The organism is Shewanella sp. 10N.286.52.B9 (assembly GCF_002873635.1).
Lineage (GTDB): Bacteria > Pseudomonadota > Gammaproteobacteria > Enterobacterales > Shewanellaceae > Shewanella.
The window spans coordinates 1-42,038 of the sequence record NZ_MCTY01000114.1 but is presented as its reverse complement, the minus strand read 5'-3'; the positions used below and the strand labels follow the sequence as shown (position 1 = coordinate 42,038).

The following is a 42,038-nucleotide window of genomic DNA, read 5'->3' as shown; positions in this document are numbered from 1 at the left end:
TGTAGTGGTCAAGAAATATTGGCCACAGTCTTAGAGTTTAACCAGAACAATCGTTCTGACTCATTGGGCGTCAGCCCGCCGTTATATTGATGCGGCCGAAGCTGACAATAATATCCAATAATGTATCGTGTAATTTCATTCTGCGCTTCAGTAAAATTACGATACCCTGTAGTTGGTATCCATTCTGTCTTAAGGCTCCTAAAAAAACGTTCCATAGGACTATTATCCCAACAATTCCCACGTCGAGATAAACTTTGTTTGAGCTGGTATCGCCATAATAGTTGCCGATATCTTCTGCTTGTATAGTGAGTCCCTTGATCGCTATGGAACATAACATCTTTAGGTTTACCACGACCTTCATAGGCCATCGAAAGCGCTTTGCCAGTTAAACGACTATCAGGTGATAACGACATAGCCCAGCCAATCACTTTACGTGCAAATAGATCAATCACCACAGCTAAGTACATCCAACGGTTACCAGCCCACACGTAGGTAACATCACCAACCCAGACTTCATTCGGAGCTGTGACAGCGAATTGTCGACCTAGGTGATTAGGGATTTCAATATGTTCTAGTGTCGCTTTTCGGTATTTGTGCCTAGGTACCTGGCAGCTAACTATACCAAGCTCTTTCATCAACTTAGTGGCACGATAACGGCTTAGCGAGACACCCTGCTGGCTAACCATATCTGCAATCGTTCTAGCACCTGCCGATCCATTACTTGCAGTGTGTACTTCGCTGACTAGGCTGCGAAGCTTAACCTTATCTGCGTTAATGGTTATTGGTCTCTTTCTCCAATACTTGTAACTACTACGATGAATACTGAACACTTCGCATAATGTTTTTATGCTATAGCTCTGCCTGAGTTTCTCAATTATTAGGAATTGTTCAGTGAGTCCGACATCAACAGAGCTGTGGCCTTTTTTAATATTTCGTTGTGTTCCTGGAGGCGAGCTAGTTGCTTTTTTAACTCTCGAATTTCAACTTGTTCTGGTGATATAGGTGATGCTTTATGCTGCTTACCTTGTCGCTCTTCTCTTAATTGTCGTACCCACTTATCCATGGTTGATTTGCCCACATTCATAGCTTGAGCAGCTTCAACAATTGAGTAATTCTGATCTAGCACGAGTTGTGCAGATTCAAGTTTGAACTCTGCACTAAAAAGTCTTCTTGTACGTTTTTTCATAGTGTCACCTGTTAACTTATGAGGTGATGATATCACCTCTAACTAGGTGGCCAAATTAACTATGCCACTACATAGCTTATTTACTTAACAATGTGTTAGGGGTGGGTAAAATGGTGGGTTTCAATGCGAATCACTTGCAAGGCAAAGATTAAGCCTCTGATAATAAAGTAACAATTTAAATTATAAACATTCAGATCCAGAACGTTGAGTAAGCATTTTACACACGTTTTATAAAACTAAGCCCAGCGAATGCTGGGCTTTCTATTTTAGTTTGTAAAGTTTGTAGGCCTTATAACAACCTTCGTTTCACACGCTACAACAGGTAAAACTAACCCATAGTGAGTTTGATTGCTTGTTTGGTGCCTTGAGCCCTTAATGACTATCCCATAGGTTATATCGCATTAAGGGATACTTCATGAGCTGGTACTCCAATACATTTCAGCTTCCTTAAGTGCATTCTATTGTTAATAAAAAAGGCTAATTCACGAATATCGTAGATAAAACACTGGTCAAAGCTGACTTAATCACTAGCTATGTTACAGTGAGTCTTATCGCTGAATTATCACCAAGTTATCGTTATTTAAGAAGGTTTTGTGGAACAACTCACTATCGTCATTGATTTTTTAGCAACCTATAAGTTGTTTGTTACCGTATTAATCATCCTATTGCTGTCGATGCTTAAACGCTTTGTGGTGTCTAAAATTCGTGGTGATATCGCTTTTGTGAGCGAAGGGCAGCGTAAGTGGATGTCGCGGACTAAAAACGGCACTTTCATCTTAATCGTGATGATTTTATTTTTACTGTGGCAGACAGAAATCAATAAGTTCGCGCTGTCTGTGACCGCGATTGCCATTGCCTTTGTGGTGGCGTCAAAAGAGATTATTCTGTGTTTTACTGGCTCCATTCAGCGGGCGAGTTCGCGCTCATTTGTCATCGGTGACTGGATTGAAGTGGGTAAGCTGTGCGGCGAGGTCATTGAACACAACTTAATGGCGACGGTGATCCAAGAAATCGACTTGCACCATGGTCAGTACCATTACACCGGTAAAACAGTCACCTTCCCTAATAGTATGTTTTTTAGTTATGCGGTGAAAAACCTCAATTTCATGAAGCGTTATGTTTACCATAGCTTTTCCATTACCGTGGTTGAGTTTGTAAACTTGTATCCGCTGTTTCCTGCATTAACCAGCAAGATTGAAGCCCACTGTGAAGACTTTTTTGAAGTAGCAACTCGCTATAATAATATTATTGAAAGACATGCTGGCGTTGACCTGCCAGGACCTGAGCCACATATTCATATCCATAGCGGCCCTGCGGGTGAGCAAATGGTGCATATTATGATTTTTTGCCCCACTGAACGGGCAACCCATTTAGAGCAACACATTAGAGAAGACTTTATGATTGCCTATCATGAGGCGTTTCCTAAAGCGGCTGAAACGAGTGCTTGAGTTAACCTGCTAGGCTAATGTTCAGGGCTAATGTTCAGGGATAATGCTTCGAGCTGATACTTTGAGCTAAAGATTTACCCAAAAAGAAGCCACTCAATCGAGTAGCTTTATTTATGCTAAAAATCGAGCTATCTAACTCACTGAATGCAGTACATCATGTAGTTGCTGTAGGTCTTTGACTTCAAACGTTGGCGTAATGCCATCGACGGTTTGTTTACCGTGATGATTGAGCCAACAGGTATCAATCCCAGCATTAACGCCGCCTAAAATATCTGAATGCAGGTTATCGCCCACCATCAAAATATTGTGCTTTTCAGGGTTACCCATCAGCTTAAAGGTATGCTCAAAAATACTGACATCGGGTTTGGCTTTACCAAACTCTTCAGAAATCACCACATGCTCAAATGACGACTTAAAGCCGGTGCGTTCAAGGCGCACATTTTGCAGCTCAGTTAAGCCGTTGGTGATTATGCCTAAATTGGCTTTGCCTTTTAGGCTATCAACCAGCTGTTTCGCCCCCGGTAATGGCTGACAGATATCGGCCATGGCCGCTAAAAAATCACTGTTAAGTTGCTTGGTAGTGACATTGAGCTTTTCAGCCCAATGTAAAAAGCGGGTGTGTTGCAGCTGCGCGGCATCAATTAATCCTTGTTGATAATCCAGCCAAAGCTGCTTGTTTACCGATTGATAAAATTCAAAATCACTGGCGTTAAAATCAATATCAAAGTGTGAAAACATCAGCTTTAGGCCGCTAAATATATCAAAATCAAACAGGGTTTCATCGGCGTCAAACAATATCCATTGGTACTTCATGGTTCAGCCTTATCGACGTTTTGGTTTATGAAAATGATTTGAAACAGCCTAGTTATTATTCAAATAGCGTCACTAATTGCGCTTCTTGGACAACCAAGCTGTTATATATGGTTAACTGGTTTGCCGCGCGATCGAGGTTATGGCCCTCACGATGAATACCAAAGTACACATCACCATTTAAATGATCGGTTAAAAACCGCGAACCTAGCATCAACGCCATCACTTTAATGCCTAACCACAGGCTGCGTTTTTCCAGCGGTGTTAATATTGCAGATAACTGCTCGGTATAGGCTTGAGTGGCTGCTTTAATAATCTCAGGGCGAGCAATGACTTTATCGAGCGCTGTAGAGTCTTCTTCCTCAGGTGAGCAAAACGCCCGTACCATGTCACCAAAGTCATACATTAAGTAGCCTTTCATGCAGGTGTCGATATCGATGACTGCCATGCTAGACATATCACGCTTATCAAACAGCATATTGTTGATTTTTGTGTCGTTATGGCAAATACGAAGTGGCAGTTGTTGCTCCACTTGGGCGAGCTCAGCAAATAAGGCTTGTTGCGATAACACTAAATCAACCCATTGCTGACAATCTGCTAAGCGCTGAGATTTATCATCAGCAACCGCTTGTTTAAGCTGTTGGATACGAAGAGGAAGGTTTAAGAAGTTAGGAATAACATCTTGTAAGCTATTAGCATCTAAATCACTCAATGCATGTGCAAAATGACCAAAAGCGCTGGCGGCCATTTTGGCTTCATCTTGATTAGTCACCACTTCAATTGTATGGCTATTGGCTAAATAGCTAATGGCTCGCCAATAACCTTTATCACCAAGGTTTACCGACAAACTTCCATCTTTAAGAACCACAGGCGAAATAACATCGAGCTGGTATTCACCCAAGGTAGATTTTTGGATGAGGTGATGACTCACTTTAGCAGCATTGTCGATTAACACGTCAGGTTTGGTGAACACTGTGGTATTAATTTGCTGTAGCACCATTTGCCCTGCTGGCCACTTAACCAAATAGGTTTGGTTAATATGACCATTGCCCAAAGGCGCAATAGTGGCACTTGTTACATCTGATGCTGCAATTCCATATAAAGGCAAAATTGTTTGCCTAATAAACTCAACCACCCAACACTCCATATCTTTTCTTTGCAAGCCAAACAGTTTAAGCCATCGCAGCCGGCAACACTAGTCACCTGTTGTGCTGCGATTTAAGCTCTTATAAGCTTTTCATAAATTGGCCAAATGCAGGCTCAGAGGATAATGTGGCTTGGCTGCCTTTCAGGCTAAAGTTATAACCACACAGTTTGAAGCTACCACGCATGGCAACATTGTTGATGAGCTTGGTATTATCCAGCGGTGAAAAGCGCGCTTCGGTGCCGCTATCTGCCATTAAATCAACGCTAATGGGCCTAAATTTACTGCCATCATTAAAGACTAATTCGGCGCAGCGTTTATCGCCTTGGGCTGTATCTAAACGCCAAATAGACTGGGCATCACCTTCATCACCTAACCAGCGTAACACTAAAATATCTTCTTGTAAGATAAGCCAAAAACCATCAGGCAGTTTTACTCGCGCAGTTTCATTGCTTGCTAATGGTTGCTCAATGGCTGCGGTTTCAACAGGTACAATTTCGGTTTTTTCTGTGCCAGTAAATAATAAGCTAATTAGATAGATAACTAGGCCAATTGCACACATAACCCCTATAGCTTTTGCCGCCATTATAAGTATTTTTTTATTATCTTGCGCCCACACTAACCAAGATTTAAGTAATTCTGTCATCGAACCTGACTCTAATGCGCCTCGGTCAACTCGGTAGCTGGGCTTTTCATCAGCTTGATACCTAGCCTCGTCTGTTTCGCTATTGTATCCAGCTGCATTATTTGCAGAATGGTTAAACGGATTAAGCTCAGACTCTTTATAAACGGTTTCGTGCTGATAACCAGGCTCATGGCCCAGTTCGTCATCAAAACTGTTGTTATCAAAGCTTTCAATATCAGAGTTTGCGCTATCAACGTTGGCAGCGTCAGGGCTTTCAGCCCTAAGACTGGTGTTATTGCCATGTCCAATGGTCGGTTCTTGACGCTGCCTTACTCTCTGAGCGCCTGCAACAGGTTTAGCATGTGGGCCTTGATAGCCCATAACATAAAAATTATTTCTGCGGTTTTGATTACGGCTATTGCTCTTGGGTGCTGAAAACCACGCAAAACCAGCGCTCACTATGGCCGCTAAAATAAAAATGGTCACTGACACAGCAACAGGAAAACTAAATGCAATAGAAAGGCTAAAAAATAACAATAACAAGGTTGGGATTGCCACCAAAGAGCTTGGCTTAGCTGCGTCTCGTAAACGGCGTAAGCTGCTTAAAGCACTAATGGGCAGCGCCACTACCCCTGCAATAATAGTGGTAACAGAATGAGCAAATAACAGCGCGATGATTAATACAAAAATCAAACAAGATAATTGCACAGCCAACACTCTTTGACCGTTATCTCGGCCTTGGCGACAAAATAAGGATGAAAATGACACAAGAAATCCCAATAATAAATAAACAGAAACTATATAAGCAGACTAAACAATTTCATCACTAAAGTCAGCGAAACCACTGCATTTGCCGCAAAATTAATTGTAAAAACATCAATCACAAACCATTTAGCGCCATTAACATTGCCAGTTCATTTTTTTATTAACGAATATGACAAAATGAAATAGCCTTAGGTCTTTAAGCCTATGCATTAAACTAATCAATGTATTACTAAGGTTAGAAAAAAATCGCCGCTAATAACCACAGATTTATGCAGTTTTTTCCATCACAAATCTCGCAAATTGCCATGCTTTGAGTATAATACTCGCCCTGTAAAATAATCTGGTTGGAATTTGCACTATGAGCGCGAGAGGAAATCTATTTATTGTGTCTGCCCCAAGTGGCGCCGGTAAATCTTCGCTTATCTCTGCTTTATTAAAAGATAAGCCAAGCGACATGCAAGTGTCTGTATCACACACTACCCGTCAACCACGTCCTGGTGAAGTTAATGGTCAACATTATCACTTTGCCAGCGTTGAAGAATTTAAAGCGCTCATCGCTGATGAAGCTTTTTTTGAATGGGCAGAAGTGTTTGGTAACTATTACGGCACATCCCGCAAGGTCATTGAGCAAACATTAGCCAACGGTATTGATGTCTTTTTAGATATTGATTGGCAAGGCGCAGAGCAAGTTAAAAAGCTAATGCCTGAGGCCGTTGGGGTATTTATATTACCCCCTTCAAAAGCTGAGCTTGAACGCCGCCTAACTGGCCGAGGACAAGACAGCCAAGACGTGATTGACGGACGTATGGCTGAGGCTGTATCTGAGATGTCACACTATAAAGACGCTGATTATATTATTGTAAACGATGACTTTGATACCGCACTAGACGATCTGCGCGCGATCATTCGCAGCCAAAGATCAACCTGTGCTAGTCAGATCCATACTCATAATGGTATGATTAACGATCTGTTGGCAGACTAATTGTCATTAAGTACAATTTGCGTCACTTTTTCCCATAGATAACACTGGAGTTTCACCACATGGCTCGCGTAACTGTAGAAGACGCCGTAGAACAAATCGGCAACCGTTTTGACATGATCCTGGTTGCAGCGCGTCGTGCACGCCAAATCGCTGTGCAAGGTAAAGACCCAATGGTTGAAGAGATGAATGATAAACCAACGGTTATCGCCCTGCGCGAAATCGAATTAGGTTTAGTCACCTCTAACACATTAGACGCTGATGAGCGTCAAACTGTACGTGAACGCGAAGCAGCTGAAATTGCCGCTGTTGCAGCAATTGCTGAAGGCCGTTCACTTTAAGGAGTAGCGCCACTTGTATCTGTTTGAAGGTCTAAAGGAGTCTGCCTCTGGTTATTTAGAACCAGCGCAAGTAGAGTTACTCAAGCAGGCGTACATTGTTGCGCGTGATGCCCATGAAGGGCAAATGCGCACAAGTGGCGAGCCCTATATTACCCACCCCGTTGCGGTAGCCCGCATCGTTGCAGATATGCGTCTTGATCACGAGACGTTAATGGCTGCACTGCTTCACGACACCATCGAAGATACCCCAGTTACCAAAGAAGAACTCACTGAGCTATTTGGCGTAACCGTGGCTGAACTGGTCGAAGGCGTGTCTAAACTTGAAAAAATCAAGTTCCGCGATAAAAAAGAAGCCCAAGCTGAAAACTTCCGCAAGATGATGATGGCAATGACGCAAGATATTCGCGTTATTTTGATCAAACTTGCTGACAGAACGCATAACATGCGAACTTTGGGTGCATTACGTCCTGACAAGCGTCGTCGTATTGCCCGTGAAACCTTAGAGATTTACGCACCGATTGCTAACCGTCTTGGTATTCACAATATCAAAAGCGAATTAGAAGATTTAGGTTTTCAAGCCTATTATCCGATGCGATATCGCGTTTTAAAAGAAGTCGTAAAAGCAGCCCGTGGTAATAGAAAAGAACTGATTAACAGTATTGAAACTGCCATAACCTCTCGCCTTGAAGATGCTGGAATTAACTGCAAGGTCAAAGGTCGTGAGAAAAACCTTTACTCAATTTACCTTAAAATGAGTAAAAAAGAACTGCAGTTTCAAGAAGTCATGGACATTTATGCCTTCAGAGTCATGGTCGATTCCATTGACACCTGTTACCGTGTATTAGGTGCCATGCATGGTCTTTATAAGCCTCATCCCGGTCGCTTTAAAGATTATATTGCCATTCCTAAAGCCAATGGTTATCAATCATTGCACACCTCATTATTTGGCCCCCATGCGGTTCCTGTTGAAGTACAAATACGTACTGAAGAAATGGACCTGATGGCGGACAAAGGGGTTGCTGCTCATTGGATGTATAAGAGCGGCACCAGTAGTTCACAACAAAGTACCACCCAAGTTCGCGCCCATAAGTGGATGCAAAGCTTGCTGGAGCTACAACAAAGCGCCAGTAGCTCATTTGAGTTTGTGGAAAATGTTAAAACTGAGCTATTCCCTGAAGAAATATACGTATTCACCCCAGAAGGCCGCATTTTAGAGCTGCCGGTGAATGCAACAGCGGTCGACTTTGCTTACGAAGTCCATACCGATGTGGGTAACACCTGTGTCGGCGCCCGTGTTAACCGTCAAGCTTATCCATTAAGTCAGCCGTTAATATCAGGCCAAACCGTTGAAATTATTACAGCTAAAGGCGCAAGACCTAATGCTGCATGGCTTAACTTTGTCGTAACAGGTAAAGCCCGCGGTAAAATTCGTCAAGTCTTGAAAAGTTTAACCAGTGACGATGCTGTGGCGCTCGGCAAACGGCTACTGAACCACGCATTAGGTGAAAACAAGCTTGATGACATCACCTTAGAGCAGCTTAAAAAAGTTATTGCTGAAACTAAGCATGACAATCTTGAATCGTTATTGGCTGATATCGGCCTAGGTAATGCCATGAGCATTGTGGTTGCCCAGCGCTTAATGGGTCACAAGCTCACCACTAAGAATGAAGATAGCGAAACCGAAGAGCACTTGATGCCTATTCGCGGCGCTGAAGGCATGTTGGTGACCTTCGCAAATTGCTGTCGTCCAATTCCAGGTGATGCTGTCATCGCCCATGTAAGCCCAGGCAAAGGCCTTGTGGTACACATGGAAAATTGCTCAAATATCCGTGGTTATCAAAGCGAGCCAGACAAATATATCCCAGTACATTGGGATAACGTTGAAGGTGAAAGCTATCAAGCCAATCTGCGAGTTGAAATTGTCAATCATCAAGGCGCACTGGCAAAAATCACCAGTATTATTGCTGCCGCCGGCTCAAATATTCATAACTTGAGCACTGAAGAGCGTGATGGCAGAGTCTATCTCATTAACCTGCGGATCTCAGTCGACGACCGTGTTCATTTGGCCAATGTTATGCGCCGCATTAGGGTATTACCTGAAGTCCTGCGCACCTCACGTAACCGCTAATAAATCAATCAAGACTTCTGCACTGCAGAAGTCTTGCGCACCTGCCACAAACGTTAGTAATATTGATCCCCTAAATCCCTAAGTTAGATAACAGCTTAGGGATGACATCATTCATTTACTTGATCGCAGAGGGCGTCATGGCAGAAAAAATCATCATCGCAACCGATAAAGCTCCAACAGCAATTGGCACCTATTCTCAAGCTGTAAAAGTAGGTAGCACTGTTTACCTTTCAGGCCAAATCCCACTCGTACCAAGCACCATGGAAATGGTTAGCGATGATTTCTCTGAGCAGGTTGTACAGGTTTTCGAAAACTTAACCGCAGTATGTGATGCCGCTGGCGGCACTATGGCTGATATCGTTAAACTGAATATCTTTTTAACCGACTTATCTCACTTCGCTACCGTTAATGAAATCATGGCGCGCTACTTTACTCAACCTTATCCAGCACGTGCTGCAATCGGGGTAAAACAGCTGCCAAAAGGCTCATTAGTGGAAATGGATGGAATAATGGAGATCTAGCTCACAAACCGAGTTTTATCCTGAAGGGTGCCATTGGCACCCTTTTTTATTAGAGCTATTACTCAAGAGGTATTTAACTTTCAGTGAAACATGCTAGTTTATAAGTAGAAATTATCTCGTTAAGTTGTTCTCGCGTTTGCGAATAGGCTGATAAATAGCCATACTGAGATGATTGCATTAGCAAACTACAAATAAATGCATCCTACATTAAAAACAAAAAGAACATGGAATTGTCGATGGAAAATCTAATAAAAACGCCAGTAGAAATGTTATCTCATTGGGCTGAAACCCAAGGGGATGCCGTATATTTACGACAACCAATTAACGGCCAGTTTGTTGACTTCACATGGGGAGAAGTTCAGCAAAAGGTACAACAAATTGCAGGCGCATTACGCCACTTAGGTCTAGTACCGGGTGACAAAGTTGCTCTGCTTTCTAAAAACTGTGCCGAGTGGTTTATTACCGATCTTGCCCTTATGCACGGCGGCTACATCAGTGTGCCAATCTATCCCACTGCTAACGCTGAAATGATCCGCTATGTATTAGAACACAGTGGCGCTAAAGCTATCTTCACCGGAAAACTTGATTTTTGGGCCGACCAAGAAGCCGGTGTCGGCGGTGAAATCCTCCGTTTAGCTTTACCTTATGACACCATGCCAGCGCAATATCATTGGGAAAAACTGCTTGAGTTAGGGCAACCATTAGTGGATGCGCCTACGCCTAGTAGCGATCAAATGATGACGCTCATTTACACCTCGGGCTCTACTGGTAAACCAAAAGGCGCAATGCAAACCTTCGGCAGTTACGGCTGGACTTGTGAAGCGGTTGTGCGCGATTTAAAAACCAATACCACAGACAGATTATTATCCTACTTGCCTTTAGCGCACATTACTGAGCGGGTAGCGATTCAAGGATCGTCTTTTTACTCCGGCTCGTCGGTGGCGTTTGTAGAAAGTTTAGATTCTTTTGTGGCTGATGTGCAGCGATGCCGCCCGACGGTCTTTTTCTCGGTGCCGCGTTTATGGACCCTGTTTCAGCTCAATATTGTCAATAAAATTGGCCAAAGCAAGCTGGATTTATTGCTTAAAATCCCACTGGTTAGCGGCTTAGTTAAACGTAAAATCCAAAAAGGTTTAGGCTTAGAGCATTGCCGTTTATTAGGTTCAGGATCAGCCCCCATCCCACCATCTCAATTAGAGTGGTACAACAAAATCGGCATGAATATTTCAGAAGCCTGGGGCATGACCGAAAACTGTGCTTACTCAATTATTAACTTCCCATTTAATGCCTCAAAAATTGGTAGCGTGGGTCGCCCTGTTGAAGGCTGCCAAGTTCGCCGCACCGATGAAGGTGAGTTAATGGTTAAGAGCCCAGGTTTGATGACAGGTTATTACAAGCAAGAAGAAGCCACAGCAGCATGCTTTGATGCTGATGGATTTTTCCATACGGGTGACTTATGTGAAATCGATGAAGATGGCTACATTTCTATCACTGGCCGCGTTAAAGATAACTTTAAAACCTCTAAAGGTAAGTATGTGGCGCCGGTGCCTATTGAGCGTAAAATAGCCCAAGATCCGCACATTGAGCTACTTTGTGTCATTGGCTCAGGCTTACCGCACCCGATCACCTTAGTGCAATTATCTGAAGGCTCAGCCTTGCAAGCCCGCGAAGAAGTGCGCGCGTCACTGAAAGCGACCCTAGATGGAGTTAACCCGCACCTTGAGTCCCATGAAGTTGTGGATGCCATTGTCGTAGTGACAGAGCCTTGGACCATTGAAAATGATGCCCTAACCCCTACACTTAAAATTAAGCGTCATGTGTTAGAAAAGCAGTTCAGTGCCAAAGTTGACGGTATTCGCGGCGCTAAAGTGTGCTGGGAAGACGAGATTTAGCACCACAGTAATTCGCTTCAATATATTGGCCGTCTAAGCTTTAACAAGCCGGCGGCTTTTTTATCAATGACATTTGTCACCTCAAACTGGTGACGTTTGTGTCTGCCCTGTGCAAGCCCTTTGTTAGATACTAACTCCGTAGCAACACACCTTAAATGCAATAAACGGAGTTAATCATGACATCACTAATCTTAAAATCTCTTATCTCAAAATCAACCGTCATGGCGGTAACACTGACGTTAGTCAGTAGTGCTAGCAATGCCGATATCGGCGCTATCGATATGGCAGCCAACACAATGGATCTACAACAGCTAAAGGTTCTCAGCGAACAATCTGTGGATTATGAACACGCCTATGCACAATATCGCATCGCCATTACAGCCAATATTAGCGGTCTGCGCGGAGTGGCTAAAAAAGCCCTCAATGATGCACAGTCGACACTTGAAACTGTATTGAGCCGTGAAGACGATGCTGAGTCAATGGCGCTACTGGCTTCTGTTTACGGTATGCAAATCGCCAATGACTCAAGCAAAGGACAATCTCTGGGAATGAAGGTAAGTGCTTTACTGGCTCAAGCAGAACAACTCAGCCCTGAAAATCCCCGTATTGCGTTAGTCAGAGCAATGAGCGCCTTTTATACTCCCGCTCAATATGGCGGCGGTATGGATAAGGCTGAGCAATATGCCACTGATGCGATTCGTTTTTATGAACAGCCATGTGTTGATATCTGCTGGGGGCATACTGAAGCGTACACCTGGCGCGGAATCGCTAAGCAAGAATTAGGTCGTCAAAAAGAAGCAATTAATGATTGGCAACACGCTGTAGAAATTGATCCTAATTACGCTTGGGCAAATTTTTTACTTAAACAACAAGCGCGTTAATCCGATGCTGCTGAAGCTAGCTACTGCAGACATACACATTATGACTCGGTTGCAGTATGCTAACTTCGCAAGGAGGCTTCATGTCTAATATCAATACAAAACACTCGGTCAATAGTAGCAACACTCGCGTTCACCCAGAACAAGCCTATCGACAAAAAACAGCTTGGGTATATCTGCTCAATCTGATTTTTTACTTTATTCCACTTTGGTTTATGCGGGATGATTGGGCTCGGGTCGGTGTCAGCTTGTTACTCATATTTCCCTTCTTATATGGGTACTTTTGGGCTTACAAAAGCTCAGCCGCTCAAGGGAAATATCCTATTGCTTTAATGCTCATCACTGCGAGCATTGCCACCATATTTACCAGCGGCTCCATTTCATTTTTCAGTTTTGCCGGTTTTTTTATTGGTTTTTTCTATTCACTGCGCACCGCCATTATTAGCTTTATTCTTATCAGTACTTGGCTGTGGCTACTTAATTACATCGTGGGCTATGAAGCTTACTATTTTCCGCTATACGGTATGTTAATCACCTTTGTGGTGGGGCTATTTGGCGTGGTTGAGCATAACAATGAACGCATCAGGCGCCAACAAAGACAATCAAATGATGAAATCGCTAACTTAGCAACGGCACTGGAGCGTGAACGTATTGCGCGCGATTTACATGACATCATGGGGCACAATTTATCTTCCATTGCACTGAAAGCACAACTCGCCGAAAAACTGGTTGAAGCAGGAAAGCTTGCTGTTGCAAAACAGCATTTACAGGAACTTGCTGATATCGCCAGAAACAGCTTAACTGAAATTCGCCAAACGGTTTCTAATTACAAACATAAAGGCTTACAAGATACGGTCAATCAACTATGCAGTTTATTAAGACAAAAAGAAATTGAAGTACATCTCGAGGGTAAATTACCACCATTAACACCTTTGCAAGAAACTCAACTAGGGCTAATGTTGACAGAATTAGTTAATAATATGCTCAAACATAGCCAAGCCAGTCAATGTGTATGGTGCTTTAACACCTTAGATAAGCAGCTTATTGTTAGCCTAAGTGACAATGCTAACACCAAAGTTATTAAAGAAGGTAATGGCTTAAAAGGCATTAGAGAGCGAGTGAACTTATTGGGCGGCAAGTTTAGTTATCATATTAACGATGGCTACCGTTTTAGCATCAGTTTGCCCCTTGAAGCAGAGCAAGTCAGTGAACCTAAAGTTGACAACGACACGGAACAGCCTTAATGAAGATTTTATTAGCAGAAGATCAAGCCATGGTGCGCGGGGCATTATCAGCCCTACTTACCCTTGCCAAAGATGAACTCGGTGAAGTCGATATCACAGAAGCAGAAGATGGTAACCAAGCCATGGCAATGCTTAAAGAGCAGCATTTTGATTTGCTGCTCAGTGATATTGAAATGCCCGGTCACAGCGGCGTTGAGCTGGCTCAGTGGCTCGCAGCATATCAAGCCGAGGCTGCAACAATGCAACCTAAAACTAAAATCATCATCTTAACCACTTTTGGCCGCGTAGGTTACATCAAAAGAGCACTCAGTTGTGGCGTCGAGGGATTTTTGCTAAAAGATGCGCCATCAGAAAGTCTAGTCAACGCTATTAAACAGGTGATGGCAGGTAAAAAAATTATCGATCCAGAGCTGGCGATCAGCGCCATTGGTGATATTGACCCACTCAATGATAAAGAAAGAAAAGCGCTACGATTAGCCAGTGATGGCTTATCAACCAGTGATATCGCCGCCCAGTTATTTATCGCCGAAGGTACTGTGCGGAATTACCTTTCTGAAGCGATCTCCAAGCTCAATGCCACCAATCGCATAGATGCGGCGCGAATAGCTAAACAAAAAGGCTGGTTATAGAGGCAGTTAAGCCTGATATCTGGATTAATATTGCCTTGTATTAAAACTCTGCTAAGATAAGCCATAACATCTGTATATATTTACAGTACTATCATTGCTAACAAGCATCAGGGCGATAAAGTTGACTGTATAACTCTTTGGATAACTGTCAAAGTTAACCCCAAAGTGAATGACTCACTTTAATCAGCGAGCTTTACAATATCAACAAAGTCTAAGTGATGAAGTCTGTGGTCAACTCAATAGATAAAGGCATGCTAGATTTGCAACCATTGGATCAGGTACCGATTACCGACTTAAAAGGCGTCGCTAAAAAAGCCGCTGAAAAGCTGGCAAAGCTTGGCATTAAGACAGTGCAAGATGTACTGTTTCATTTGCCGTTGCGCTATGAAGACCGCACCCAAATCTATCCCATCAATGCTCTTTATCCCGCGATGTACGCCACAGTTGAAGCTGAAATCATCTCAACCCAAATTGTGCCGGGTCGCAGACGTATGCTGACCTGCAATATTGCCGACGAAAGTGGTTACCTCACATTGCGGTTTTTTAACTTCTCGGTTGCCCAGCGAAATGGCATGCAAAACGGCGCGATAATTCGGGCCTATGGTGAAATCAAGCGCGGCAACCGCCATTTTGAGATAATCCACCCAGAATACAAAATCATTAAAGCTGGCGAAAACCCAGCCCTGAGTGATTCACTGACCCCTATTTATCCTTCGACTGAAGGATTAAAACAAGCCAGTTGGATTAAGCTCACCGAGCAGGCACTAACTATGCTCAATCAAGGTGGCTTAACAGAGTTACTACCACCAGCCCTGCAACCCAACAATATGAGCATTGGTCAGGCATTATCCTTAATCCATCGACCGCCCAATAACATCGCCCAAGCCGATTTAGAGCAAGGCATGCACCCCGCTCAGCAGCGCTTAGTCCAAGAAGAGTTACTGGCCCATAACTTAAGTATGCTGCAATTACGTCAGCGCAATAACCTTGATAAAGCGGTGACTTTACCCGCCACCGGCCAGCTATTAAATCCATTTTTAAAAGCCTTACCTTTTAAGCCAACAGGGGCCCAGCAACGAGTCGTAGCTGATATCGGTATTGATATTGAAAAGCCCACACCTATGATGCGCTTAGTGCAAGGGGATGTGGGCTCGGGTAAAACCTTAGTGGCCGCCTTAGCAGCCCTGCAAGCCATTGAAAATGGTTATCAGGTGGCGATGATGGCACCGACGGAATTATTAGCAGAGCAACACGCAGTCAACTTTGCCGCCTGGTTTGAACCATTAGGGCTAAAAGTGGGCTGGTTAGCAGGCAAGTTAAAAGGCAAAGCCAGAACACAATCATTGGCTGATATCGCCGATGGCAGCGCCAACATGGTAATTGGCACCCATGCTATTTTCCAAGAGCAGGTCAGTTTTAATAAGCTCGCGTTAATCATTATTGATGAACAACACCGTTTTGGGGTCCATCAACGCTTAGGATTACGCGAAAAAGGCGTCAGCCAAGGCTTTCATCCGCATCAATTAATAATGACAGCTACGCCAATTCCGCGCACGTTAGCGATGACGGCTTATGCTGATTTAGAAACCTCTATCATTGATGAGTTACCGCCAGGAAGAACCCCTGTTACCACGGTTGCCATTAGCGATAATCGCCGCGAACAAATCATCGAGCGGGTAAAACAAGCCGCGCTAAATGATAATCGGCAGATTTATTGGGTTTGTACTCTCATTGAAGAATCTGAAGTTCTTGAGTGCCAAGCCGCTGAAGATACCGCTGCAGAATTAAGCCAATTACTACCCGAATTAAAGGTTGGCTTAGTGCACGGACGTATGAAAAGTGCAGAAAAACAGCAAATAATGGCCCAATTTAAGGCGGGTGAACTACATTTATTAGTGGCAACAACGGTTATTGAAGTGGGAGTCGATGTGCCTAATGCCAGTTTAATGATTATTGAAAACCCTGAGCGATTAGGCTTGGCGCAATTGCATCAGTTACGTGGCCGAGTAGGCCGAGGCTCTATTGCCAGCCACTGCGTGTTATTGTACAAAGCACCGTTATCACAAACTGCCACCAAACGTTTAGGAGTACTAAGGGCCAGTAACGATGGCTTTGTTATTGCCCAAAAAGACTTAGAAATAAGAGGCCCAGGTGAAGTACTCGGTACCCGCCAAACCGGCTTGGCAGAAATGAAAATCGCTGATTTAGTCAGGGATCAATATCTGATTGAAAACACACAAAAATTAGCGGCCCATGTTATGCAACAAGTGCCACAAAATGTAGACAGCATTGTTCAACGTTGGTTAGGGGATCGCCAGCAATACGTACAAGCATAAATTATTGTTAACCTTGGCTATTATTACTAGACAAGTGTTGAGATTATTGCAGAATGAAAATAAGGTTTAAGCCTTATATGCCACCAAATGAAAATGTAACAAATTCAATGATATTGGTTCCCTTTCGACGTTTAAAGCTAAGGAATAGACATGCAAGTCAATCAAAATGATAGAGCCACACCGCACTCAAGTCGCGCCAGTGGTAGTAACGCGGGTGTGATTGGTATCACCATTGCGGTTTTACTGGCTGGTGCAGGCTATTTCTACTTCTCGGCCGATAAAGCGCCTGAAGTCGAAGCGCCAATACCTGTGCAACTACCAGAGCCGATGCCTGAACAACCTATTGAACAAGAACCCATTGAAGAAGTGATTGTAGAGGTTATTGAGCCCACCATCATTGAAACACCAGAACCTGAAGTGGTGGTAGAGCCCTTACCTGCACTGACTGAAAGTGATGACTTTGTTGCTCAAAAAACCATTGATATGGCAGATGGTATGACAATTGAGCCACTGATAGTCAAAAAGGATATTGCCCGTCAGTTTGTAGTGTTTGTCGATAATATGGCTCAAGGTGAAGTGATCCGTAAAGCCAGCCCACTGAAAGGCCCTAAAGATAAATTCACCGTAAGTGAAATAACTAACAAAACCTATTTAAACCCTGACAGTTACCATCGTTATGACCTGTACGCCAACATGATGTCAGATATGAATGACGAGCAGTTAATCAACACTTATAAAGAACTCACACCAATATTTGACGAAGCTTTTGCAGAGCTAGGTTATAGCGACATGTCATTTGACGAGCGCATGCAACAAGCCTTTGAGATGATCTTATCAGCGCCGATTATTGAAGACCCGATTGAATTAAGTTCTATCAGTGTCAATTATCAGTTTGTCGACCCTAAACTAGAAGCACTGCCAAATGTGCAAAAATTTATGGTACGTATGGGACCTGAAAATAGCCGTAAAATTAAAACGGCAATTAGAAAACTTCAGCAGCAAATGGCCAACTGATAGAACCGTTATCATTGGGGTTATGATTTGCAATGGCAGGTTCCAATATGCGCAATCTAAATCAATGGCATAAAAAATAGCGACATGAGTGTCGCTATTTTTTTAGATAAAGTATTCAATGCTAATTCAGCTTCACGGCACTGTCTACCCGAATTGATTAGTTAACCCATTAACAATTCAGCATTAACTGCAATAAATTAAATTAGTTAGACTTAATCGCGACTACAACAGATAGTGACATATTAATACTTAAATCATCTTCTGATCTAACACCACAGTATCTTGAGCAAAGCTTAAATCAAGTTAACTTAGCAATGCTAAAATACAGCCCAGTAAAGCTGGCACAAAGCTTATCTTTACAATGCAGCTGTACCTCAAGTTTCACTTTTACCTTACCGCCATCAGCAAGGCTTGCTAATGAAACATCTGGCCAAATAACACTAGCAGTGGGGGCTTCAGTAATGGGCGCGCTATAGCGGATGTGTTCATCTGCTAATACGATATCACCACTAAAACCTTGCAACTTTTGCTGTAACCACATCATCCCCCAGCCCGTTAGGGTAGCCAGGGTATAAATACTGCCAGCAAACATGGTTTGATGCAGGTTAATATTGGGCTCGAGCGGCGCGGTAACTGTGAGTGTTTGCTGCTGAAAACTCAGCGGCTGCACTTGCATAAACTCACTCAAAGGAATGGTTTGATACCAAGTGTTTTGCAGTTCAATAAGTTGCTCTTTAGCCGCCATAATGTGCTCCTTTAAACCTGTAAATTAAAGGTCACAGGACCATCATTAACTAACTCTACCTTCATGTTTGCGCCGAAAGAGCCTGTAGCAGTTGTCACCCCTTGTTCACGACAAAAAGCCACGAAAGCTTCATATAGCTCATTGGCTTGATCTGGAGTCGCAGCGCTGGAGAAGCTTGGACGCAGCCCTCGGCCAGTATCAGCGGCTAAGGTAAACTGTGACACTACCAGTAACTCACCACCAGCTTGTTGCAGATTTAAATTCATCTTGCCGTTTTCATCACTAAACACACGATAGCCGATGACTTTTTTGGCCAGCTTTTGCATTTTCTCAATGTCATCGTCACGTTCCACCCCAAGCAGCACTAATAAACCTTTATTGATACTACCGGTGACTTCTTGCCCTAGCTCAGAGTCGATGGTGACACTGGCACGTGTCACCCTTTGGATTAAGCCAATCAATGTTACTTCCTAATACTTACGTGAAGAATTGTGCGATTACTTGCGGATTTACCTACACCAACAATAACCTTAGCCAGCGATATCTTGTTTCATCACTGGGATCGGTTTAATTAAATGCTCAGATCCTTTGGGTAATGATTTACCCACTTGATTAAGGCCTTCATCAGTCCACAACATAAAGCGGCGTAATTCTTCCAGTTCAATGGAATCAACAAATGTCGCAGCGCCTTGTACTTGGATCACCGCCCCATTGTCGCGAATGACGAACTTAGCAAAATTAAGCTTTTGGTTTAGTGAGCCAATTAACAACAATAGCTCTTTACTGCCATGTAATTGCGGATGCACCGCAAACAATCGATTGGTAAGAATACGATCGACCCCTTGCTCACTCATGCTAGGCTGCAGCACAAACTGAGTTTCCCCAAATTGCACCGCCACACTATTAGGGCTGAGTTTAGTGGCTAAGTAACTGGCGTTTAGCAACGTTTTATATAATTCTTCAGCGGCTTGCTCATCGCTCATATTAGCCATGTTGATCATCTTAGGAGCAGCAGAAACTACAGTATCTTCTGTGGTATTTTCGGTGGCGGCGCAAGCAGATAACCCTATTACGCATGCTGCAAGTATCAATTTTTTCATTTTCGTTCCTTGTTAAGTTATCTTTGCTAGCGATAAAGTATCGCAAGTTAACACTCATGTCAGGCTCAAGTGCTAAGCCCAGTCGGTGTATTTATAATGCTTGTGTTACTTCTCATTATCTTCTGAAGTAGAAAAAATCCCGGTATCGAGGTACTCAGGCATCGCGGCCGTTATTTCTGCGCCTAATAAAACAATTATCCACGACACATAAATCCACACAAACAAAATCGGGATGGTGGCTAGCGCGCCATAAATGGCTTCATAACTGGGAAACTGCGTCACATAAAAGGCAAAACCTTTTTTACCCGCTTCAAATAGCATCGCCGCTACCACAGCACCTAATAAGGCATGTAAAAAATGCACTTTTTTATTGGGCACCACCATATACAACAGTAAAATCGAGGCCACAGAAAACAACATCGGCAAACGCTCAACCAGCCAAGTCATTAAGCCTGATATTTCGCTATTATCAAATACCGTTAATGACACCACATAAGAGGTTGCCACTAAGCTGGCACCAATCAATACTGGCCCTAATGTCAGTACCATCCAATACATAGAAAAAGACACCATATAAGAGCGGCTTTCAGTGGTACGCCAAATATTATTCAGCGCTTTATCGATAGCAGAAATCAGCAACAAGGCCACCACCACTAACGCAATCACCCCGACAAAGGTGCCCTTTGAGGCATTTTCAACAAATTCATTGATATAAACCTGTACGGTATCGCCAGCGGCAGGCAAAAAGTTGTCGTAAATAAAGCTCTCAATTTTACCGCGAATACCTTTAAATACTGGAAACGCCGACAACATCGACATGGTCACCGCCACCATTGGCACTAGTGATAATAGTGTCACATAGGCTAAGTGACCGGCTTTGACATTGATTTGATCTTCTACCAAGCGCTGCTTAAGGTGAAGTATAAATTGCCAAATGCTAATAAAAACTCGTTGGATATAGGCTACATCTATCTTATTTGTCACAATATTCTCTTGATTATTTTATTTTCAATTCTGCGTTTTAATTCGTACAATGTTATAACACGATAGTTACACTCCAAGGGAGCGATTTAATGTCTCAACAAGGTTCTGCTGGTAATGTGATTGCCGCCATCGCCAGTTTCTTTTTCCCAGGTTTAGGTCAACTGGTTCAAGGTCGTATTATAGCTGCAATTCTATTTTTCTGTCTTACAGCAGTATGTTACTTCTTCTGGGTATTAATCATCCCAGCCATTATTGGTGCCATACTTCACCTTTGGAGCATTATTGATGCTGCCACATTTACCGCCGACTAATTCGATAATACGATAAGAGAGTAAACAATGAAGAAATGGATATCCTTGGCATTACTGAGTAGCAGCTTACTACTTAGCGGTTGTCAAAGCGCTTATTATGGCGCCATGGAAAAGGTCGGCTACCACAAGCGTGACATCATGGTTGATCGCGTCCAGGAAGCAAAAGAGTCCCAAGAAGAAGCCCAAGAGCAATTTAGTTCTGCGTTAGAAGAAATGCAGGCGTTACTTGCCTTTGATGGTGGCGATCTTGAAGATGCTTATAACAAAGCTAAAGATGAATATGATTCAGCGCAGTCAGCCGCTGATGAAGTGGGCGATCGCATCGATAAAGTTGAAGATGTAGCTGAAGCTCTATTTGAAGAGTGGCAAGCTGAAATTCAAGAAATCAGCAAAGCGAGCCTACGCCGTAATAGCACCTCTAAATTGAATGAAACCCAGCGCTCTTACGATTCATTGGTCAAAGGCATGCGCCGCGCCGAAGCAAAAATGCCTCCGATCCTGACGGCTATGAAAGACAATATGTTGTATTTAAAGCATAACCTTAATGCGCAGGCCATTGGCGCCATTAAAGGTGAGTTTGAAAGCCTGCAATCAGATATTACTAGCTTGATCAGCGAAATGAACAAATCGATTGCTGAATCGAATAAGTTTATTGAAGCCATGGAAAAGGGTTAACATCTTAAAAATAAAGTGAGCAGCTTTTAAGTCCTGACTTAAAAGCTGCTTTTCTCTTTAGTTGCCAATTTATCCAGTTCAGAACAAGTCTTAACGCCATCTCGGCAAGCAATCAATGTCACCTCAATATGTGTAAGCATCTGCTTTTGATCAAGTATAAAACCCTGCGAGGCAGCCAAGTGTGATAATACTTGATAAGCCTCAGTCTCTACTGAGCCAAACTGGAATGTATCGCCATTACTGAGTGATGCAATTGCAGTCATTGATAACTGATTATTGTTACTATCTTTTAGCTTTCGAGCTGAAAAATGTAACCTTTGCTCATCATCAAAGCCGCTAACGAGTGACGTTAACGTCGATTTATCGGCAAATTCAAATGTTATTTCAGGGGATAAATTAGCAATGGGGGTATTATATTCAACCCCTTGGATATAGGCTTCAAACCACATCTTTTTGAACTGGTAATAAGTTATCTTACGCTTCCAATCTGCATTAATTTGCACTATTCGGTCTTTATCATTAACTAATGACCATGCTGTTGCGGCAATGTCTGGAGCAACCTTTATTTGTAGCGGCTCAAAAAAGTCCTGCTGATATAAATACTCTGCATAAGTAATGAACTGTTCACGCTCGAGATTTTGTGGCGCTAAGGGAATAATGGTAGAGCGGTCTTCAAACTGGCAAATGCCTTGGGTGGCAGAGCGATTATAGTCACTACACACTTCAACCATTAATTTAATTACTTCAAATTTACGTAGCTCAAATTGGCTAAAGTTAACCACATTCATAAACGCGTGCTGGCGATTGGCTAACGCTGATAATGCTGCAGCTTGATATTTTTTATCTGAATTACAGTCATTACATTGAAGGTTTATGCTGCCAACTTTATTATTCGCAAAGACATTAGCAGTGACCAACATCAGCATTATTAACAGTACTAATTGGCTTAAAAATCCATTTCTCAAACTATTCCATCCCTATATAAAATTATACGTAACAAGCTAATAATAATCTAAAAGTAGCAATCGCGCCTGATGGCGCTGCAGTGAAATCAATACCCTAGCGATTAATACAGGTCAATGTAGTCATTTTTAGGCACAGCGAAAATCAGCGTATGATTATAATAAGCAATCAGATTGCCGCATGGGTTCTAATTTTGTTCAACGTTAAGGGGGAGTATCCCCAATTAAAGCTCCGACTTACATCCCCCTTAAACTCAGTTCAGTTAATTCAATTTATATAATGCCTACCATTAATCCGTTGAATAATTTGAGTGGCCGTTAAATCATGTACCACATTGATGACAGTCGATGCTGCATCGGTAATGGCGCCTAATACCACCAAAATAGGGATCACTTCGACGGGTAAGCCTAAGGTTGTCACAATAAAGATTTCCCCTAAAAATGCCCCGCCAGGCACGCCGCCAATGACAAATGCTGACAGCACCGAAATCAAAATGGTTAACATAAACACATCCGCGCTAAAGTCGAGCCCAAGTAATGAATAGATAAATACGATTTTAAGCGCGGTTATCATCGCTGCGCCGCCTTTATTTAAATTCACCAATAGCGGCAAGCTGATTTCAGCTATTTGCTCATTTAAACCCATTTTACTTGCTGTGCGAATATTAACTGGCAAGGTGGCCAAAGAGGAACTAGTACCTAGGGCGGTTACTGCAGGAGCTAACATATGCTGCCAAAAATTATTTACTCCTTTCCCTCCACCTCCAATCCATGCATATAGCGTTGAGCCTAAAGTTAAATACAAAAAGGTTGCCACTAAAAATAGCGCAATAGCTCGGGCAAATGTGCCCATTAACTCAGCATCTTGACTGGCCATAGTTGCGGCAAAATAAGCCCCTAAACCAATTGGTGCTAAGTACATTAAGATGGCTATGATTTTCATGATCACGGTATTAAAGCTATCCAATAATGCCGAAACTTTGAGGCCGTCTTCACCTGATTGACCAATCGCTATTCCGGTGATCAGCGACATAATGATCAGCGCTAAAATATTCGATTTAGACATTAAGCCCACAAAATCATTGGTGGTTAATAAGCTCACAAAATCCATACTGCCAGTGGTTTCAACGGTATCGGCTAAATCAAGTGTCACTCCTTGGGCAGGGTCAAATGCTAGCGCCAACAAGGTAATGCCTACAGCGGGGATCATCGCCATGACAATGGACACGCCCATGATGATGGCAAGTATGGAGCCAAGCTTTTTTAAATCGGTCATTTTGGCAATGGATGACATCACGCTAACGGCCACCAAAGGCACAATAATCATAAACAACAAGTTGAGAAATATTTGCCCTATGGGTTTAAGTTTAATGGCAAACTCAGGGGCAACTAAGCCCAACATGCCGCCCAGCATCAGGGCTGTGAGTAAAATAATCGATGAGCGATACGCGCGAAGGGCATTCCACATGGTGAGGTTCCAATAATTAAGATCTAGTGAGCATATGCTGATTTTTAATCATAGCCGAAAAGCCGTTACTATGAAGGCCGGGCTTACTGCAGCGCATTGATGACGAGTAACTTATCTGCTGTAAACTTGACTCTGAACTAATGCGCCCAAGCAAAGCCCGCGACTGCGGGCTTTGGCTAAATTGCGATAAACAGCTATTTTCCTCTGCTTCGCCCTTCTCTGGTCATTCCTGACTGACGCGCTTGTCGAGAACGATTCAGACTTTGATGATCTATGCTACTCGAGCGAGTTCGATTAATTGAGTGACTCATATTACTCGACTGATTACGGCTCGGTTGGCTGTGGCTAGTTTGATTTCGACTCGGTTGAATCGAGGTTGATGGCCGCGTACTTGTAACAGGACGAGTATTATTGGCGGGACGGGTATTACTCGCCGGACGAGTAGTGCTAGATGGCCGTGTCGAAGGAAAACTACTACTATTGCCCTTTGACGGTTTATTTACATTGCTAGGTTTAGACCCTTGAGCTTTTGATGGCACATTATTCCACTTACCATCGCTACGATTTTCCCACTTGCCTTTATTATCACGGGCAACATTACCGTGCTTATCGGCAAACACATCATTAGTGCGCTTTTTATTTACCTTCGCTTTATTAAAATGCTTATTGGCTACACTTGGGCTGGCTAAGCGTTTACGATTCGCCTCGCGATGGTAAAGGTTATTGGGTCTAGCGCGATTATTAGCTAATTTGTTCGAACGCATATGATTATGCATTTTAGTGCGATTACCGACACTGATACTGTTACCAATATTGATACGACCGGTATTGATCACCACTGGTCGTCTATAGCCACCGCCATAATAGCCACCACAGCATGGGCGACGATAACCATAACCGCCTCCCCATACCACACCAGCATTGAAAAAGCCGTTGCTCCAGCTCACGCCAACATTCCAACCTGTCCACGGATTATAACCAACATGTAATCCCCAGGTCGGTGGGCGAGGATAATAATAACGGCCTCGATACGGTGGGTAATTCCAGCCGGTACCGTAAATTGGCACCCCATAATAAGGGTATGACCACATATAACCCGGCGTATAACCTACGTAAACCACTTCAGGGGTTGAATCATAAACCTGCACGTAAGTGGTGTTATAAACCGGCGAACTTGCGGGTATCTTGGCAATTTCTTCATCAGGAATATTATCAGCAACAATCCACGGGCCTTTGGCAGTTTTTGAGGTAAACCACACCCCATTATCAACAGCGTAATAAGCTTGATTTATCAACAATACTTGTGTGGCGGTATTAACAGCATAGGAGACTGATGTTCCTGTTACCGCTTCAAATTTAGGCTCGCCATCGTATTCAACCTCCAGTGTGGCTTCATCACGCTTAATCGCTGCAGTTTGCGGGATTTGCGCATCTAGCACTGCTTGATTGGCTTCATCAGTGCCTGCAACTGAGACACGTAAGCCACCAATATCAGATTCGTGAGGGATATCGTTAAAGCTTTCAGGCAGTTTGTCAGCCCTAACAAACTGCCAAGGTCCGGCCTGCTTTTTAGATTTAAACCAACGCCCAGATAAAAGCACATACATATCGCCAGAGGAGGTCTCTCTTACCCATGGGGTTTCGGTATTGGTGACATAAAGTAACTTACCATCAATCAGGCTTTGCCAATTGGGTGAGCCATCAGTGGCCACTAACTCAGTCGGTTCATTAGTGGTAATAATCTGCGGCGCATTGACGGTGCTTTTAGCGGCTTCATCCTCGGTATTCACCATGCTGACCAAATCTTCAGGAGGATACAATGTGACTTGCCATGGCCCCATAGGATCATCTGCCACATACCAAAAGGTACCACTGCTTAAATACAGCTTGTTCGTTTGCGTATTACGGGCAACGGCAAAAGGGGTATTTAACACTCGCTCATAGGGACTATTTTCAATTTCACTAAATTGTGGCTCACCATCATAGGACAGCAACACGCTCAAGTTATTACTGAAGACGATTTCTGGCGCATCGTTGTTAATATTATCTAAGCTGCGTTTTACCTGCTCAGCATTTTCAAGGCTGGCTGATAAGCGCTCCATGGAAATTTCGAAGCTAGTTGTCGCTAGCGCTTCTGAGACTGTATCGGTGAACGTTTGCTGGTCTTCGGCAGTGGATGATGGCCAGCGCACTTCGGTCACTTCAATATTACGCACCAAAGCAACATCGTCATCAGTATCGATTCTAGCGCTAAACCAAAAAGCGCCAAATACAGGGTCGTCTTGACCTTCCACTTCAAATGACATCGCAGCGCGGCTCATCAAGATATTGCCATCTAACGATTCTGGCTGCGGCTGATAAACCACTAAGGTGCCGAGTTTCGTTTCAACATCTTGCGGCCATTCAATTGCTACTGCCGAAAAGGGTAATAGCAACAATGCTATCCATACAGTTAGCACTTGCAGCCAGAGACGTTTGATATTGGTTATCATCATGAGTCCTTATTTTGCAATCATTTGCTATTAATCATGCGCGACTAATAATTAAAAGCGTGTATTTAAGTATATGTAGTAAAATCCATTTATTGCCAATTTGGTCATGATTAACAAGTTAGCATCTATTTGTTCATTTAATATACCGACAAACACATTGAATTTGTAAAATAGATTGTAGAAAAATCAAACAGCCACTTTGCTAAATATCCATCCACCCTGCCGTTTTATGAATATGCAAAGATCAAAAAAGCCCTTACTGGAAACCAGTAAGGGCTTTTTACTAACTGTTATTTACTACTATAAAAGCGGTCTATAAAGACGTCTTATAGTGAGTAGTAAAGTTCAAATTCAACTGGGTGAGTAGTACGTGCAACACGCTCTGCTTCACCTTGCTTGATAGCAATATATGAATCGATAAAGTCATTAGTGAATACTTCACCTTTAACTAAGAACTCACGGTCCGCATCTAAGCTTGCAAGTGCATCTTCTAGTGAAGTCGCAACTTGTGGGATCTCAGCCGCTTCTTCTGCTGGTAAGTCGTATAAATCTTTATCCATAGCTTCACCTGGGTGAATCTTGTTTTGGATACCGTCTAGACCTGCCATTAATAGCGCAGCAAAACCTAAATATGGGTTTGCATGTGGATCAGGGAAACGTGTTTCAATACGACGACCTTTAGGGCTTGGTACCACTGGGATACGGATAGAAGCACTACGGTTACGTGCAGAGTATGCAAGCATGACAGGCGCTTCGAAATGTGGCACAAGACGCTTGTAAGAGTTTGTGCTTGGGTTAGTAAATGCATTCAACGCTTTAGCATGCTTGATGATACCACCAATGTAGTAAAGAGCAGTTTCACTTAAACCAGCGTACTTGTCGCCTGCGAATAAGTTAACGCCATCTTTAGCTAAAGATTGGTGAACGTGCATACCACTACCGTTATCGCCCATTACTGGTTTAGGCATAAATGTCGCTGTTTTACCGTATGCGTGTGCCATGTTATGCACAACATACTTAAGGATCTGAACTTCATCAGCTTTAGCAGTTAGCGTGTTAAAGCGTGTCGCGATTTCGTTTTGACCGGCTGTAGCAACTTCATGGTGATGCGCTTCAACAACTTGACCCATTTCTTCAAGTACTAAACACATAGCACTACGTAAGTCTTGTGATGAATCAACTGGTGCTACTGGGAAGTAACCACCTTTAACGAATGGACGGTGACCAGTGTTACCATCTTCATAGCTAGTACCTGAGTTCCATGCCGCTTCTTTTGCATCAACTTTAGCAAAACAACCTGACATGTCAGCACCAAACTTAACATCGTCAAATAAGAAGAACTCTGGCTCTGGACCAATTAATACTGTGTCAGCAATACCAGTAGACGTTAAGTATTCTTCAGCTTTTTTAGCAATAGAACGTGGGTCACGGTTGTAACCTGTCATTGTGCCTGGCTCTAAGATGTCACAACGAATTAGTGCAGTTGTTTCTTCTGTGAAAGGGTCAAGAACAAACGTGCTCGCATCTGGCATAAGTACCATGTCAGATTCGTTAATGCCTTTCCAACCCGTAATAGACGAACCATCGAACATTTTGCCGTCTTCAAAAAAATCTTCATCAACCTGATGAGATGGGATAGAAACGTGTTGTTCTTTACCTCTGGTATCGGTAAAGCGTAAATCAACAAACTTAACTTCCAATTCTTTAAGTTGCGTTAAAACAGATTCAGCTGACATTCTTAAGCCTCCGGTAGAGTAAGGGTATTCCCTTTTATAATTCAAGTTCACCACTATACTACGACATTAAAGACGCGTATGTGTCGAAATATCACATAATTGACAATCTTAAAGCTATTACCATGCCAACTGAATAAGTATATGATTTTTATATATTTGACTTAATAGCCAATTATCGAAAACACAATTTTGCATCATTTTAGTGCAAGCGCACGCACTATTATGGTTCAAATTCTATTTTGGTGCGCGGCTAAAAACACTGCGCTGATTGTTTGTCACATTTCTGAATCGTTACTATTATATGATGCTATAAATGCCAAAATTGATGGTTATTTTTTAGCTAATCACAAAGTGTACAAAAATAATCCTATCCGCAAAGCGTCTCGTGGAGTAGAATGGCACGCTTTTTTATGGTGGCTAAACTTAATGCCGCTATAAACTCCTATTTATTTGTTTGATGGTATAGAGGTTTTATCCGTGTTAGAGAATTTACGTAACATCGCCATTATTGCTCACGTCGACCATGGCAAAACGACCTTGGTAGACAAGCTTTTGGCACAGTCAGGCACCCTTGAAAGTCGAGGCGAAGCCGCAGAACGTGTAATGGATTCTAACGATCTTGAAAAAGAACGTGGTATCACCATTTTGGCTAAAAATACCGCCATCAAATGGAACGACTACCGTATTAATATCGTAGACACTCCTGGTCACGCCGATTTCGGTGGTGAAGTTGAACGTGTTCTATCTATGGTAGATTCAGTATTACTTTTAGTTGATGCAGTTGATGGCCCAATGCCACAAACTCGCTTCGTAACTAAAAAAGCGTTTGCTCAAGGCCTTAAGCCAATTGTTGTAATCAACAAGATTGACCGTCCAGGCGCTCGTCCTGATTGGGTTATTGACCAAGTATTCGATTTATTCGACAACTTAGGTGCAACTGACGAACAGTTAGATTTCCCTATCGTTTATGCTTCTGCATTAAATGGTTTCGCGACCCTAGATCCAGACGAAACTAGCGAAGACATGACACCTTTATTCCAAGCAATTGTTGAAAAGGTTTCTTTCCCTGATGCTGATGCTGAAGGTGAATGTCAAATGCAAATTTCTCAAATCGATTACAACTCATACGTAGGTGTTATCGGTATTGGTCGTGTTAAACGTGGTAGCGTTAAGCCTAACCAACAAGTAACTATTGTTGGTGCAGACGGTAAGACACGTAACGGTAAAGTTGGCCAAGTATTAGGTTACATGGGTCTTGACCGTCACGAAGTTGCTGAAGCTAACGCTGGCGACATCGTTGCAATTACCGGTCTTGGTGAGCTAAAAATTTCTGACACTATTTGTGCTCCAGGTGCTGTTGAAGCCTTGCCTGCTCTTTCTGTTGACGAACCAACGCTAACCATGACTTTCCAAGTAAACACTTCTCCGTTTGCTGGTAAAGAAGGTAAGTATGTTACTTCACGTAATATCCTTGAGCGTTTAGAGCAAGAGCTAATTCATAACGTTGCATTACGTGTTGAAGAAACTGAATCTCCAGATCGTTTCCGTGTTTCAGGCCGTGGTGAATTACACTTAGGTATCCTAATTGAAAACATGCGTCGTGAAGGTTACGAGCTAGCGGTATCACGTCCAGAAGTAATCGTTAAAGAAATTGACGGTGAAATGTGCGAGCCATTTGAAACCTTGACCGTTGATGTTGAAGAAGAACATCAAGGTGCTGTAATTGAAAAATTAGGTACACGTAAAGGTGACATGAAAGACATGCAGCTAGACGGTAAAGGTCGTGTACGTATCGACTTTATCATTCCTAGCCGTGGCTTAATCGGTTTCCAAACTGAATTCATGACAGCGACTTCTGGTACTGGTCTTATCTACCATTCATTCGACCATTACGGTCCAGTGAAAGGCGGTGACATTGGTCAACGTGCTCGTGGTGTATTGATTTCAAACGCTACTGGTAAAGCACTGACTTTCGCATTGTTCGGTTTACAAGAACGTGGTCGTCTATTCATCGGCCATGCTGCTGAAGTATATGAAGGTCAAGTTGTTGGTTTACACGCTCGTGCAAACGATTTAACAGTTAACTGTTTGAAAGGTAAGCAACTTACAAACATGCGTGCATCAGGTACTGATGAAGCACAAGTGTTAACTCCGCATATCGAAATGACCCTTGAGCAAGCGCTTGAGTTCATCGATGATGACGAATTAGTAGAAGTAACTCCTGAGAACATCCGTGTTCGTAAGCGTTACTTAACTGAAAACGAGCGTAAGCGTCATAACCGTAGCGCTAAGTAATCGTTTTGATTAGTTAACGATTTCAAATTTTGAGAACCAAAAAACCCGCTTATGGCGGGTTTTTTATTGGCTAAATATACTTAGCCGCAAAACAGCACATGACTTAATTTCACTTTTAACTCACTTAAATCGACTATATATTTTCTCTCAATAATTAATCAACAGAGAATAATATGACCGTCATTAATCACGTTAACGTAGCCAAGCAAGCCAATGTTTATTTTGAAGGTAAAGTCATCAGTCGTACCATTCATTTTAATGACGGAAGCCAGCAGACTCTCGGAGTAGTGTTGCCGGGCGAATACAGCTTTGACACTGCTGTCGCTGAAATCATGAATGTGACTTCAGGTTCATTTGAGGTGCTATTACCCAACAAGAGTGAATGGCAAACCGTTCCAGCAGGTCAACTGTTTACACTTGATGCGAAAGTCACCTTTAAAATTCGTACCCATGAAATTAGCGAATATTGCTGCGAGTACAAGTAATTAGCCTATGTTAATCAGCAGTTAATACTGATCTTTAATTCAAAAGAGGCTAATATTATAAAGTTTAAAGCTGAAGGTGAAGGAACCCCAAATGCGTTTAACCTTATTAATAACTCTTATTTTATGCAGTGTTATCTTTTCTATCAGTCATGCCACCGTGTATCGCTGGGTTGATGAACAAGGAAATGTACATTACAGCGACCAACCACGAGAAAATGCTGAACAAGTAGAATTGAGTGAAAATACCCAAAACAGTGTTGCTGCGCCCACCGTCATAGAAACAGACAGCAGCCCAAAAGAAGCTAAACCAGTAGAGTATCGGGTACGTATTGTTAATCCGACCCAAGAAGAAACCATTCGCAATAACAATGGCAACTTTACTGTGGTTGCCAGTGCTGCACCAGAATTACCCAGTGGCTTTTTAATGGCGCTGTATATCGACGACTTACTTTATGGTCAGCCGCAATCAAGCAGTATTTTTAATGTTACCGAAGTGAATCGCGGTGAACATAATCTCGTGGTTAAAGTTTTGACCCAAAACGGCAAAGTCCTTGCATCAAGTTCTCCAAGAAAGATATTTCTACACCAAGCATCTGTTTTCTCAATCGCAAAGCCTCGACCTTTGCCAAGTAAAAAGTGATATATATCAAAAAGATAAATATTATGAATTTGAGATTGTTTTAACAAGTTGCCAGTGTAGAACAAGTTGCGCATCGCACCATATTGGTGCAACATAGTAGTGCAACTCTACTTTGCAGGACACTTGATGGACATGAACAATCTGCTGAATCATTTGGTTACCGCTGTATTCGTTATCGATAACGAATTACGGCCGCGTTATGCCAATGCTGCAGCTGAACAACTTCTTGGTATTGGCAGCAATAAATTACTAGAGCAGCGTTTACCTGAGCTATATCAGTTCATGGGCGTTGAAGCCGAGCTCCTCCAAGACTCGGTTAACGCAAATCAAGGGATCACCGTCAACACTGCGGCGTTAATTACTCTTGATGGCGTGCACCACATCATCGATATCACCCTGATACCGATGGAAAGTGAAGACAACATCAGCCTGCTAGAACTACGTCAAGTTGATCAACAACATCGTATTCATCAACAACTTAATTTAGATGCTCAGCAACAGGCGGCACAATTTTTAGTGCGTAACCTCGCCCATGAAATTAAAAACCCATTAGGTGGCTTAAGAGGCGCGGCGCAACTATTATCTCGGGAACTAGAAGACCCAAGCCTTAAAGAATTTACCGATCTGATTATTGAGCAAGCCGATAGACTACGAAATTTAGTTGATAAACTATTGGGCCCTCAGCGCCCGACTCAACATGAAACCCACAATATTCATCAAATAGTTCAAAAAGTGCTGCGCTTAGTCGAGCTAACCCTACCAAGCAATATCCGCTTGGAGCGAGATTATGACCCTTCAATCCCCGATATGGACATGGATGCTGATCAATTACAGCAAGCGGTGCTCAATGTGGTGCAAAATGCCGCGCAAGCATTAGATCCTAATGGCGGAGAAATACTCATCCGCACTCGCACCCAGCATCAAGTCACCATAGGCACTAAGCGTTTTAAGCTGGTACTGGCATTGTCGATTATCGATAACGGCCCAGGGATCCCTGCAGACCTATTAGATACCTTGTTTTATCCCATGGTCACCGGCCGTGAGGAGGGCTCAGGATTAGGATTATCCATCGCCCATAATATTGCACGATTACATGGAGGTCGGATTGATTGTATATCGGCACCAGGACAAACAGAATTTACGATTATTTTGCCATTACAATAATTTGCCAATGATGGCTCAAGAGGAAGTGATATGAACATAAGCGAACAAGTTTGGATCCTTGATGACGACAGCTCGATTCGCTGGGTTTTAGAAAGAGCCTTAGCGGGAGCTAAACTGACAACGGCAAGTTTTGCCGCTGCAGAGTCGTTATGGCAAGCCTTAGAAATATCTCAGCCTATTGTCATCGTATCTGATATCCGTATGCCGGGTACCGATGGCTTAACCTTGCTTGATCGCTTGCAAATGCACTATCCGCATATTCCGGTGATCATCATGACGGCTCATTCGGATCTGGATAGTGCCGTCAGTGCCTATCAAGCAGGGGCATTTGAATATTTGCCAAAGCCTTTTGATATTGATGAAGCCATTGCGCTGGTAGAGCGCGCACTGACCCATGCAACAGAGCAAGTACCGCCGCCTGTAGCTGAGCCAGAAAAGCTTAAAACACCAGAAATTATTGGTGAAGCGCCTTCAATGCAGGAGGTGTTTCGCGCTATTGGCCGTTTATCTCGCTCATCAATTAGTGTGCTTATTAACGGTCAGTCTGGTACCGGTAAAGAGTTAGTTGCTGGGGCGCTGCATAAACATAGCCCCCGTAAAGAAAACCCTTTTATTGCCCTTAACATGGCAGCAATCCCCAAAGATTTGATTGAATCTGAATTATTTGGTCATGAAAAAGGTGCCTTCACCGGTGCCGCTAATGTGCGCCAAGGGCGCTTTGAGCAAGCCAATGGCGGCACACTATTCTTAGATGAAATTGGTGATATGCCATTAGATGTGCAAACCCGTCTATTGCGGGTATTGGCTGATGGGCAATTTTATCGGGTTGGTGGTCACATTGCCGTGCAAGTTGATGTACGTATTATTGCCGCAACCCACCAAGACTTAGAATTATTGGTGCAAAAAGGCGATTTCCGTGAAGATTTATTTCATCGTCTCAATGTTATAAGAGTACATTTACCACCGCTTTCTCAGCGCCGTGAGGATATTACTCAGTTAGCAAGCCATTTCCTTGCCACTGCCGCCAAAGAAATCGGCGTTGAGCCTAAAATCCTCACTAAAGAAACCGCTAAAAAACTTGAGCAACTGCCGTGGCCGGGTAATGTGCGTCAGCTTGAAAATACCTGCCGCTGGTTAACAGTGATGGCATCAGGGCAAGAAATCCTGCCTCAGGATTTACCGCCTGAGCTGCTAAAAGATCCCATCAGTGCCAGCGAGCGTGTTAATGGTGTTTCTGATTGGCAAATGGCGCTGACCCAATGGATTGATGAAAAGCTCTCTGCCGGTGAAAGTGATTTATTAACTGAAGTGCAACCTGCCTTTGAGCGAATTTTACTTGAAACCGCACTAAAGCATACTCAAGGCCATAAACAAGAAGCCGCTAAACGTTTAGGCTGGGGGCGTAATACCCTCACCCGCAAGCTAAAAGAGCTTGAAATGGATTAAAGTCCTGCTTATTTCAGCCTAAAAGGAGTCCTATTTCGATAATGAAATGACTCCTTTTTTATGACTATATTGATTTAGTTTTGTAGTTTAAGCACTATTAACTCAGAGTATAAGCATTATTCAGAGCTTCGAATATGGAGCGAGTAACAACCCTCAATTACCACAAACACATGAGCTGTAAAGCCGCGAAGTATATCGCTCAACATAACTGCAAGGACTGAAAATGGCCGCAAAAAGCATTATTGTCATGGGCGTATGTGCCAGCGGAAAAAGTAGCATTGCTGCGCGCTTAGCTGCTGTTATCAAGGCTAAGTTTATTGACGGTGACGATCTACATCCTAAAGCCAATATCATCAAAATGGCCAAGGGCGAAGCGCTCAATGATACCGACCGCGCCCCTTGGCTTGAGCGCATAAGGGATGCTGCATTTAGCATTGAACAAAAAAACGAAACTGCAGTGATTGTCTGTTCAGCATTAAAACAAAGCTATCGCGAGCAAATACGCGAGGGCAATAATCATGTGGTATTTCTGTACCTTGAAGGCAGTTACCAACTAATTTTAAAAAGAATTCAAGCCCGTCATGGCCATTTTATGAAAGCTGACATGCTTGATAGCCAGTTTGCCACCTTAGAAGAGCCAAGCAATGAGCCTGACGTGATCACTGTCAATATTGATAATTCTATTGAAGCCATTGTCCAGCAAGCTTTAAAAGCTTTAACCGAGTTAGAATCAAGTTAATTTCGACCGCAACATTATCAAAACCGCACTCATCACTTGGCTGCAGATGTAAAAAAGCCTTAACTGCATATAACAGTTAAGGCTTTTTATTTGGCTAATATTGCCCTTGATAGCAACAGTATTATTAACTGCGGTATCAACTGCAATTGATGTCATCAGCCATTAAATCGGGTCTTGGTGAATAATCACTTCGGCATCTTCAAACTCTGCCCGTAAGCGATCTTCAGTGCCATCAGTAATTTCGTGGGCTTCAAGTAATAACAGTTGCCCATTTAATTCAATATGAAATTGAATGAAGGTGGTTTTACCGGCCTGACGCGTCCGTAAATCATGAATACCATTCACCCGCGGATCCGCGGTGGCAATGGCAACAATCTGCGCCCGAGTCTCTTCATCCAGCTCCCTGTCTAATAACGACTGAACCGAGCGATACGCTAAATCAAATGCTTGATGACCAATGTATAAGGCAATCAATACTGCAAACAAGCCATCAGCCCACCACCAGCCATATTGTGCTAATACCAATGCCAGCAATACTGCACCGTTTAAAAATAAATCTGATTTATAATGCAATGAATCCGCTTCGACTATGGTGCTGTTGGTCTTGGCTAAGGCTTTTTTCTGCAGTATCACCAAGGCAAAAGTCATGACTAAGGCAATAATGGAGACAATGACCCCAAGGCCTGCATGGGCCACTTCTACCGGATTAATTAACCGTTCGCCACCATAAAACATCAACAAAAATGCTGAGCCTAAGATGAAAGCAGATTGGGCAAGTGATGCAAGAGGTTCGGCTTTACCATGACCATATCGATGGTCGTCATCAGCGGGTAAAATGGCATAGCGAATAGCGATGAAATTCACTATGGATGCTAAGGCATCAGCAAAGGAGTCAGTAAGGGAAGCTAACATACTCGCCGACCCTGAATAGAGCCAAGCGAGTAGTTTTATCACGATCAGGATTAATGCTGTTGCCACCGCGGCTCGGCTGGCAAGTTTTACCCAAAAATCGTATTCAGATTCTGCAGTCATAATAGAGAAAACACTAGTAATTAAGCCATTTAGTTAATCTCTATTATAGCGGAGTCTTGGTTTATTTAACGAGAACCTTTACCTTTTACCTTGGTAAAGCGTGATTCAAATTTCTGTTGCTGCTCTTCTGTCAAAATTTGATAGATTTCATTTTGCATTTTGAAGAAATTCATCATTTGTTGTGTTTGCTTCGCCTGCTTAGCAGCAATGATTTGCTCAGCTTGAGACTCATTAAAGTTGGCATCAGTAATTAACGCTAACATGTCTGCTTTATGTGCACTGCGCTCTTGTGCTGAAGGACGCTCGCCTTTTTCAGCTTTGTACTTAGCCATAATCGCTTTAACGTCAGTCTTTTGCGCTTCGGTAAGATCTAAAGAACGTAGCATTTTACGTACGCCTTTATGCATGCTTTTACCGTGATGTTTGCCGCCGTGAGCACGTTCACCTTTTTGGGTTTGCTCAGTTTTAACTGAGGTATCTGCAGGCTCTGCGGCATAAAGTTGACCAGCTAATAATGCTGATGATGCTACTAGAGCTAAAACGCTGCTTTTCATCTTTAATCGTGTTTTCATAATCTCACCTTTTATCTCAAGTTATTGAACCCGCTAAGACCGACGGTTAACCATTTAATCCATCAAATGTAACCAATCAAAAACTCACCTTAGGCTCAAAATCGTTTGTGTTGTCAGCATGAAAATGAACATCGCACTGATAACGGGATCTGGGGTCACCTACATACTGTTTCGTAGGAATGAAACAAGTTTAGCGAATGCAATGTCAATGAGGGTGTTGGCTCAGTAAAAAAATGTAAAGACCATTTTTTAATCAACACACATCTTGTTATTCAATAAAATTGCCCATAATCACGACCTCGATGCAGAGAATGGGAGCAAGCTCACGTATTAAAGGTTTGATCATTTTCATAATGAACAAAGTTACACTTGTAACATCAAAGTTAGCGCTAAGTAGTTAACATTATGAGACATTAGCTTTATAGCGAGTGCGACTTATCAGAGATAATTTAAGCGCATGTGACAAAAGACTGCAGCTAAGAGTGAATGACTGATGTTATGAGTGACTAAATGCGGTAAATGATTGAATTGAGGTTATGGATGAACAAAGTTGTCAGCAATATCATTTTTATTAGTAGTTTATTATTTTCTGTCTGTGGTTTTGCACAAAGTAACGTGACACCCAGTCCTCACGAACCCAATGCCAGTATTTGGGTTAATCAAACCCAAGCCGGCCCCGAGATTAACTTACACTTTTTTTGGTCTGCGACCTGCCCACATTGTAAGGAGGCTCACCCTTTTATAGATGCCTTAGCAGAGCGCTATAGCTGGATTCATTTACAAGATTACCTTATCAGCGAGCCTGGCAGTGTCGACAAACTCATGGCCGTGGGCGAATTAACCGGGGTTGAACCCAAGTCAGTGCCTTATGTCGCCGTCTGTGGCGAAGCCATTACTGGCTACAACAGCCATGATGTCACCGGACGCTATATTCTGCAGCGCCTAGAGGCTTGTTATCAACGAAATGCAGGCAGCTTGCCAAGCAAAGACTTAATGGCTGATTTCTATACCGAAAAAACCACTGCTAGTAGCCCGCTTTTTGAAACCTGTGCTGATGATTCAGATCCAAATAACCCCAGCACTTGTGGGATGAACTTTAGTACGACTACTAGCGAACAAGCAAAGCTCGATTCAACGCCACATATCCAGCCCGTTGATATTCCGTTAATTGGTGCAGTACAACCAGAGCAAATGTCACTTCCTGTGTTGACCTTAGTCCTCGCCGGCGTCGATGCCTTTAACCCTTGTGCCTTCTTCGTATTGCTATTTTTGCTTAGCATTATGGTGAATGCCGGTAGTCGTGGCCGCATGTTATTAGTGGGCGGTATCTTTGTGTTTTTCTCGGGCTTTATTTACTTTATCTTTATGAGCGCGTGGCTAAACTTATTCCAGTTACTTGGCGGTGGTGATGGCGGCTGGATAATTACTAGCGCAGGAGTTATCGCACTGGTGGCGGCAGTAGTGAATATTAAAGATTTCTTTTTTGGTAAAGGCGATGTCAGTTTGTCTATGTCAGTTGAAAACCGCGGCAGCTTAATCAAACGCATGGGCAAATTATCTAAAGCTAGCTCTTTACCAAGCTTAATATTGGGTTCGGCATTACTGGCAATTATGGCCAATGCTTACGAGCTACTCTGCACCGCGGGTTTCCCGATGATTTACACCTCAGTGTTATCAATCTCAGGGGTAGATACCGTGCAGCGCTATTTATACCTCATCGCTTATAACCTTATCTATATCATTCCATTAGCGACGATTGTCATTGTTTTTGCTGCCACATTAGGTAAACGTAAGCTCACTGAAAAAGAAGGTGAAGTACTTAAGTTAATGTCTGGGATCATGATGCTAGGCTTAGGCAGCATGTTGGTCCTTAACCCTATGGCACTGCAAAACGTGGTGTTCTCTGTTGGGTTAATTGCCGGCTCAATTTTACTTACCTATATTGTGGTAAAAATTAAGCGCTATAAGCAAAAAGCCGTCTAATTTTTTATCTGGTAACATTATCAATGCGAGTGCTATTAAGTCGCACTCGCTATTGGCTATTTTGATTAGACTGACCAGCTTGGTTTATTGCTTGTTCCAGCCCATTTATAGCTATCACTAAACAATAACCACAGCTTAGTTGGCCAATATGTAAAAGAGTGCAATGTTGCTAAACTTGGCTATTCATTCGTTATATAGTGAATGCTTATTATTGAGCGAGGATCCCATGAGTCGAATTTTATTAGTCGATGATGACGCAGGTTTATCAGAGTTATTAGCCCAGCTTTTAGAGCTAGAAGGCTTTGAATTAACTCAAGCATTTGATGGTCAGCAAGGGCTAGACTTTGCGCAGAATCAAGATTTTGATTTAATCTTATTAGACGTCATGCTGCCAAAACTCAATGGTTTTGAAGTGCTGCGCGCCCTGCGCACCCAAAAGCAAACTCCAGTGCTGATGCTTACCGCCAGAGGCGATGAAATTGACCGAGTAGTAGGGTTAGAAATTGGCGCTGATGACTACCTGCCAAAACCGTTTAACGATCGTGAATTAGTGGCCCGTATACGCGCTATTTTACGCCGTTCTAGCCTCACTCAAGCAGATGCTGGCGCCCAAGATACCATTAGCTTTGGTGATTTAAGCTTAGATCAAGCCAGACAAGAGCTGTACTGTAATGATCAGCTTATTATTCTTACCGGCACTGAATTCTCATTGCTTCATAGCTTGATCACTCAAGCAGGCGATTTGGTCACTAAAGAGCAGCTCAGTGAAACCGTTTTGGGTAAAAAACTGATGCCATTTGACCGCAGTTTAGACATGCATTTATCCAATCTGCGCAAAAAATTACCTGAACGTCACGATGGTCGCCCTCGAGTAAAAACCATCCGTGGTAAAGGCTATATCTGGATCCCATAATGATTAAGCTATCTTCGTTAAATCGTTTATTTGTCAAATTACTGCTGGGCTTTTGGCTTGGCAGCTCTTTAATTATTGGCTTTGTGGCTGTACTGCCTTTATTGCAGCAAAACCACGACAAACAGCCAATGACAGCCAAGCAGCAACAGCTACTTAAACGCACAGCTAAACCATTTATTGAAGATCCTAAATTACTCGAAGATCACAAAGCTTTAAAACGCTTGCATCGCCATCGCAGTCCAAATGGCAAAATGATTAAGTTCTATATCACCAATGACCAAGACCTTGTGATTAATAGCAGGCAAGTCCCTAGAACCTTTAGAGAGTTCTTGCTGATTAGTGAAGAGTTTAACGCGCCAATGAGCCATCAGTTCCGTGATGAATTGATTTTTGGACCTTACACTTTTACTGCTGGGGAACAAGAATATCGCATCTACAGTCGCGTACCAGATAACCACCCTAGACCTTGGTTCTTTTTCTTTAATGACCATAAATTATTAACCACTATTATCGCCATGATCTTATCTGGCATATTATGTGGCTTTTTAGCATGGTATTTAGGCAAACCACTTCGCTCACTCAAGCATAGCTCTAACGCTCTTGCTAGCGGCGATTTAAGCGCTCGAGTCGATGACAGTATTGCCGCCAGAGGCGATGAAATGGGCGAGTTAGCACAAGCATTCAATACCATGGCGCAATCCATTGAAACCATGATGCATAACCAGCAGCGCCTAATGGGTGATATCTCCCATGAACTGCGCACCCCCTTAACGCGCTTACAACTCTCTTTAGCGCTGGCTCGCAAAAAACAACAAAGCAGCGTCGAGATTGAGCGCATTGGCTATGAAGCTGAGCAGCTAGAAGCTTTGATTGCTGAATTGCTGACCTTATCGCGAGTGACCATCAGTAATACTGAAAATAAAGTCCACTTAGAACTTGCCGAGTCTCTCAGTCAAATTCTTGATGATGCTGAATTTGAAGCCGAGCAACAACAGAAAAGATTACTCATTGATATACCAGAAAACATTAGCCTAGATCACTACCCCAAAGCGCTTTCTCGGGCGATTGAAAATGTACTGCGTAATGGCATTCGCTATGCCAATAGTGACATTTCAATCACTGCAATAAAGCAACACCAACAGGTCGTCATTACCATTAAAGACGATGGTCCTGGTATTGAAGACGTTGAGTTAGAGAAAATATTTAAGCCTTTTTATCGCCCTGATAGTTCAAGAGACAGAGAATCAGGTGGTTGGGGCTTAGGTCTGGCGATTACCCAAGCCGCCATCAAGCTCAATAAAGGCGAGATACACGCCAGCAATATTGCCCCCCATGGGCTCAAGGTGGTGATTAGCCTGCCTGAGCGGATCTGCCGTTCGAATTGAACATTGTGAATTGATTACCACCAGCAGCTGGTTTTGCGTATAATTCCCAGCTCAATCAATGAAGGTAGCTATCCATGTTCCATATTGCGCTTTATGAACCAGAAATTGCCCCTAATACCGGTAACATTATCCGTCTTTGTGCCAATAATGGCGCTAAGCTACATTTAATAGAGCCATTAGGTTTTGATTTAGAAGAGAAAAAACTTCGACGCGCCGGCTTAGATTACTCAGACTTAACCAATATCACCCGTCATAAAGATTTTGCAGCCTTCCTTGACGTCATGGCAGGTAAACGTATTATGGCCTGCACCACCAAAGGTAGTCGTCCTCATACTGAGCTGTCGTTCGCTGCTGATGATGTATTGTTATTTGGGCCCGAAACCCGTGGCTTACCTATGGATGTCATTGAGTCGATTCCCACTGAGCAGCGCTTACGTATTCCGATGACGGCTAACAGTCGCAGCTTGAACCTGTCTAACTCAGTGGCGATTATTAGCTATGAGGCTTGGCGTCAATTGGACTTTGCTGGCGCCAGCTAGGTTTTAGGTTTTAGGTTTTAGGTTTTAGGTTTTAACCAGGTAAGTTTCAAACATCAATCTGGCTTAAGTGGTTCAGACTAAGTGGTTCATCCCAATCACATAATGCAGCCAACAAAAAGCCTCGCCATTGTTGAGTATACAGTAAAAACCATGTTCATTTGCGCGTGAGTGAGTGATAAGCCTTTACTGGCAATGCTTCTTGTGACATTTAAAGCGTACACACTATGTATATTGGTGTGTACGCTTTTTATCCCTGAAGGCTTAGCAAGGCGATGGCATCACTGCGTGAAAACCATCACCCTGCCAAAAGGGTATTTAAGGGACATGATGGTAAAGTAAAATAATAAAGCCACTCCTTACGCTCGCACAGCTCACTACTCGCTAGGCATTTATGATTTTTCTTGACCACCCGCTGAAACACGTTTCTGGACA

At 43.0% G+C, this 42,038-nt stretch carries 37 protein-coding genes; 23 read left to right on the top strand and 14 right to left on the bottom strand.

Annotated elements, in window-relative coordinates:
- Positions 1-8 precede the first annotated feature (8 nt).
- Positions 9-1,186 (bottom strand): IS3 family transposase gene (locus BCU91_RS07305; RefSeq protein ID WP_102531200.1). Its coding sequence is split into 2 segments (ribosomal slippage): positions 9-919 and positions 919-1,186, totalling 1,179 coding nucleotides; the frame shifts between segments, so codons are not numbered across the junction.
- A 593-nt stretch (positions 1,187-1,779) separates the two neighbouring features.
- On the opposite strand from BCU91_RS07305, the gene BCU91_RS07300 reads away from it, so the two are divergent.
- Positions 1,780-2,634 carry a mechanosensitive ion channel family protein gene (locus BCU91_RS07300; protein ID WP_102476570.1) on the top strand — a complete coding sequence of 285 codons (855 nt, stop codon included), beginning with the start codon at positions 1,780-1,782 and terminating at the stop codon, positions 2,632-2,634.
- A 132-nt stretch (positions 2,635-2,766) separates the two neighbouring features.
- Here the strand turns inward: BCU91_RS07300 and yjjG are convergent, their stop codons facing one another.
- The 3 genes from yjjG to BCU91_RS07285 form a co-directional block, all read right to left on the bottom strand.
- On the bottom strand, positions 2,767-3,447 hold the full coding sequence (gene yjjG / locus BCU91_RS07295) for a pyrimidine 5'-nucleotidase (RefSeq protein WP_102476571.1): 681 nt from the start codon (positions 3,445-3,447) through the stop codon (positions 2,767-2,769).
- Positions 3,448-3,502: 55 nt separating this feature from the next.
- Positions 3,503-4,579, bottom strand: coding sequence for an aminoglycoside phosphotransferase family protein (locus BCU91_RS07290; protein WP_102531201.1), 1,077 nt, complete (start codon positions 4,577-4,579; stop codon positions 3,503-3,505).
- 91 nt (positions 4,580-4,670) lie between these two features.
- The gene (locus tag BCU91_RS07285; RefSeq protein WP_102439855.1) at positions 4,671-5,981 is read right to left on the bottom strand and encodes a hypothetical protein; all 1,311 of its coding nucleotides are present in this window, start codon (positions 5,979-5,981) and stop codon (positions 4,671-4,673) included.
- 355 nt (positions 5,982-6,336) lie between these two features.
- On the opposite strand from BCU91_RS07285, the gene gmk reads away from it, so the two are divergent.
- The 10 genes from gmk to BCU91_RS07235 all read left to right on the top strand — a co-directional run bounded on the left by gmk (position 6,337) and on the right by BCU91_RS07235 (position 17,940).
- Positions 6,337-6,960: a guanylate kinase gene (gmk, locus tag BCU91_RS07280; RefSeq protein ID WP_102476572.1), complete on the top strand. Its 624-nt coding sequence runs from the start codon at positions 6,337-6,339 to the stop codon at positions 6,958-6,960.
- A 59-nt stretch (positions 6,961-7,019) separates the two neighbouring features.
- Positions 7,020-7,298 carry a DNA-directed RNA polymerase subunit omega gene (rpoZ, locus tag BCU91_RS07275; protein ID WP_102531199.1) on the top strand — a complete coding sequence of 93 codons (279 nt, stop codon included), beginning with the start codon at positions 7,020-7,022 and terminating at the stop codon, positions 7,296-7,298.
- 13 nt (positions 7,299-7,311) lie between these two features.
- Entirely contained in the window at positions 7,312-9,426 is a 2,115-nt protein-coding gene (gene spoT / locus BCU91_RS07270) for a bifunctional GTP diphosphokinase/guanosine-3',5'-bis pyrophosphate 3'-pyrophosphohydrolase (protein ID WP_102439856.1), read from the top strand.
- 137 nt (positions 9,427-9,563) lie between these two features.
- Positions 9,564-9,947: a RidA family protein gene (locus tag BCU91_RS07265; RefSeq protein ID WP_076538417.1), complete on the top strand. Its 384-nt coding sequence runs from the start codon at positions 9,564-9,566 to the stop codon at positions 9,945-9,947.
- 236 nt (positions 9,948-10,183) lie between these two features.
- The gene (locus tag BCU91_RS07260) at positions 10,184-11,839 is read left to right on the top strand and encodes an AMP-binding protein (protein WP_076538083.1); all 1,656 of its coding nucleotides are present in this window, start codon (positions 10,184-10,186) and stop codon (positions 11,837-11,839) included.
- A gap of 176 nt (positions 11,840-12,015) precedes the next feature.
- Positions 12,016-12,720 (top strand): hypothetical protein, encoded by a 705-nt coding sequence (locus BCU91_RS07255; RefSeq protein WP_102439857.1) that lies wholly within the window; start codon positions 12,016-12,018, stop codon positions 12,718-12,720.
- 80 nt (positions 12,721-12,800) lie between these two features.
- On the top strand, positions 12,801-13,961 hold the full coding sequence (locus BCU91_RS07250; protein ID WP_102531198.1) for a sensor histidine kinase: 1,161 nt from the start codon (positions 12,801-12,803) through the stop codon (positions 13,959-13,961).
- Positions 13,961-14,590, top strand: coding sequence for a response regulator transcription factor (locus BCU91_RS07245; protein WP_102439859.1), 630 nt, complete (start codon positions 13,961-13,963; stop codon positions 14,588-14,590). Before BCU91_RS07250 ends, BCU91_RS07245 begins: the two co-directional genes overlap by 1 nt.
- Before the next feature lie 260 nt (positions 14,591-14,850).
- A complete protein-coding gene (gene recG / locus BCU91_RS07240) occupies positions 14,851-16,926 on the top strand; it encodes an ATP-dependent DNA helicase RecG (protein ID WP_102439867.1) in 2,076 nt (691 codons plus the stop codon).
- A gap of 150 nt (positions 16,927-17,076) precedes the next feature.
- Positions 17,077-17,940: a DUF3014 domain-containing protein gene (locus BCU91_RS07235; RefSeq protein ID WP_102531197.1), complete on the top strand. Its 864-nt coding sequence runs from the start codon at positions 17,077-17,079 to the stop codon at positions 17,938-17,940.
- Positions 17,941-18,238: 298 nt separating this feature from the next.
- Here BCU91_RS07235 and BCU91_RS07230 read toward each other — a convergent pair whose 3' ends face one another.
- The 4 genes from BCU91_RS07230 to BCU91_RS07215 all read right to left on the bottom strand — a co-directional run bounded on the left by BCU91_RS07230 (position 18,239) and on the right by BCU91_RS07215 (position 20,769).
- Positions 18,239-18,685, bottom strand: a complete 447-nt coding sequence (locus BCU91_RS07230) for a thioesterase domain-containing protein (protein ID WP_102531196.1) — start codon at positions 18,683-18,685, stop codon at positions 18,239-18,241.
- Between the two features lie 11 nt (positions 18,686-18,696).
- Entirely contained in the window at positions 18,697-19,146 is a 450-nt protein-coding gene (gene dtd, locus BCU91_RS07225; protein WP_102439862.1) for a D-aminoacyl-tRNA deacylase, read from the bottom strand.
- 69 nt (positions 19,147-19,215) lie between these two features.
- Entirely contained in the window at positions 19,216-19,785 is a 570-nt protein-coding gene (locus tag BCU91_RS07220; protein WP_102439863.1) for a hypothetical protein, read from the bottom strand.
- A 105-nt stretch (positions 19,786-19,890) separates the two neighbouring features.
- The gene (locus BCU91_RS07215) at positions 19,891-20,769 is read right to left on the bottom strand and encodes a virulence factor BrkB family protein (RefSeq protein ID WP_102439864.1); all 879 of its coding nucleotides are present in this window, start codon (positions 20,767-20,769) and stop codon (positions 19,891-19,893) included.
- A gap of 89 nt (positions 20,770-20,858) precedes the next feature.
- On the opposite strand from BCU91_RS07215, the gene BCU91_RS07210 reads away from it, so the two are divergent.
- Complete coding sequence (locus BCU91_RS07210; protein WP_076538103.1) at positions 20,859-21,080, top strand: hypothetical protein; 222 nt, start codon at positions 20,859-20,861, stop codon at positions 21,078-21,080.
- Between the two features lie 27 nt (positions 21,081-21,107).
- The gene (locus tag BCU91_RS07205) at positions 21,108-21,755 is read left to right on the top strand and encodes a DUF2959 domain-containing protein (RefSeq protein WP_102439865.1); all 648 of its coding nucleotides are present in this window, start codon (positions 21,108-21,110) and stop codon (positions 21,753-21,755) included.
- Positions 21,756-21,793: 38 nt separating this feature from the next.
- On the opposite strand, the gene BCU91_RS07200 is transcribed toward BCU91_RS07205, so the two are convergent.
- The 4 genes from BCU91_RS07200 to glnA all read right to left on the bottom strand — a co-directional run bounded on the left by BCU91_RS07200 (position 21,794) and on the right by glnA (position 28,413).
- On the bottom strand, positions 21,794-22,720 hold the full coding sequence (locus BCU91_RS07200; RefSeq protein WP_133126585.1) for a hypothetical protein: 927 nt from the start codon (positions 22,718-22,720) through the stop codon (positions 21,794-21,796).
- A gap of 265 nt (positions 22,721-22,985) precedes the next feature.
- Positions 22,986-24,185: a dicarboxylate/amino acid:cation symporter gene (locus tag BCU91_RS07195; protein ID WP_102531194.1), complete on the bottom strand. Its 1,200-nt coding sequence runs from the start codon at positions 24,183-24,185 to the stop codon at positions 22,986-22,988.
- 194 nt (positions 24,186-24,379) lie between these two features.
- Positions 24,380-26,680, bottom strand: a complete 2,301-nt coding sequence (locus tag BCU91_RS07190; RefSeq protein ID WP_133126584.1) for a carbohydrate-binding family V/XII — start codon at positions 26,678-26,680, stop codon at positions 24,380-24,382.
- A gap of 323 nt (positions 26,681-27,003) precedes the next feature.
- Positions 27,004-28,413, bottom strand: a complete 1,410-nt coding sequence (glnA, locus tag BCU91_RS07185; protein WP_102520396.1) for a glutamate--ammonia ligase — start codon at positions 28,411-28,413, stop codon at positions 27,004-27,006.
- Positions 28,414-28,890: 477 nt separating this feature from the next.
- Here glnA and typA point away from each other — a divergent pair, with 477 nt between their 5' ends.
- The 6 genes from typA (at position 28,891) to BCU91_RS07150 (ending at position 35,182) form a co-directional block, all read left to right on the top strand.
- On the top strand, positions 28,891-30,708 hold the full coding sequence (gene typA, locus BCU91_RS07175) for a translational GTPase TypA (RefSeq protein WP_076538117.1): 1,818 nt from the start codon (positions 28,891-28,893) through the stop codon (positions 30,706-30,708).
- A gap of 173 nt (positions 30,709-30,881) precedes the next feature.
- On the top strand, positions 30,882-31,193 hold the full coding sequence (locus tag BCU91_RS07170; RefSeq protein ID WP_102440175.1) for a pyrimidine/purine nucleoside phosphorylase: 312 nt from the start codon (positions 30,882-30,884) through the stop codon (positions 31,191-31,193).
- A 91-nt stretch (positions 31,194-31,284) separates the two neighbouring features.
- A complete protein-coding gene (locus tag BCU91_RS07165; RefSeq protein WP_102440174.1) occupies positions 31,285-31,833 on the top strand; it encodes a DUF4124 domain-containing protein in 549 nt (182 codons plus the stop codon).
- Positions 31,834-31,959: 126 nt separating this feature from the next.
- Positions 31,960-32,997 (top strand): nitrogen regulation protein NR(II), encoded by a 1,038-nt coding sequence (glnL, locus tag BCU91_RS07160; protein ID WP_102440173.1) that lies wholly within the window; start codon positions 31,960-31,962, stop codon positions 32,995-32,997.
- A 30-nt stretch (positions 32,998-33,027) separates the two neighbouring features.
- A complete protein-coding gene (gene glnG / locus BCU91_RS07155; protein ID WP_102440172.1) occupies positions 33,028-34,443 on the top strand; it encodes a nitrogen regulation protein NR(I) in 1,416 nt (471 codons plus the stop codon).
- A gap of 223 nt (positions 34,444-34,666) precedes the next feature.
- Positions 34,667-35,182, top strand: a complete 516-nt coding sequence (locus tag BCU91_RS07150; protein ID WP_102440171.1) for a gluconokinase — start codon at positions 34,667-34,669, stop codon at positions 35,180-35,182.
- Positions 35,183-35,344: 162 nt separating this feature from the next.
- On the opposite strand, the gene BCU91_RS07145 is transcribed toward BCU91_RS07150, so the two are convergent.
- Positions 35,345-36,214 (bottom strand): cation diffusion facilitator family transporter, encoded by an 870-nt coding sequence (locus tag BCU91_RS07145; protein WP_102440170.1) that lies wholly within the window; start codon positions 36,212-36,214, stop codon positions 35,345-35,347.
- A 65-nt stretch (positions 36,215-36,279) separates the two neighbouring features.
- Positions 36,280-36,786, bottom strand: coding sequence for a Spy/CpxP family protein refolding chaperone (locus BCU91_RS07140; protein ID WP_102531192.1), 507 nt, complete (start codon positions 36,784-36,786; stop codon positions 36,280-36,282).
- 540 nt (positions 36,787-37,326) lie between these two features.
- Here BCU91_RS07140 and BCU91_RS07135 point away from each other — a divergent pair.
- The 4 genes from BCU91_RS07135 to trmL all read left to right on the top strand — a co-directional run bounded on the left by BCU91_RS07135 (position 37,327) and on the right by trmL (position 41,606).
- Positions 37,327-38,769, top strand: coding sequence for a cytochrome C biosynthesis protein (locus BCU91_RS07135; RefSeq protein WP_102531191.1), 1,443 nt, complete (start codon positions 37,327-37,329; stop codon positions 38,767-38,769).
- Positions 38,770-38,995: 226 nt separating this feature from the next.
- Positions 38,996-39,682, top strand: a complete 687-nt coding sequence (locus tag BCU91_RS07130; RefSeq protein WP_102440184.1) for a response regulator — start codon at positions 38,996-38,998, stop codon at positions 39,680-39,682.
- On the top strand, positions 39,682-41,067 hold the full coding sequence (locus BCU91_RS07125) for an ATP-binding protein (protein WP_102440167.1): 1,386 nt from the start codon (positions 39,682-39,684) through the stop codon (positions 41,065-41,067). The genes BCU91_RS07130 and BCU91_RS07125 overlap by 1 nt, the downstream gene beginning before the upstream one ends.
- 74 nt (positions 41,068-41,141) lie before the next feature.
- Positions 41,142-41,606: a tRNA (uridine(34)/cytosine(34)/5-carboxymethylaminomethyluridine(34)-2'-O)-methyltransferase TrmL gene (gene trmL, locus BCU91_RS07120; protein WP_102476589.1), complete on the top strand. Its 465-nt coding sequence runs from the start codon at positions 41,142-41,144 to the stop codon at positions 41,604-41,606.
- Positions 41,607-42,038 lie beyond the last annotated feature (432 nt).

Excerpts from the sequence above, each read along its gene's own strand:
- BCU91_RS07230 (WP_102531196.1), bottom strand. The coding sequence starts at position 18,685 with ATGGCGGCTAAAGAGCAACTTATTGAACTGCAAAACACTTGGTATCAA.
- glnL (WP_102440173.1), top strand. The coding sequence starts at position 31,960 with ATGGACATGAACAATCTGCTGAATCATTTGGTTACCGCTGTATTCGTT.
- BCU91_RS07165 (WP_102440174.1), top strand. The coding sequence starts at position 31,285 with ATGCGTTTAACCTTATTAATAACTCTTATTTTATGCAGTGTTATCTTT.
- BCU91_RS07170 (WP_102440175.1), top strand. The coding sequence starts at position 30,882 with ATGACCGTCATTAATCACGTTAACGTAGCCAAGCAAGCCAATGTTTAT.
- BCU91_RS07130 (WP_102440184.1), top strand. The coding sequence starts at position 38,996 with ATGAGTCGAATTTTATTAGTCGATGATGACGCAGGTTTATCAGAGTTA.
- rpoZ (WP_102531199.1), top strand. The coding sequence starts at position 7,020 with ATGGCTCGCGTAACTGTAGAAGACGCCGTAGAACAAATCGGCAACCGT.
- BCU91_RS07210 (WP_076538103.1), top strand. The coding sequence starts at position 20,859 with ATGTCTCAACAAGGTTCTGCTGGTAATGTGATTGCCGCCATCGCCAGT.
- BCU91_RS07145 (WP_102440170.1), bottom strand. The coding sequence starts at position 36,214 with ATGACTGCAGAATCTGAATACGATTTTTGGGTAAAACTTGCCAGCCGA.
- BCU91_RS07245 (WP_102439859.1), top strand. The coding sequence starts at position 13,961 with ATGAAGATTTTATTAGCAGAAGATCAAGCCATGGTGCGCGGGGCATTA.
- glnG (WP_102440172.1), top strand. The coding sequence starts at position 33,028 with ATGAACATAAGCGAACAAGTTTGGATCCTTGATGACGACAGCTCGATT.
- BCU91_RS07125 (WP_102440167.1), top strand. The coding sequence starts at position 39,682 with ATGATTAAGCTATCTTCGTTAAATCGTTTATTTGTCAAATTACTGCTG.
- BCU91_RS07260 (WP_076538083.1), top strand. The coding sequence starts at position 10,184 with ATGGAAAATCTAATAAAAACGCCAGTAGAAATGTTATCTCATTGGGCT.
- BCU91_RS07195 (WP_102531194.1), bottom strand. The coding sequence starts at position 24,185 with ATGTGGAATGCCCTTCGCGCGTATCGCTCATCGATTATTTTACTCACA.
- BCU91_RS07135 (WP_102531191.1), top strand. The coding sequence starts at position 37,327 with ATGAACAAAGTTGTCAGCAATATCATTTTTATTAGTAGTTTATTATTT.
- BCU91_RS07150 (WP_102440171.1), top strand. The coding sequence starts at position 34,667 with ATGGCCGCAAAAAGCATTATTGTCATGGGCGTATGTGCCAGCGGAAAA.
- BCU91_RS07235 (WP_102531197.1), top strand. The coding sequence starts at position 17,077 with ATGCAAGTCAATCAAAATGATAGAGCCACACCGCACTCAAGTCGCGCC.
- BCU91_RS07265 (WP_076538417.1), top strand. The coding sequence starts at position 9,564 with ATGGCAGAAAAAATCATCATCGCAACCGATAAAGCTCCAACAGCAATT.
- BCU91_RS07140 (WP_102531192.1), bottom strand. The coding sequence starts at position 36,786 with ATGAAAACACGATTAAAGATGAAAAGCAGCGTTTTAGCTCTAGTAGCA.
- BCU91_RS07220 (WP_102439863.1), bottom strand. The coding sequence starts at position 19,785 with ATGAAAAAATTGATACTTGCAGCATGCGTAATAGGGTTATCTGCTTGC.
- glnA (WP_102520396.1), bottom strand. The coding sequence starts at position 28,413 with ATGTCAGCTGAATCTGTTTTAACGCAACTTAAAGAATTGGAAGTTAAG.
- yjjG (WP_102476571.1), bottom strand. The coding sequence starts at position 3,447 with ATGAAGTACCAATGGATATTGTTTGACGCCGATGAAACCCTGTTTGAT.
- BCU91_RS07190 (WP_133126584.1), bottom strand. The coding sequence starts at position 26,680 with ATGATGATAACCAATATCAAACGTCTCTGGCTGCAAGTGCTAACTGTA.
- BCU91_RS07255 (WP_102439857.1), top strand. The coding sequence starts at position 12,016 with ATGACATCACTAATCTTAAAATCTCTTATCTCAAAATCAACCGTCATG.
- gmk (WP_102476572.1), top strand. The coding sequence starts at position 6,337 with ATGAGCGCGAGAGGAAATCTATTTATTGTGTCTGCCCCAAGTGGCGCC.
- BCU91_RS07205 (WP_102439865.1), top strand. The coding sequence starts at position 21,108 with ATGAAGAAATGGATATCCTTGGCATTACTGAGTAGCAGCTTACTACTT.
- trmL (WP_102476589.1), top strand. The coding sequence starts at position 41,142 with ATGTTCCATATTGCGCTTTATGAACCAGAAATTGCCCCTAATACCGGT.
- BCU91_RS07250 (WP_102531198.1), top strand. The coding sequence starts at position 12,801 with ATGTCTAATATCAATACAAAACACTCGGTCAATAGTAGCAACACTCGC.